Annotated in this window: 45 protein-coding genes and 2 pseudogenes (2 of these 47 running past the window's edge); 26 read left to right on the top strand and 21 right to left on the bottom strand. The window is 40.8% G+C overall.

Annotated elements, in window-relative coordinates; translation table 11 throughout:
- On the bottom strand, positions 1 to 49 hold the beginning of the coding sequence (locus PHF18_RS02730) for a restriction endonuclease subunit S (protein WP_300097976.1). 221 nt of this gene lie to the left of the window's left edge; only the first 49 of its 270 coding nucleotides appear in the window; the start codon lies at positions 47 to 49; its stop codon lies off the left edge, out of view.
- Positions 50 to 313: 264 nt separating this feature from the next.
- On the opposite strand from PHF18_RS02730, the gene PHF18_RS02725 reads away from it, so the two are divergent.
- Complete coding sequence (locus PHF18_RS02725) at positions 314 to 1,141, top strand: hypothetical protein (protein WP_300097973.1); 828 nt, start codon at positions 314 to 316, stop codon at positions 1,139 to 1,141.
- A gap of 731 nt (positions 1,142 to 1,872) precedes the next feature.
- Here the strand turns inward: PHF18_RS02725 and PHF18_RS02720 are convergent.
- From PHF18_RS02720 to PHF18_RS02710, 3 genes are all read right to left on the bottom strand, one after another.
- Positions 1,873 to 2,499, bottom strand: a complete 627-nt coding sequence (locus PHF18_RS02720) for a LysE family translocator (RefSeq protein ID WP_300097971.1) — start codon at positions 2,497 to 2,499, stop codon at positions 1,873 to 1,875.
- A 241-nt stretch (positions 2,500 to 2,740) separates the two neighbouring features.
- Complete coding sequence (locus PHF18_RS02715; protein WP_300097968.1) at positions 2,741 to 3,493, bottom strand: ABC transporter permease; 753 nt, start codon at positions 3,491 to 3,493, stop codon at positions 2,741 to 2,743.
- Complete coding sequence (locus PHF18_RS02710) at positions 3,490 to 4,293, bottom strand: ABC transporter ATP-binding protein (protein WP_300097966.1); 804 nt, start codon at positions 4,291 to 4,293, stop codon at positions 3,490 to 3,492. Before PHF18_RS02710 ends, PHF18_RS02715 begins: the two co-directional genes overlap by 4 nt.
- A gap of 662 nt (positions 4,294 to 4,955) precedes the next feature.
- Between PHF18_RS02710 and PHF18_RS02705 the strand changes: the two genes are divergently transcribed.
- The gene (locus tag PHF18_RS02705; protein WP_300097963.1) at positions 4,956 to 5,261 is read left to right on the top strand and encodes an MscL family protein; all 306 of its coding nucleotides are present in this window, start codon (positions 4,956 to 4,958) and stop codon (positions 5,259 to 5,261) included.
- Positions 5,262 to 5,371: 110 nt separating this feature from the next.
- Here the strand turns inward: PHF18_RS02705 and PHF18_RS18035 are convergent, their stop codons facing one another.
- From PHF18_RS18035 to PHF18_RS02680, 5 genes and pseudogenes are all read right to left on the bottom strand, one after another.
- Entirely contained in the window at positions 5,372 to 7,402 is a 2,031-nt protein-coding gene (locus PHF18_RS18035; protein WP_367279130.1) for a PGF-pre-PGF domain-containing protein, read from the bottom strand.
- Positions 7,403 to 7,914: 512 nt separating this feature from the next.
- Positions 7,915 to 7,980: pseudogene (locus PHF18_RS18030) on the bottom strand (PGF-CTERM sorting domain-containing protein); the annotation flags it as partial.
- A gap of 269 nt (positions 7,981 to 8,249) precedes the next feature.
- Positions 8,250 to 10,691, bottom strand: a complete 2,442-nt coding sequence (locus tag PHF18_RS02690; protein WP_300097961.1) for a hypothetical protein — start codon at positions 10,689 to 10,691, stop codon at positions 8,250 to 8,252.
- A gap of 562 nt (positions 10,692 to 11,253) precedes the next feature.
- Positions 11,254 to 14,871 (bottom strand): PKD domain-containing protein, encoded by a 3,618-nt coding sequence (locus PHF18_RS02685; protein ID WP_300097958.1) that lies wholly within the window; start codon positions 14,869 to 14,871, stop codon positions 11,254 to 11,256.
- A gap of 1,191 nt (positions 14,872 to 16,062) precedes the next feature.
- Positions 16,063 to 16,893: a YihY/virulence factor BrkB family protein gene (locus tag PHF18_RS02680; RefSeq protein WP_300097956.1), complete on the bottom strand. Its 831-nt coding sequence runs from the start codon at positions 16,891 to 16,893 to the stop codon at positions 16,063 to 16,065.
- 354 nt (positions 16,894 to 17,247) lie between these two features.
- Here PHF18_RS02680 and PHF18_RS02675 point away from each other — a divergent pair, with 354 nt between their 5' ends.
- The 8 genes from PHF18_RS02675 to PHF18_RS02640 all read left to right on the top strand — a co-directional run bounded on the left by PHF18_RS02675 (position 17,248) and on the right by PHF18_RS02640 (position 24,829).
- Positions 17,248 to 18,156 carry a pirin family protein gene (locus PHF18_RS02675; protein WP_300097954.1) on the top strand — a complete coding sequence of 303 codons (909 nt, stop codon included), beginning with the start codon at positions 17,248 to 17,250 and terminating at the stop codon, positions 18,154 to 18,156.
- A gap of 477 nt (positions 18,157 to 18,633) precedes the next feature.
- Positions 18,634 to 19,020: a hypothetical protein gene (locus tag PHF18_RS02670; protein WP_300097951.1), complete on the top strand. Its 387-nt coding sequence runs from the start codon at positions 18,634 to 18,636 to the stop codon at positions 19,018 to 19,020.
- 22 nt (positions 19,021 to 19,042) lie between these two features.
- Positions 19,043 to 19,249, top strand: a complete 207-nt coding sequence (locus tag PHF18_RS02665) for a helix-turn-helix transcriptional regulator (RefSeq protein WP_300097949.1) — start codon at positions 19,043 to 19,045, stop codon at positions 19,247 to 19,249.
- A 416-nt stretch (positions 19,250 to 19,665) separates the two neighbouring features.
- Positions 19,666 to 20,379 carry an ABC transporter ATP-binding protein gene (locus tag PHF18_RS02660; protein WP_300097946.1) on the top strand — a complete coding sequence of 238 codons (714 nt, stop codon included), beginning with the start codon at positions 19,666 to 19,668 and terminating at the stop codon, positions 20,377 to 20,379.
- Between the two features lie 206 nt (positions 20,380 to 20,585).
- Positions 20,586 to 21,905 (top strand): COG1361 S-layer family protein, encoded by a 1,320-nt coding sequence (locus tag PHF18_RS02655; protein ID WP_300097944.1) that lies wholly within the window; start codon positions 20,586 to 20,588, stop codon positions 21,903 to 21,905.
- Positions 21,847 to 23,289, top strand: a complete 1,443-nt coding sequence (locus PHF18_RS02650; protein ID WP_300097941.1) for an ABC transporter permease — start codon at positions 21,847 to 21,849, stop codon at positions 23,287 to 23,289. Before PHF18_RS02655 ends, PHF18_RS02650 begins: the two co-directional genes overlap by 59 nt.
- A complete protein-coding gene (locus PHF18_RS02645; RefSeq protein WP_300097939.1) occupies positions 23,282 to 23,434 on the top strand; it encodes a hypothetical protein in 153 nt (50 codons plus the stop codon). The genes PHF18_RS02650 and PHF18_RS02645 overlap by 8 nt, the downstream gene beginning before the upstream one ends.
- Before the next feature lie 645 nt (positions 23,435 to 24,079).
- Positions 24,080 to 24,829, top strand: a complete 750-nt coding sequence (locus PHF18_RS02640) for an endonuclease III domain-containing protein (protein ID WP_300097937.1) — start codon at positions 24,080 to 24,082, stop codon at positions 24,827 to 24,829.
- A gap of 240 nt (positions 24,830 to 25,069) precedes the next feature.
- On the opposite strand, the gene PHF18_RS02635 is transcribed toward PHF18_RS02640, so the two are convergent.
- On the bottom strand, positions 25,070 to 25,282 hold the full coding sequence (locus PHF18_RS02635; RefSeq protein WP_300097933.1) for a hypothetical protein: 213 nt from the start codon (positions 25,280 to 25,282) through the stop codon (positions 25,070 to 25,072).
- Positions 25,283 to 25,692: 410 nt separating this feature from the next.
- Between PHF18_RS02635 and PHF18_RS02630 the strand changes: the two genes are divergently transcribed.
- On the top strand, positions 25,693 to 27,636 hold the full coding sequence (locus PHF18_RS02630; protein WP_300097932.1) for a histidine kinase dimerization/phosphoacceptor domain -containing protein: 1,944 nt from the start codon (positions 25,693 to 25,695) through the stop codon (positions 27,634 to 27,636).
- 531 nt (positions 27,637 to 28,167) lie between these two features.
- Here PHF18_RS02630 and PHF18_RS02625 read toward each other — a convergent pair.
- Positions 28,168 to 31,221 carry a carboxypeptidase-like regulatory domain-containing protein gene (locus tag PHF18_RS02625; RefSeq protein WP_300097930.1) on the bottom strand — a complete coding sequence of 1,018 codons (3,054 nt, stop codon included), beginning with the start codon at positions 31,219 to 31,221 and terminating at the stop codon, positions 28,168 to 28,170.
- A 477-nt stretch (positions 31,222 to 31,698) separates the two neighbouring features.
- On the opposite strand from PHF18_RS02625, the gene PHF18_RS02620 reads away from it, so the two are divergent.
- From PHF18_RS02620 to PHF18_RS02605, 4 genes are all read left to right on the top strand, one after another.
- Complete coding sequence (locus tag PHF18_RS02620; protein ID WP_300097927.1) at positions 31,699 to 32,283, top strand: M23 family metallopeptidase; 585 nt, start codon at positions 31,699 to 31,701, stop codon at positions 32,281 to 32,283.
- 1,090 nt (positions 32,284 to 33,373) lie between these two features.
- Complete coding sequence (locus PHF18_RS02615; RefSeq protein ID WP_300097925.1) at positions 33,374 to 33,841, top strand: DUF3795 domain-containing protein; 468 nt, start codon at positions 33,374 to 33,376, stop codon at positions 33,839 to 33,841.
- Between the two features lie 139 nt (positions 33,842 to 33,980).
- Positions 33,981 to 35,021 carry a hypothetical protein gene (locus PHF18_RS02610; RefSeq protein ID WP_300097924.1) on the top strand — a complete coding sequence of 347 codons (1,041 nt, stop codon included), beginning with the start codon at positions 33,981 to 33,983 and terminating at the stop codon, positions 35,019 to 35,021.
- 495 nt (positions 35,022 to 35,516) lie between these two features.
- Positions 35,517 to 36,599 (top strand): hypothetical protein, encoded by a 1,083-nt coding sequence (locus PHF18_RS02605; RefSeq protein ID WP_300097921.1) that lies wholly within the window; start codon positions 35,517 to 35,519, stop codon positions 36,597 to 36,599.
- 315 nt (positions 36,600 to 36,914) lie between these two features.
- On the opposite strand, the gene PHF18_RS02600 is transcribed toward PHF18_RS02605, so the two are convergent.
- Together PHF18_RS02600 and PHF18_RS02595 are read right to left on the bottom strand one after the other, a co-directional pair.
- Complete coding sequence (locus PHF18_RS02600) at positions 36,915 to 37,937, bottom strand: PAS domain-containing protein (protein ID WP_300097918.1); 1,023 nt, start codon at positions 37,935 to 37,937, stop codon at positions 36,915 to 36,917.
- A gap of 40 nt (positions 37,938 to 37,977) precedes the next feature.
- A complete protein-coding gene (locus tag PHF18_RS02595) occupies positions 37,978 to 38,352 on the bottom strand; it encodes a response regulator (RefSeq protein ID WP_300097916.1) in 375 nt (124 codons plus the stop codon).
- Between the two features lie 1,292 nt (positions 38,353 to 39,644).
- Between PHF18_RS02595 and PHF18_RS02590 the strand changes: the two genes are divergently transcribed.
- The gene (locus PHF18_RS02590; protein ID WP_300097912.1) at positions 39,645 to 40,010 is read left to right on the top strand and encodes a response regulator; all 366 of its coding nucleotides are present in this window, start codon (positions 39,645 to 39,647) and stop codon (positions 40,008 to 40,010) included.
- Between the two features lie 692 nt (positions 40,011 to 40,702).
- On the top strand, positions 40,703 to 41,986 hold the full coding sequence (locus PHF18_RS02585; protein WP_300097909.1) for a tetratricopeptide repeat protein: 1,284 nt from the start codon (positions 40,703 to 40,705) through the stop codon (positions 41,984 to 41,986).
- A gap of 77 nt (positions 41,987 to 42,063) precedes the next feature.
- Here PHF18_RS02585 and PHF18_RS02580 read toward each other — a convergent pair whose 3' ends face one another.
- Complete coding sequence (locus PHF18_RS02580; RefSeq protein WP_300097906.1) at positions 42,064 to 42,645, bottom strand: RDD family protein; 582 nt, start codon at positions 42,643 to 42,645, stop codon at positions 42,064 to 42,066.
- 200 nt (positions 42,646 to 42,845) lie between these two features.
- On the opposite strand from PHF18_RS02580, the gene PHF18_RS02575 reads away from it, so the two are divergent.
- Both PHF18_RS02575 and PHF18_RS02570 read left to right on the top strand, forming a co-directional pair.
- A complete protein-coding gene (locus PHF18_RS02575; RefSeq protein WP_300097903.1) occupies positions 42,846 to 45,203 on the top strand; it encodes a tetratricopeptide repeat protein in 2,358 nt (785 codons plus the stop codon).
- Positions 45,204 to 45,252: 49 nt separating this feature from the next.
- Positions 45,253 to 45,513 (top strand): annotated as a pseudogene (locus PHF18_RS02570) (tetratricopeptide repeat protein); the annotation flags it as partial.
- A gap of 173 nt (positions 45,514 to 45,686) precedes the next feature.
- On the opposite strand, the gene PHF18_RS02565 reads toward PHF18_RS02570, so the two are convergent.
- The 5 genes from PHF18_RS02565 to PHF18_RS02545 all read right to left on the bottom strand — a co-directional run bounded on the left by PHF18_RS02565 (position 45,687) and on the right by PHF18_RS02545 (position 48,797).
- A complete protein-coding gene (locus tag PHF18_RS02565; RefSeq protein WP_300097900.1) occupies positions 45,687 to 46,124 on the bottom strand; it encodes a CoA-binding protein in 438 nt (145 codons plus the stop codon).
- A 122-nt stretch (positions 46,125 to 46,246) separates the two neighbouring features.
- Positions 46,247 to 47,128: a DUF1638 domain-containing protein gene (locus PHF18_RS02560; protein ID WP_300097897.1), complete on the bottom strand. Its 882-nt coding sequence runs from the start codon at positions 47,126 to 47,128 to the stop codon at positions 46,247 to 46,249.
- 85 nt (positions 47,129 to 47,213) lie between these two features.
- Positions 47,214 to 47,375, bottom strand: a complete 162-nt coding sequence (locus PHF18_RS02555; protein WP_300097894.1) for a hypothetical protein — start codon at positions 47,373 to 47,375, stop codon at positions 47,214 to 47,216.
- A gap of 60 nt (positions 47,376 to 47,435) precedes the next feature.
- Positions 47,436 to 47,636, bottom strand: a complete 201-nt coding sequence (locus tag PHF18_RS02550) for a hypothetical protein (RefSeq protein WP_300097892.1) — start codon at positions 47,634 to 47,636, stop codon at positions 47,436 to 47,438.
- A gap of 810 nt (positions 47,637 to 48,446) precedes the next feature.
- Positions 48,447 to 48,797, bottom strand: a complete 351-nt coding sequence (locus tag PHF18_RS02545) for a hypothetical protein (protein WP_300097889.1) — start codon at positions 48,795 to 48,797, stop codon at positions 48,447 to 48,449.
- 238 nt (positions 48,798 to 49,035) lie between these two features.
- Between PHF18_RS02545 and PHF18_RS02540 the strand changes: the two genes are divergently transcribed.
- Positions 49,036 to 49,908 carry a winged helix-turn-helix domain-containing protein gene (locus PHF18_RS02540; protein WP_300097886.1) on the top strand — a complete coding sequence of 291 codons (873 nt, stop codon included), beginning with the start codon at positions 49,036 to 49,038 and terminating at the stop codon, positions 49,906 to 49,908.
- A 472-nt stretch (positions 49,909 to 50,380) separates the two neighbouring features.
- Here the strand turns inward: PHF18_RS02540 and PHF18_RS02535 are convergent, their stop codons facing one another.
- A complete protein-coding gene (locus tag PHF18_RS02535) occupies positions 50,381 to 50,611 on the bottom strand; it encodes a ferredoxin (protein WP_300097884.1) in 231 nt (76 codons plus the stop codon).
- A 252-nt stretch (positions 50,612 to 50,863) separates the two neighbouring features.
- Here PHF18_RS02535 and PHF18_RS02530 point away from each other — a divergent pair, with 252 nt between their 5' ends.
- The 6 genes from PHF18_RS02530 (at position 50,864) to PHF18_RS02505 (ending at position 57,186) form a co-directional block, all read left to right on the top strand.
- Positions 50,864 to 51,829 (top strand): phosphocholine cytidylyltransferase family protein, encoded by a 966-nt coding sequence (locus PHF18_RS02530; protein ID WP_300097881.1) that lies wholly within the window; start codon positions 50,864 to 50,866, stop codon positions 51,827 to 51,829.
- 13 nt (positions 51,830 to 51,842) lie between these two features.
- The gene (locus PHF18_RS02525) at positions 51,843 to 52,964 is read left to right on the top strand and encodes a histidinol-phosphate transaminase (protein ID WP_300097875.1); all 1,122 of its coding nucleotides are present in this window, start codon (positions 51,843 to 51,845) and stop codon (positions 52,962 to 52,964) included.
- A complete protein-coding gene (locus PHF18_RS02520) occupies positions 52,961 to 53,602 on the top strand; it encodes a CDP-alcohol phosphatidyltransferase family protein (RefSeq protein ID WP_300097878.1) in 642 nt (213 codons plus the stop codon). The genes PHF18_RS02525 and PHF18_RS02520 overlap by 4 nt, the downstream gene beginning before the upstream one ends.
- Positions 53,603 to 54,456: 854 nt before the next feature.
- On the top strand, positions 54,457 to 55,413 hold the full coding sequence (locus PHF18_RS02515; protein WP_300098008.1) for a phosphocholine cytidylyltransferase family protein: 957 nt from the start codon (positions 54,457 to 54,459) through the stop codon (positions 55,411 to 55,413).
- Between the two features lie 13 nt (positions 55,414 to 55,426).
- A complete protein-coding gene (locus tag PHF18_RS02510) occupies positions 55,427 to 56,548 on the top strand; it encodes a histidinol-phosphate transaminase (RefSeq protein ID WP_300097875.1) in 1,122 nt (373 codons plus the stop codon).
- Positions 56,545 to 57,186: a CDP-alcohol phosphatidyltransferase family protein gene (locus PHF18_RS02505; protein WP_300097872.1), complete on the top strand. Its 642-nt coding sequence runs from the start codon at positions 56,545 to 56,547 to the stop codon at positions 57,184 to 57,186. Before PHF18_RS02510 ends, PHF18_RS02505 begins: the two co-directional genes overlap by 4 nt.
- A gap of 305 nt (positions 57,187 to 57,491) precedes the next feature.
- Here PHF18_RS02505 and PHF18_RS02500 read toward each other — a convergent pair whose 3' ends face one another.
- A protein-coding gene (locus tag PHF18_RS02500; RefSeq protein WP_300097869.1) for a 2,3-diphosphoglycerate-dependent phosphoglycerate mutase crosses the window boundary here: on the bottom strand, positions 57,492 to 57,671 show its 3' end. The gene runs 567 nt beyond the window's last position; the window shows 180 of its 747 coding nt (coding positions 568-747); the start codon falls outside the window, past its right edge; it ends in the stop codon at positions 57,492 to 57,494.

Here is a 57,671-nt window from a genome sequence, read left to right as displayed (position 1 = left end):
CATACTCTTTTGTGTTCAAAACAAGGTGATATAAAAATAATTTTGGCAAACCCTCAAATAATCACAAAATATAAAAGAACAGACTAACTATTGATAAAAGCTGGAAGAGATATTATCCACCCATATGTGGGTGAAATTTAACCGCCCTTGAATAAGGAATTCTAAAGCTTCCCCCTAATACCGGATTTTTAAGTAAGGGTATCCTGCTGAATGAGATAAAATCAGAGGTTTGGAAAATCAGAGGTTTGGAAAATTAGAGGTTTGGAATATGGATCAAAACTTCAAAATTTTACTATATATATTACTGATCCCTGTGAGTTTAATTGTACTTTTGTATGGGGGGTTTGCTGCAGTGTTGATCCTTTCGGATCAGGCTTCTTATTACGGAAATGATGTATATATAGGACCAATTGATTATGATTCGGTGCTTGCAAAAGCAGAAGACTCAGGATATGACATAGGTGGCGATGCCAAGTCAAATCTGATAGAACCCGGGAGTGTTGAGGCCCTTGAGGAGAGGTTTAAGGACGTTTACATGGTGCACAGAGTTGAGCTTTACTACAATAAATATACTTACCTTGAGTTTTGCAAATATGAAAGTCCAGAAACGGTCATCACACTCTGTAATCCCAGTCATTCTGATGTATCCGATTTTCCGGATGATTCATGGATGCTTGAAATGCTCGGGAGGAGTTTAGGGCTGAACGAAACTGGCTCCCAAGAGTTCCTTGAAAGGCTCAAGCTTGAGGGAGCAAAGCAGTATGTACACATTTCGACAAACGAAAGTGTAGATTTTCCGGTAATTTATGCCTACCTGAATCAGAGCAGTACGAACACTGTTGTTAACTCTGGCATGTGGAATGATGAAGAATTCTACAGAGATGGAAAGAAAATAGGATATATAGCTTACATTATCCCCGAATTTTCCGTCAGCACCAGCCATAACTTCAACAGATATACTCTTGATGTGAGCAGTTCTGGATCTGTAAGTGCAGATATTTTAATGCACAGAGCCAGCGCTGGAAAAAAGATCCCTGAAGAGGAATACAGGGCAGTGTTTAAGGAGATGTTTGAAAAACTGGGCCTTCCTGCAGAGAAGGTTGATGAGCTCGAGTTTGAATATAATCCAAGCGTGTGGTGAAACCTTTTAACCTTTGATTCCCTTCAATTTGTTTTCTATACCAGGTCACAGCAAAAAGCCAAAAAACAGACAGTGCACAAAAAGGTTTAATCGAAATTGAAATGATCAAAAAACAGACGGTGAAAAACAGCAGAAAAATTAGCTTAAGAAGAAACCCAGAGGCGCTGTATCTACTGTATTCCCCAATACAGTCTCTTCGAATACTATGCTTCCCCAAACATTGATTCGAAGAAAGATCAGCAACCCCCAGGAGGTTCTTTTATGTGGTAGATTATCCCCTCTTACTTCCCAACTCCATAATATAATAATAGAATGAGTTATATTAAATTAATTATACAAAAAATTATTTTCAAGCAAAAAATAGTTTGACGTAAAAAGTTTCAAGCTCACTATAACGCTTTTCTTATACATTTTCTGTTATTTTCAACGACATTAAAATTTTCAATATAATATAATTATTTAATTATATTAAAGTTTAAAATAAAGACCAATTTTTCGTATCAATTATGATATATATATTGATGCTGTCATAGATTTACAGATTAAGGGTAATAGGGTTTCCTCTTAATCATGGGTTGGATCGCAGGTAGGGCTTGAGAATAGGGACTCAAAACCCTACCATCTACTTCTTAGCTAATTTTCAGAAAAACTTAATGCTGAAAAATTAATGCTTATAAATGTTTATTCTATTTGTTTGCACCCTTTTCTTTGCATTCTTGCCGGTTTTTGTTTCAAATTATATTCAACGAATCCAGACCCACTTTAATAAAAGTCAATCCAAAAACAATCTGTGCAATCCCCAGAACACGAATGATAGAAAAGTAATACTTGCTGTTAATAAAATATTTTGATTTCTCTACGATCAATGCAACAACTACCTTTGAGCCTACAAGAAAGATATAGAAACCGGCTATGAATAAGATTGTAGCCCATACATGAGTGCTAAAGCTCTTATAAATTATCGGCCCGCCTATGGATAGCCAGAAGACATAAGGGTGCGGGTTCCCGAAGTTAACGATAACTCCTTTTTTAAGGGCATCTTTCTTTTCTACATTTAATTCAACGCTGTCCGTTTTGATTTTCAGCGATTCGATTCCTGAATAAATCAGATATGAGGCCCCAAAAAACGCAATGATCCCTATAAAAAAATCAGAATTTGTCAGATGTGAGAGAACAAACAGTACAGCTAAAATTATTGGCAGGTCCGTAATCAAAGGAGATATTGCAACCTTTATTCCTTCCCATTTGCCGTGCTGCAGAGTTTCAGAAATAGTGACAGCCAGCAGGGGGCCCGGAGACATTCCTGCAGCAAGGCCAAGAAATGATCCCATGGCTAAAAATTCAATAATATCCATCATCTGCACTGCCTCATTTTATCACACTATAATTAATTAGATACAACTAATTAGACACAATTAATTAGACACAACTAATTAGACGCAACTAATTAGACACACAGTTTGAAAGTATTAATTAATACTACAATGATATAAGATAATACATTAACGCCATAAATAGTACTTTGATGTTATGTAATACCTTAATTTCAAAAGGAACTTCGAGTTTTTAAACCCATATTTTCTGGAAGGAAGGAGGCGCTTACGCCTCGAGCTTCGAAAACAGCACTGCTCCGATCGCGCAGACAAGGGTTGCTAATACACCTATTATTGCCAGGTCGTTGTAGATGCCAAACGTACTCATCCCGGCAATGGCTCCCCTCAGGCCGTCAACACCGTAGGTAAGGGGATCAATCCTGCTTATGAAATAAATTGCGGGGGGCAGGTTTTCAAGGGGGAAGAGGGCTCCTGACAGGAAAAAGATAGGCATGATCAGGAAGTTCATAATCAGCTGAAAGCCGTGCATATCTTTCATTTTTGAGGCTATGGCAAGACCGAGGCCCGTAAAGAAGATGGCTATCAGGGCCATGAAAATCAACCCCAGCCCAAGGCTAAAGAGGCTGGGAATCCTGAACCCGAGCAGATAGGTCAGGCTAAGCACGATCAGGCCCTGGATCATGGCTATAGTTGCACCTCCAAGGGTTTTTCCGAGCATGATCTCTGTCCTTGAGATCGGAGCTACAAGAGTCTCTTTAAGAAAACCGAACTGCCGGTCCCAGATTACCTCCAGACCTGAAAAGATAGCCGTAAAGAGAATTGCCATGGAAACTATTCCCGGAGCAAGGAAGTCCATGTAGTTTGCCCCTCCACTGGCTCTGCTATACATAGGACCGAACCCGAATCCGAACGTGATCATGAAGAGGAGGGGCTGTCCGAGAGAGCCCAGCAGCCTGGATTTCGAGCGCCAGTAATGTTTGAGCTGTCTGAGCCAGAGGATGTAGATTACCTCAATCAATGCCGGTTCCTCCTTCCCATACCGCGAATAGTTCTCATTTTATTTCCAGTTTCATTATTCTCATCACGGAGATCCCTGCCTGTCAGTTTCAGAAAAGCTTCTTCTAAGGATTCGGTTTCTGTCCGTTTCCTGATTTCTTCTACTGTGCCGGATTCGATTATTTTTCCGTGGTCAATGATTGCAATCTGGTCCGCAATCGACTCGGCTTCTTCCATATAGTGGGTGGTCAGGAAAATTGTCATTTTTCTTTCTTCATTCAGTTTTTTGATATGGGTCCAGATGGAGTTTCGAGTCTGGGGGTCAAGCCCCACAGTGGGTTCATCGAGGAAAAGAATTTTCGGGTAATGGACAAGCGCTCGGGCAATCTCAAGCCTGCGCTTCATGCCGCCGGAATACTTTTTAACGTAATCTTCCCGCCGGTCCCAGAGCCCGACAATCTCCAGGGCTTTCTGGATTCTTTCTGCCCTTTCTTTTTTAGGCACTTTGTAGACGACTGCATGATAGACCATGTTTTCGTAAGCTGTAAGCTCTTCATCAAGGCTATGGTCCTGAAAAACGATTCCGAAAGATGCACGGGCCTTGTCCTGTTCTTTAAGCACATTGAACCCATTGATGCTGATTTCCCCTGACGTGGGCTTCAGGACTGTTGTGAGCATTTTAATGGTCGTTGACTTGCCTGCCCCGTTTGGACCAAGAAAAGCAAAGATAGAACCTGTTTCAACATCAAAACTGATGTCTTTTACAGCCGTAAAATCATCGAATTTCTTTGTAAGAGATTTGACTGAGAGTATGTTTTGCATGACAGGACCTGATATGTTTTTTATGGGAAAGATTGAGTTTATGAGTTTTCTTTAACAAAACCTGAACCGCACAGGTTCGGGAAGAATCCCGTGAAATATCAAGGGAAGAAGATGCATATTTAAAATACAGTTTGATTGAGAAAACAGATGGCGTTTTTGCAGCCTTCTGCGTAAAGTAAGAATATTCGACCTGTAAATTTCTGCAAATAAGATGTGAAAGTTAGCACAAAACGTTTTTTGTGACTGTTTTAAACAATTATTTGTTTGATTTTATATGGTTTGATTTCTAACCAGAAAGAATTGATTGTATTTAAATTATTTGGATCTTCCAGTAGTTCCGAATAACCCAGGTTCCAAACCCTGAATCCAGAACATTAATAAATAATTATTATAACCCGAAAAAAAGTTATAATGGATCATGGAATTCATTTTGAATGTCAACTAAAAACGATCCCATGCCAATAAGCACAATAGTTTACTGGGTGTATCCTTTATTTCTGATTTCCAACATTTACTTTTTGATAATCACCCATATTTTGCCTTAATTCAGGATTTCCAACCATTAATCCCTGTTTTGTATCATTGTTTCAGATCACTGCTTCTTACCTTATTAAAAACTCACATTGGCAAGTCATATTGTATCATTTATAGGGAGGATAATTATGGGATTTCTGAGCGAGTTTAAAGAGTTTCTTTATGAATACAAGGTAATTCCGCTGGCAATTGCTTTGATCATGGGTATCGCATCCACTGCTTTTATAAAATCTTTTGTGGATAACATCGTCATGCCGATCATCACACCTTTTATCCCTGGTGGGGCCTGGAAGACTGCAACCCTTGCAATCGGGCCCATAGTAATAAGTTGGGGACCTTTTCTCGGGGAACTGATAAATTTCATAATAATTGCATTTGTGGTCTTTATCATTGCAAAAAAGATGCTAAAAGAAGAGAAGGTCGAAAAGAAATAACTCCCGAAAACATAAGCAGCTTATAAAGAGCCTTTGGGTTAGTTATAAGCCTATATTTCCGGGTAGTATAAAATTTGCTGCTTTGAAGCCGTGCTCTTTATGATTTTTCTTTATTTTCTTTTACCCACGAATACTCCAAACATGCAGGCTATTCCGTAAATTATTTCAAAGCCAGGTGTACTCTGACTTTTTTCCTGTTCAGTTTGCTTTTCGGTTTCCAGTCCTCTATTCTCAGTATCGTTTTCATCAATTATTCCTGTCAGTGATTCAGATTTTATTCCCGTTTCTTTTTCTTCCTTAGTGTTTTTTGCATCTCCCATTATTGCAAAGGAAGCAAATTCCCGGGTTTTGGCTGTGAAATACAGGTATTTGTCATCTTCACCTGACAGACTGGCTGGTAGTTGTTCCCATTTTTCATCGCTGTACCTGTTGAGGATAATGGAGGATTGGTCAATCTTTTTATCCTGTATCCATACCTTTTCAACCTTGAAGCATATTTCCGGGTTTTCTAGATTTGTCGAGGTTGCGTACCCCCCGTTTCCAACCCAGACATTAAAAGACTTATACAACTCACCGGCAGGCAGTTCGGAAACAAGTGCGGACTTATTTTTTAATTCCTCAACAATCGTTGTGGTTTTTCCCACGGTCTTCTTTGCATCAAAGCTCACGTATACGACACAGGTTGCATTCTTCGTAAAATCAAACTTGACCTCTTTGCCATTTGTAATGAAGACCTGTGCAAGTTCCTTTACCTCAACATTTTTTGCAGGTTCTGGGGAACCACCACCTCCTCCACCACTGCTGCTTCCTCCACTGCTGCTGCGGTGTTCTTCTTCTGCACTGGAAACAGTTATTGTGGCCTGTTTCGAAGCGGTCCCGTTTTCATTGATTGCAGTAAGATTAACGGTATAGGTGCCTTCATCTGTAAACACATAAACCAGGGAGTCGTCAGTAGCGTCAGAAATTCCGTCATTGTTAAAGTCCCAGCTCCTTCTGATTGCTTTTTGCGAAAGGTCGGTAAACAGGACAGGAAGTGGAGCATAGCCGCCTGTGACATTGGAAATGAAATCTGCGACAGGTTGTTCCGGTCCCTCTCCTGAAACGGCAAACATGTAAATATCATGGTTTCCATTGCGCCAATCCTCCCACACTATCCTGTCCCCGTAGATAGCAGGCTTCCCCTGTAATGAATTATCGGTGGTTACCTGAATTTCCGTAGAAGTTGAGAGGTCGTACATATATATCTCAGTGTTAGAGTCTTCGTAGTTACGCCCGTCCATCCACACTATCCTGTTTCCCTGTATATCAGGATCAGCTGTTCTCCCGGAGGCAATTAGAGTTTCCGTGGAGCTGGAAAGGCTGTACATATTGATCACGTAGAGGCCTGTACTATCCTCATCTTCATACACGATCAGATCATTATATATGTCAGGTTTTTTGGATGAGCCGGAATCGGAGGTTATCCTGGTTTCCGTGGAAGTGGAGAGGTCATACATGTAGATATCCAGACCTTCATTTCGGTCATCCGACCACACTATCCTATTCCCAGAGATAGCAGGATCATTCTGATTTGATTCACCTGTGGTTATCCTGGTTTCCGTGGAAGTGGAGAGGTCATACATATAGACATCCGAGTTTCCATTACGCTTATCCTCCCACACGATCCTGTTTCCGTATATTGACGGTTTCCACTGCGTTGAGTTGCTGGAAGTTATCTGAGTTTCGGTAGAAGTTGAGAGGTCGTACATGTAGATGTCCCAGTTCCCCTCGGGTTTTCCATATTCATCCCTGCCTCCCCCATTTCGGTTATCCGCCCACACTATTCTGTCCTCATAGATAACAGGTTCCACCTGATTTGATTCATCGGTCGTGATCCGGGTTTCCGTAGAGGTAGAAAGGTCGTACATGTAGATATCCCAGTTTCCATCGGGCTGCTGATTGGAATCCCATCCTCCTCCATCCCGATTGTCCGTCCACACTATCCTGTTCCCAGAGATATCCGGAGCCTCCTGAGCTGCTTCATTGCTGATGATCCGGGTTTCAACGCCCTCTGCAAGATCTGCAGCTGCATTCCCTATAGTCATAATAAATAAAATAAAAAATATTCCAGAATAAACTGTCATACCTTTTTTAGATTTCATTTTTTTACCCCTTAATTCAAAACGGAATTTTTCAACTTTATCCTACCCTGCTCCTGAATTCTGTGATTTTTGAATTTCCTGTGAGGTTCTGAATTTGCAGAAAAAAAATGCGTATCAGTCTTTACAGAACCTGTGAATACGGGTTGAAACGATGACTATTTCTTATTAGGGCCTGAAAAGAATTATGCAGAAAAGAATATATTTATTCCTATTTGAGCCAGTATTGAATACTTTTTTTCGTAGTATTTTCAGAAGTTCTCTAAGAATTGAGGACTGACGATTTTTTTGAGAGGAGTCTCATGTTGATATTTATTTTTTTGTTATCGGGGGAACACCAGGTCCATATAAAAGCTGATAAGATGCCTTCTGGTTAATTATGAGTATAGCAAACTGATTAGAGATTTAAATCTTGAATAAAAAACCGAAGCTTAATCTGGTATCGAATAAAAGGAGAACTGCCTGTAAGTCATGTTTAGACTCCATGCAATTTTTTTAATTTCTTTTATGGCTTTTTACGTTCTTTTGTACAGAAATACTGTAAGCAAGCCAACGACGCTGAAAGTCATTTCAAATCCAGGCGTGCCTGGGTTTTTTCCTTATCAGTTTGCTTCAGTTTGCTGTTCAGTTTACAGTCCTTCGTTCTCCGTCTCATTTTCATTGATCGTCTTGCTCTCCTGATTCAAGCTCAAAAAAGAAATGGAGACTGATCCCTGCAGCTTCTTCGTTTTACTTAAAATGCCGGGGAATTGGCCTTAATAGATCAAAAAAGAAAAAATAATGAATGTATAAACAGTCTCACTGGTTTTCTGTTATCACCTCTTTATGACGTTAACTTAAATCTTCACCTTTAATTTGCTTCTATCTGATCAATAATTTTCTTTGCTTCCCTGACCATGTAATCCGCTTCATCAACCGAGACCTGCTTACATTCCTTCATTTTTTCAGCTAGATGAATAAAGGACTTAAGCATGGAAACGGCTTTTTCATCCTCACCATTTTCACAGTAACACATTGAGGTATCAAGGAGAGAGGCCAGCCCTATTTTTGTATTTTCATGGCATTCATATGTACATTCCACATATTCCTTGAGAACCTGCATATTATCAAGAGGCATTAGTTCAGCAGAACAATTGTCTGGAACCTGAGTTTCATTGCCTGTTCCATTGCCAGCTCCATTATCGGAGTCGTTGTCAGGAACCTGAGTACCGTTGCCTGTTTCATTGCCAGCTCCATTGCCCTCCTCCATTTCATTGTCATCCAGAGGAAGCACTTCAGCCGAAGCAAGGGTAAACATGTAGATATCGTAGTTTCCATTGCGTACATCTTCCCACACAATTCTGTCTCCGTAGATAGCAGGCCCTACTCCATTAATTACTCCCAATGGATCATAAAGTTCTTTATTATAGAACCAGACTGATCCACTGGTAGTGATTCGGGTTTCTCTGGAAGTGGAAAGATTGTACATGTAAATATCGTGTCTGCCACTGCGGTCATCCACCCACACAATCAGGTCTCCATAGATCGCAGGGAATTCTTGATTAAATTCATTGGTGGTTATCTGAGTTTCTGTGGAAGTGGAGAGGTTGTACATGTAGATATCCCAGTTTCCATTCCGTTTGTCCTCCCATACTATCCTGTCCTCATAGATAGCAGGAAGCCTTTGAGTTGAGTTATTGGTGGTTATCTGGGTTTCCGTGGAAGTTGAAAGATCGTACATGTAGATATCCAGGTTTCCATCTTGAGCCCCATATTCATTCCAACCTTCGTTTCGGGACTCTGTCCATACAATCCTGTCTCCGTAGATTGCAGGATAGTCATGATACAATGTGTCGTTTATGATCTGAGTTTCCGTAGAAGTGGAGAGGTTGTACATATAGATATTATTGCTTGCCCACACTATCCTGTCCTTATAGATAACGGGATGATCTGATACACCATCGGCGATTTTGGTTTTATTAAAAGTAGAGATGTTATAAACGTAGACCTCAGGGTTTCCATTTCGCCACTCGTTCCATACTATCCTGTCCTCGTAGATAGAATGAGATTGTTTGTCTGAGTTATCATTGGTGATCTGAATTTCTTTGTGAGCGGAGAGGTCATACATATAGACATTCCAACTTTCACTTGGATACTCGAATTTATCAATGCTTTTTCCATTTCGGGAATCTGCCCATACTATCCTGTCGCCGTAGATAGTGGGATTTGATTGATCTGATCCATTTGTAGTAATCTGCGTTTCAGTTCCCGCTTCCATTTCAATGTTATCAACAGGTGTTGACCCGGTAGAAGCAAGTGTAAACATGTAGATTCCACTGTCGATTCCGTCGTTGGGGGGTACCCAAACAATCCTGTCCCCGTAAATAGCAGGTAAACTGCCAGAACCCGACTCATGTACACCCTCGGCAGTCAACTCGGTTTGAGTGAAAGTGGAAATATTATACATGAGAACATGATTTCTAAAATCCCAGAAATCTTGAGTCCACACTATTCTATCTTTGTAGATATCAGGAGAAGCTGTTCTTTCAATAGCTATCATATTTAATCTGGAAGCGGAGAGGTCATACATTACAACCATGTTGTTGTCTGCTATAGAGTCTTCCTCATCCCATACAATAATGTCTCCGTAGATTGAGGGATTCCATATCCTTAATCCAGAATGAAGCCGAGTTTCCGTGGAAGTGGACAGATCATACACGCAGATAAAGTTGTTTATAGAGAAATATGGGTCTACGGCAATTTCCGGATCATCTATCCGCACTTCATCCACCCAGACTATTTTGTCCCCGTAAATAGCAGGATCACTCTGATTTGTTTCGTTGGTGGTTATCCGGGTTTCCTTGGAAGTGGAGAGGTCGTACATGTAAATGTCCCAGTTCCCGTTGCGATCATCCTGCCATACTATTTTATCCTCGTAAATAGCAGGTTCACTTTGATTTGATTCGTTGGCGGTTATCCGGGTTTCCATGGAAGTGGATAGATCGTACATGTAGATATCCCAGTTTCCATTTCGATTGTCCTCCCACACTATCCTGTCCTCGTAGATAGCAGGAAGTTTTTGAGTTGAGTTATTGGTGGTTATCTGAGTTTCCGTGGAAGTGGATAGATCGTACATGTAGATATCCCAGTTTCCAGTGGGATCCCAAGAATATCCGCTTCCTCCATTGCGACTATCCTGCCAAACTATCCTGTCCCCATCGATATCAGGATTGCCTTGTTCTGCTTCATTGCTGATGATCCGGGTTCTTATACCCTCTTCCTGAACTGCAGCCGCGTTCCCTACTGTCATCATAAATAAAACTAAAAATATCCCAAAACAAATTGCCGTTCTTTTGTTTATTTTCATCTTCTTTTACCCCTAATTTAAAAGGAATTTTTTATAATTCTGGTTTTATATTGTCCCAGAATCCAGTTATTTATGCAGTCGCACACGGAACTCCAAATTTACAGAATAAATTTATTTTAAAGTTACTTCATATAAAAAGAATATATATATTCCGATTTGAAATGAAATCTAATAATTTATTATTAACTATGACTGTGAATTAGCAACCACAGGTATTTTATAACATATTTTGCAGGAATTGTCATTATAATGACTACATAGAGCATCAATTAGAATATATGTCAAAAAGTAGATTTTTAAAGTTAGATCAAAGAGATATTAGTGTAACGAACCAAAAAATAATAGATCAAAAAACAAACATGAAATTCTTCAGATTGCAGGCACAAAGAAATGAAAGTAATTTTCAAATTACAGTACTTTCATGCCAAAGAAAAAATAATGAATGTATAAACAGTGTCACTGGTTTTCTGTTATCACCTCCTGATGACGTTAACTTTAATCCTCACCCTTAATTTACCTCTATCTGATCAATATTATCTTCACTTACTTCTTTATCTTCACTTACTTCTTTATCTTCACTTACTTCTTTATCTTCACTAACTTCTTTATCTTCACTTACTTTTTCAGTATTTAGGTTTACTTCTTCTCTCTTTACAGATGCAGGCTCTGATTTTTCAGATGCAGGTGCTGCTTCAGCCCCGACTTTTTCTTCTTCCTTTACAGGTGCAGGCTCTTTTTCCGCCTCTAATGCTTCTTTAGTTTCTGTACAAACCAGTTTGTCAGGCTCTTTTTCCGCCTCTAATGCTTCTTTGGGTTCTTTGCAAACGGTTTCAGAAACTGGTTTGGGTTCTTCGCAGGTTGGTTCAAAAACTGGTTTTGTTTCTGTACAAATTGGTTTACAAACTGGTTCTGGCTTTTCGCAAACTGGTTCAGAAACGGAATCTGGTTTTTCACAAACAGGTATGGGTTCTTCACAAACTGGTTTACAAACTGGTTTTGTTTCTTCACAAACTGGTTTTGTTTCTTCGCAGACTGGTTTACAAACTGGTTTTGTTTCTTCACAAACAGGTTTTGTTTCTGTACAAACTGGTGTACAAACTGGTGTACAAACTGGTGTACAAACTGGTGTACAAACTGGTTTTGTTTCTTCACAAACTGGTTTGGTTTCTTCACAAACTGTTTTTGTTTTATCGCAGACTTCGCCAGTTACATTGGATGTTCCATCTACTTCATCCATCTGGTCGAGTATCTTCTTCACTTCATTTATCATGTAATCCGCTTCATCAGCCGAGATCTGCTTGCATTCCTTCATTCTTTCAGCGAGATGGATGAAGGACTTAAGCATGGAAATGGCTTTTTCATCCTCACCATTTTCCCAGTAACACATTGAGGCATCAAGGAGAGTAGTCAGCCCTGTTTTTGTCATCACATGGCATTCGTATGTAAATTCCACATATTCCTTGAGAGTCTGTATATTATCCAGAGGCGTTAATTCAGCCGAACAATTATCTGGAACCTGAGTGTCGTCGTCTGTTTCATTGCCAGCCCCATTATCGGAGTCGTTGTCTGGAACCTCAGTTTCATTGCCTGTTCCGTCATCCTCATCCGTCTCATTGTCATTCATCTCTGTTATCGCAGTCTGATTAATCCATATTTCACTCGTATTCCCATTAATGTTCACAGTGCGAGTACCGATGGTGTAGCTTGTTTCAGGTTCAAGACCTGTGGCGTTGAAGTATTCGGCAGAGGTGCTGGTCTGGAAGATGCCGTCAAGGTAGATTTCAGTGTGATTGAAATCGGGGTCTGAGGTGTTTGTCCAAGTCCAGTTGATCCAGGTGGAGCCGGATGTATATTTGAGATTGGTAACCGAATCGCTTCCTGTCTTTAGAGTAAGGATGTAGATTCCGGAATCTCCCTCTCTGTCAGACCAAAAAGCAATTTTTGTGCCATCCGGGTTCCACACTGGATATTCATCGGATGCTGTATCTGTTGTTAAATGCACTTTGTTGTTTCCATCTGCATCCATAACCAGTATATCGTTATTTCCAGCTTCGTCGGACAAAAATACAATTTTACTTCCATCAGGTGAAAAAACAGGAGAATTTTCATTTGCTGCTTCTGAGGTAAGTTGAGTTTCTCCGGTTCCATCAGCTTTTATAGTGTATATATTTCCATTAGAATGGTAACCAATCATTGAACTATCTGGTGACCATACAGGTGACTCTTTATCAGGTAGCTTAGTTACGCTTCCTTGATCTAAATCCAGAATTCCAAGGTAACAAATGTATCCATATTCAGGTGGTGAAAAAACATCTGGAGTAAAATGATATATTAATTTAGATCCATCAGGCGAAAAAACCATGCCATTAATAGGATCGTCGCCAAAAATTTCTCGGAAAAAGTCTTGGTTATTGGACCCGGCTGAGTTAATCACCCTCATACCGGATCCCCAACCGTCTAAATAACTCATATAAGAATAGACTATTTTCGAACTGGACGGAAACCAAGCATAAGAATAGGAACATATATCCGCTTCCCTTATTGTATCAAGCAATTGGAATTTTTCAGTTCCATCGGCATTCATTAGCCATACATCACTTGTAGGCCCACTCATATAATCAAATCTATTCATTATGTATGAGACTTTACTACCATCGGGGGACCATGAATAACCAGATATTTTATCACTTGTAGATGCATTTGCAGAGATTAACCTTATTTCTCCTGAACCATCTGAAAATACTTTATATAGCCCATCATCCCTTATGAACAGTATTTCATTCCCATCTGGAGACCAGACGGGGTTTGAACTGTCCCCGACACCAGATGCTACTTTCGTTAACATTCCGGCTTCCTGATCTGGAGTAAGGACTTTGATTGTGACAAGTTTCGAATCTGTACCGTTTGAATTGCTTGCTGTAAGGTTAACAGTATAGGTCCCTGATGCAGAGTATGTATGTACTGGGTCTTGTTCAATTGAAGTAGCTCCGTCACCAAAGTCCCAGTTCCATTCGGTTGCATTTTCAGACAAGTCTGTAAACTGCACAGAAAGAGGAGCATAGCCGCTTGTAATATTGGCGCTGAAGTCTGCAACAGGGAGTTCTGGCACCTCATCCGAAGCAAGGGTAAACATGTAAATATCAGTGTTTCCATTGCGTTCATCCTGCCACACCATCCTGTCTTCATAGATGGCAGGATCGGAAACTTTTCCGCTAGTGGTGATTTGAATTTTCTGTTGAGTGGAAAGGTCATACATGTAGATATCTTCGTTAATGAGATTGAATCCCCAATCGGGATCACCACCAAATACTCCTCCCTCCCACACTATTCTGTCTTCATATATGTCAGGAGTATATCCATAGTCGATACCATCTGTTTGCTGAGTGGATAAATCATACATATCGACAAAAGCAGGAACGTCGTCGAACGGATAAAGACTGTACACTATCTTGTCACCGTGAATAGAAAAACCACAAAACTGCGGATAGAAGCGGAGTACAGTTTCGACGATTTGAGTTTTCTGCTGGGTAGAAATGTCATACACCATGAGACCGTAGAAGCCATCAAATTCTATGTACTCTTCCCACACTATTCTATCATTGTAGATCTCAGGATCAAACGCTGATCCGGAGGTAGAAATCTGAGTTTCCTGAGAAGTGGAGATGTCATACATGTAGATATCGGATTTCCCATTCCGATCATCAGCCCAGACTATTCTGTTCCCGTAAATAGCAGGACCGCTCTGATTTGATTCATTAGTGGTGATCTGTATTTCGGTGGAACTTGAAATGTCATACATGTAGATATCCCAGTTTCCATTACGGTCATCCTGCCACACAATCCTTTCACCATAGATAGCAGAACTGCTCTGATTCGATTCATTGATGGTGATTTGAGTTTCGGTGGAACTTGAAATGTCGTACATGTAGATATCCCAGTTTCCATTCCGGTCATCCTGCCACACAATCTGTTCACCATAGATATCGGGATTCAACTGGCTGGAGGTATCGGTAGTGATCTGAGTTTCCGTACCCTCCTCTTGAACTGCAGTCGCATTCCCTGCAGTGATCAGAAATAAAACAAAAAATATCCCAAAAAAAATTGTTGTCTTTTTGTTTATTTTCATCTAATTACACCCCTAATTTAAAATGAATTTTTTTAATTCTGGTTTGATTTTGTCCCATAATCCAGTTATTTCCGCATTCGTAAACCGAACTCCAAACTTACAGAAATAATTTATTTTACAGCTACTTTATATAAAAAGTATATATATATTCCGATTTGAAATGAAATTGAATAATTTATTATTAGTTATAACTATCAATTATCTAAAATGTGTAACTTATAACACTTTTGCGAAATTATCATCATACTGGCGATATATTGTATAAACTTTAAAATAGGTCAAGAAGTTGCTTTTTTACTCACCCGACTTTCGCTTCGGGATCACAGGAAATCGGAGATTTTCTGGGAGTTGCACTGCAAGTGCAACAGCACAAGGTCCTTTTCACCCGAGTTTCGCTTCGGGAGCACGAGGTCCTTTTCACCCGAGTTTCGCTTCGGGAGCACGAGGTCCTTTTCGCTGCGCTCAAGAGGACTACTTGATGGGTTTTAGCTGAGATGCGCTCAAGAGGACTACTTTGTCACGCTCGACGCAGGAGAGCGGCTTTCAGATAAAAAAAGAAGAGAGAATAAGAGCCTGGAAGTGAAAACTACTGAGGCCACTGTAAAAAACTAACAATTAGAAATGACAGGAGAAGCCTTAAGAGATCAACAAAAAAACAACAAGGGAAAACAACCTAAAAACCTGCAGTATACCAAACGGAGCGAAATATAATTCTATCTGAAAATACTCTTTTTTCGTCTCTTTTTTATCTCTTTTTCTTCTGTTTTCTGTTTTCTATTTTGCAGAGCCGCCAGACAAGCTGGCGGAGGTATCCTATAAAGTTTAGATTAAAAAACGGTCTCCTGGATTAAGGGAAGTATTATCTCAGCCTGGGGGGTATTTTTCCCATGTTATTTGATCTTTTATAATCGCAATCATTAACGTTTACCCTGTTGATTTTACCTGACAGGCAGGCAGGCTTCAGCCCCGTGCGGTGCAGGGAGAGAAAACTGAAAGTTATGTTCCCTGATTACTGCAAAAGTACAAAAGCAGTCCGGAGAAGTTCAAGACTCCATAACCAGGAGTTCAGGGAATGTCTAACGATCAAGGCGTAGCACATCTGCTACCTTTTCGGGAAAATAGAAAGGAAAATAAATAAAAAAGGAAAAAAAATTAAAGAATCTTGGATTCTTCTTTACAGAAGCTCACACTTTATGATTCAGAATATACTTTCGTGAACTCCACACCAATTGTAATCATAATTGAAGAGTAATAAATCAGAAGAAATAACCCTACAATCGACCCAATTGCCCCGTAAACGCTTGCAAGATTGCTGTATGTGAAATAAAGCCCAAGGGCATACTTGCCTATGGTTACCAGAATTACTGTTACTAGCGATCCTACAAAAGCAGACTTCAGATCAAGCTTTATATCAGGCAGTACCCGGAATATAAGCATGAAAAACAGGATGAGGATCAGGAAACTGGCTGTAGAACCAGCATATTGAGCGATAGAAGGCGAAAAAGGGAAAAAATTCTGGAACAGTTTTGAAGCTGCATAAAGGACTCCTTTGACAATTATGCTGAGCACAAGGAGCCCTCCAAAAACTATGACTATGAAAAAGGACACAATTGCATTCTTTATAACATCTTTAATAGTATTGGACTCAACAGGCTCGAGATCCCAGGCTTTCTCAAGGAAATTCTTAAACTGCCTGAAAACATTGCTTGCACTCCAGAGAAGGAGAACAAAGCCGGCAAATGCACCTATTGAAAGGAAATTAACTTCCGGAGTATGTTCGAAAAGCGCACTTATCATATCAATCACACTCTTATCAACGGAGCCCTGCACATAATCGATTATATAATCCTGAAGCCGTCTTGACCGTAAAAAAAGACTTCCTACAGATACCGAAAATAACAGAAGAGCAGGGAGGCTTAACACAAAATAAAATGCCAGCGCAGCACTGTAAGTCTGTGCGTCGTCTTCCATCCATTCCTTTATCGTTCCGGTGATCAGATTTCCTATATACCCCGAACTCATATTCTCCTCTAATTCATAAGATAGAACTCTTTAATTAAATAGATCTTTTCAAAATTCTGCCAAATCTTTTTTCTGCAAGATAACAGCCTGAAAACCATATCAGCCTGAAAACCATATCAGCCTGAGAACCACATCAGCCTGAAAACCATATTTTTCCAACAAAACCAAATACTTCGACTTCAATATTTACATAGGGTATCAGCATGGGGGAGGTTATAAGAGTTGAGATAATTCTGAGGAGCTTACGCGTTATTAAAAATTATGGGTTTTAGCTGAGTTTCGCTCAAAAGGGCTTAGATATTTTTGTTTTTATACGAAATTTGATATATTGTTTTTGGAGGGGTGATTATTATAATGGCTAATTTAAGAAGAATAAAGAAAGTAAGGAAGAGCATGCCAACCATTGAGGGGGCAGGAGTACACCTGAGGAGGGCTTTTGGATTCCAGCATGTGCCTGAGCTTGACCCTTTTTTGCTGCTTGATGATTTTCATTCGGAGAAACCGGAGGATTACATTATGGGATTTCCCTGGCACCCGCATAGAGGGATTGAGACTATCACTTATGTCCTGCAGGGGGAAGTAAGGCATGAGGACAGCATGGGAAATAAAGGGGTTATCCGACCTGGAGAATTGCAGTGGATGACTGCGGGAAATGGGATTATCCATCAGGAAATGCCACAGGGGGATGAAAATGGGACTCTGTGGGGTTTTCAACTCTGGGCAAACCTTCCGGCTTCGCACAAAATGATGAATCCGCGCTACCGGGAGATCAAAAGCAACCAAGTACCTGAGCTTTTCATGGAAAAAGGGATGAAGGTAAGGATTATTTGTGGGGAATTAAACGGGATTGAAGGACCTGTCCAGGAAATAGTAACCGACCCGGAATACCTTGATGTGACACTGCCTGTAGGGGAGACGTTTTCCCACATAACAATTCCAGGCTATACTGTCTTTGCGTACGTGATAGACGGCAGCGGAAATTTCGACAGGGAAAAAGACCCATGCGCCTTTGAGGTTGAAGGAGAAAGATATCTTGATCCGGCAGAGGACTGTGTGATAGATAAGGAGACCCTGGTCCTCTATGGGGATGGAGATTCGATCGAGGTGACTGCAGGAGAAAGAGGTGTAAGGTTCCTTCTGGTATCGGGAAAACCCATTGGAGAGCCTGTAGCCTGGTATGGGCCGATTGTCATGAACACGCAGGAAGAATTGAAAACAGCTTTTGAAGAATACAGGAAAGGCACATTTATCAAGCATCCTTGAAGTGTCAAACCTTTTTCATTTTATCGGGAAAACGCTGAAATGTTTTTTCCCTATTTTTTCCGGAAGTTGCCTCTTCATTTTATCCTGAAACCTATCAGGGGAAAACCTGTCCCGGGCAGAAATCCAGACGTTTTTGTTATTCTGATGAGTTTTATTTCCCGATGAGTTTTATTTCTCGATGAGTTTTATTTCTCGATGAGTTTTATTTCTCGATGAGTTTTATTTCTCGATGAGTTTTGTTATCCTGACGGTTTTAGTTATATTGAGAGCACATTTTGTTATATATAAGTCTCATAACGTGGTGGAGTTCTAACTTAAACATTCACATCAAGCAAAAACTTGAAATAATAAAAAATGTGAGTAATATCTAACTTAATATTGCAAATATCGAATAATATGTTATAAATAACTAACACACTTTTGGTAATCGGTGACAAAAGCATAGAAAAAATATACATAAAAAGGAGGACAAAAAGTATGGAAAAAATATACAGGTACAAACTGGTCCTTGGAATAATCATTATGCTTTCAGGGATGCTTTCAGCAGCTTTTCTTGAAATTGAGGCATCAGTTTCAATCATTCTGATCAGCATGGGACTAATTATCTTTGTTATGACAGCCTTCAGGCTCTTTAGACGTAGGGATCTTCCTGACAGGGACGAAAGGACAAAGAAACTCGCAGCATACGGAATTACTTATTCCTGGCTCCTGACGCTTGTGCTGATTACGGTACTCTACTGGGTTGAATTCTTCAAGCTTGCCGAACTTACTGCTGAAGCAGTTCTGGGGATCCTTCTTTTCTTTATGGTAATTTCCGCAAATGTTTTCAGGTGGCATTTCATGCAAAAGGGCGATGTTGATTAAGGACTATCCGGAGGATCACAGAGTGAAAACAAGGATCAAAGAACTTCGGGCAAGGCACGATCTAACCCAGGAGGCTCTTGCAAATCTAGTAGGGGTCCGGAGAGAAACCATCGTTTTCCTTGAAAAAGGAAAGTATAATCCCTCTCTGAAACTTGCCTACCGGATAGCCAGATCACTGGACACCACGATTGACGAACTGTTTATTTTTGAGGATTCGGATCTTGAATGAGGGACGAAATTATTTCAAAAACTTGCCTCAGTTTTATCATATTTATATTTTCTGTGCAGGGTCTCAAACAATCAAAGATCAGAGTAGAGGAATGGACTCGAAAAGAGTTTGGAAGCAGTCAGTTTGAGGATCGAGTTCGAAAGACTCATAAAAGGTTAATTAAAAGTAGTTTATTGTGTTTGAATTTACTCTTAGAAGTTCATTTGAAGCCCATGTTGAAGTATAATTACTTAACATGAAATCATACGGAAATATCGCAACCTGATATTGCTCCACTAGAGAATTTATTTTTAAACTTTTTTTAATAAAAGAGAATTCAATTCATGAAAAATCAAAATTAAATTAAATTAAATTAAATTAAATAAACTTTTTAAGTGTTTAATTATATTTACCAGGTAAGTGATTCAGGAGAAAACATGGAAAATACGCTGATCGCCTTTCAGAATGTCTGGAAAACCTATCAGATGGGCGAAGTTCAGGTCAATGCTTTGAAAAATGTGAGCGTGAAACTTGGAAGAGGGGAATTTGCCGCTATAATCGGCCCCTCAGGAAGTGGAAAGTCCACGATGATGAACCTGGTGGGCTGTCTTGACATCCCCTCACAGGGCAATATTTTTCTGAAAGGCCGGGATATATCCAGGCTTCGGGAATCAGACCTGGCAGCCCTTAGAGGCAGGACAATCGGGTTTGTTTTCCAGCAATACAACCTGATTCCCGGAATGACGGCTCTTGAAAACGTGCTCTTGCCTCTGGAAATCCAGGAAATTGATGATAATACTGCGGAAAAAAGGGCAAAGGAATTGCTTGATCTTGTAGGACTTTCCGATAAGATGCAGAACAAACCCACCCAGCTTTCGGGAGGCCAGCAGCAGAGAGTTTCGATTGCAAGGGCCCTTGCATGTGACCCGGAAATAATTCTTGCTGACGAGCCGACAGGAGCTCTTGACAGTATCACCGGAAATGAGGTGATTTCAATTCTTTACAGGCTCTGGAAGGAAAAAGGCAAAACAGTAGTTATGGTCACCCATGACATGCACCTTGCAGGATATGCCAGCCGGCACATTCAGCTCAAGGACGGGGAAATGGTCAGGGATGGGCCTAATGAAGAACAGATCAGTCCTGAAACCTGAGCCGTAGTATAGGTGAACTTCAGGGGAAAAATAGGGTTCAGTGGGGTTCAGTAGAAAACTAAACAAATTTCAGGTTAATTTTCAAAATGGGTTTCTGATAAAAATTTTCTGGAATTAAAAGGTGGCAAAATTCAGGAATTAGTAAAAGAATAAGTAAATTGAGGTATCCAAAAATGGGTTTTAGACAATTTACCATATTTATTTGTGTGATTCTGCTAAGTCTGTCTTTATGCAGCGGACCTGCCCTTGCTGCAAGCATTCTCGATTCAAACGGGAGTCTTGATAAGGGCGTAAATATTGACCTGCTCAACCAGGACCCTGATCCTGTAAATCCCGGGGATGTGCTTGAGGTAAGGATTTCGATCGAGAATACCGGTTATGATGACATCGAGAACTGTTATCTAAAAATCGAGCCTGATTATCCTTTCAGGGCTCTTTCGGGTGAAGGGCTTATAAAAAATATAGGCACTCTGGGAAAACGCTCCGAAGACGACCGCAGAAAGGTCGTCAAGTTTGAAATCGGAATTGAAAACGACGTAAATGAAGGCAAATACCCCCTCAAAGTATACCTCTACTCAACAGGCAGCAAAAATAAAGTCTCCCTTAACAGGGAACTCACGATAGACATTGACAGCGAATCAAACGCCGAAATCGAATATATCAGTGTAGAAAAGCTGATCCCCGGAGAGAAAACCAGCCTTGTTTTCGGCATAAAAAATGTAGGGAATTCCCCCCTCAAAAATTCAATGTTTTCCTGGGAATGCACAAATGACGTGATCCTTCCAGTAGGTTCCAGCAATGTCAAGCATATTAACCTGATTGATGTCGGAGAAACTGCCAATGTCAGCTTTGAGGTCCTGACCAACGTAAACACAAAGCCTGGCCTGTACAAACTGGACATGGTTCTTACATATGACGATATCGAAGAGCTCCAGACAATTACGGAAGCAGGCACTGTAGAAAACCAGAAGCGAAAGACAATCAAAAGCAAAGCAGGAATCTACATCGGAGGTACTACGGATTTCGATATTGCTTTCATGGAAAGGAGCCCGACGGGGGCTTACACGTTTTCGGTTTCCAATATAGGAAACAATGGTGCAAACTCGGTTAAGATTTCTGTTCCTCTGCAGGAAAATTGGACAGTAACGGACGGCGGCAATTCGGCAATCCTCGGGAACCTGCAAAAAGGGGACTATACAATTGCGGATTTCAACCTGGAGCCCGGAACCATTGGCCAGGATCTCCCCATAAAATTTGAAATCAGTTATACTTCCAGTGACGGGATGAGGCAGGTTGAGGAAAATGTATTCTCCCTTTATGCTTCTCCTTCTACCCTTCCGGTAGGCTCTAAACTGCCAGAAGAAAGCAGTAGATCGAGTTTCTCATATAAACTTGTATTACTTATCCTTCTCGGTGCTGTAGGTTTTTTTGTTTATAAAATGCATCAGAAGAATATGAAAATAAAGAATGCTGAAGAAAACCGGACAGGCGAAAACCAGATGGAAGAAAAGAAGACGGACGAGTAAATTCGACACCCGGATCTGTGATTCCATGAAACTGGCAAAGATTTTAAAAATTGCCCTGAACATGGTCAAAGCCAATAAACTGAGGAGCTGGCTGACCATTATAGGGGTTATTATAGGCATTGCTTCGGTAATGGCAATTGTTACGACCGGGGAATATTTCCAGAAGCAGGTTACTGAAACACTGGAAGGGTTTGGAGGCGATACCATTACAATAGTGGCGTCGACTCCTTTTCAAATATCGTCTGAAGAAGATATGGGGTATGAAGAGGATACGGGAGAAGACCAGGAAGGGAGTTATGGAATAACCACAGGAGCCGAAGAAGACTCGGAAAATGGCACGTCCGGCCCTATGGAATTTGAACCCGTAAAAGAAGCAGAACTCACGAGGATGGACGTATTCGTCCTCAGGAGCATTCCGGATATAGAGTGTATAAACGTCAACGTTGAAGAAGGGGCGGAATTGGAATCCGGAGGCGAGATGACTTATGTAGGGGTTAAAGGTGTGGACCCGGGGGCCTGGCCTGAAATCACAAAAAAGAAGGTGGGAGAAGGCAGGATGCTGGCACCCGGAGACAGGGCAGTAGTGGTAATTTCAAACGAACTCGCAAAAGAGACCTTCGATCGGGAAATCCGGCTCAACCAGATGATCCTCCTTAACGGCAGGTCTTATCGGGTAATTGGAATCCTGGCAAAGGACGGAGGGCTTCTCGGGGGGATGGGGGGACTTTTCGGGAGCAGCGTTTACATGCCTTACCAAGAGGCATATTCCCTTCCGTATAGTGATGAGGATATGCCTGAAAGAGAAAGGGACGTCTATGGCAGCATAGAAATAAAGCTCTATAAGGGAGCAGATTATGATTCTGCCCTTCAGGAGATAGAACGCAAATTGAGGCTCTCGAGGAAAGTTACCGAAGATACTCAGGACTTTTATGTGAACTCCATAAAAGAGACAATTGAGAGTACTCAAAAGCTTATTAACGGCCTTACAGCGTTCCTGGCGTTCATTGCAGGCATTTCGCTCCTTGTGGGCTCTACAGGGATCGCTAACACAATGTTTACCTCTGTTCTTGAGAAGACAAAAGAAATCGGGATCATGAAAGCAATAGGAGCAAAGAATAGCGATATCATGCTGATTTTTCTCTGCAACGCCGCAATGATCAGTCTTGTAGGTGGAATAATAGGCATCCTTCTGGGCACAGCCGCAGTACAGGTGATCATGCTCCTGATTTCAATTAAAATGAATGTTCCCTTCGAGTTTGCCCTCAGCCTGAAAGGCACCTTTGTTGCAACCCTTGTCTCCATCGTCGTGGGGCTTATTGCAGGCCTTGTGCCGGCAAAGAATGCATCCGAATTGAAACCTGTGGATGCACTGAGGTATGAGTAAGGAGTACAGGATTCTGGCAAACAGGGGAAGGATGGAGAGGCAGAAGAAAGGTGAAAAGGGAGGCAGAAGAAAGGTGAAAAGGGAGGCAGAAAAGCGCCCCTGCCAGCTTGTCTGGCGGCCCTGTAAAAAAAGAAGAAAGAAGTAGAAGTAAGAAGTAGAAGTAAGAAAGAGTAAGAAAGAAGAACCTGGAGAATTTATTAAAAAGCAGACTTAGATTATTATTATTTTGGCATCTGTTAGACTCTGTTCCAAAATCTAGTGTCTCGATTCCAGATTACATCCATAAACCTAAACTTCAAAATCCATCTCGTGATTAACAAATCCCTCGCCAAATAATGGATTTATTTGGGAATCGAAGCACTAGTGATTTTTCTTTTGGCATCTGTTAACGAATTTTATGCACAACTTCGAATACCACTTATAAAGATTTTCCAACAGAATCCGCTTAGATGTTGCATAAAAAATAGCATTTTTTGACTTTTTGTTCCTTAACCGAATCCAAATGGATTATTATTTGCTTTTTCCCTTCTTCTTATTTGCGGGAAAGGCCGCTCTCCTGCGTTGAGCGGGACAAAAACGACCCTGTATAGCGAATAAGGTTGTACGGGTCAGAAATCAGGATTAAGGAGTTTGAGTCAGATGCTGTTTTTTTAGAAAATAACAACTATGTAAAGGTTGACAATCCAGATACAGAAGGATTGAAATAAAAAATATGGATATGGAATAATTGAAATGAAAAATCTGGATATGGAAGGATTGAAATGGAATTCCCTTATATAGATGTGTTGAAATGAAGAAGAGTGTTCAGAACCTCAATTCCAGAAGAACCTTTAATGAACCTGTTATCCATAAGATCTACGGCTTCCTCCTTGATTCATACGGTCCCCAGGGCTGGTGGCCTCTAACAGAACTTCACGACAGCAGCGGGACAAATCCCACAAAAACAGGGTCTATCCGGGGGTATCATCCAGGAGACTACACTTATCCACATACAGAGAGTCAGCAATTTGAGATTATCTGCGGAGCCCTGCTTACGCAGAATACGAGCTGGCAACAGGTTGAAAGAGCGCTCATTAACCTCAAGCAAATGGACTCCCTTTCTCCGGAAGCAGTCCTCTCCCTTGAGCCGGAAACCTTAAAAGAAGCCATAAAGCCTGCAGGTTATTATAACCAGAAAGCGGCCCGTCTCAAAATCCTTGCAGAGTGGTTTACGGATTTGAAAAGCAGAATGCCTGAGCGGGAAGAACTGCTCTCAATAAAAGGTGTTGGTCCTGAAACTGCCGATTCAATCCTGCTGTACGCCTTTAAGCAGCCCTCATTTGTGGTTGATGCATACACCAGAAGAATTGTAAGTAATCTTGGCCTTGCTGACGAGAAAGCAAAATATTCTGAAATCAAGGCATTTTTTGAGGAGAATTTGCCAAAAGACCTGGCCACCTATCAGGAATATCATGCCCTTCTTGTGGAACATGCAAAGAGGTATTATCAAAAGAAGATTAATTATTCTCAGTGTCCGCTTCTAAGAAGCATACAGGACTGAAAATTCCTATCGATTAAAAGGTTTTTAAAGGGAAGAAGTAGCTACTGGCGAAACTTCGGCTGAAGTTCTCGCTGTATTATGTTTCTTAACCCGATTTAAATACTGGTTTACGTGATCAAATTTTAGTAAGGCAGTCAAATGCCTGATATGTAGTTAAATACTTGATCTAATCCAGAGTTTCGTTACGCTTTGGTATGTGCTTTCCTTTCTTCTCTTTATTTCCGAGAGGCATTTATGTTCTTATAAGAGCTTTATTCCATCCCAATCGGAAAGTTCTGCGTCAAGAACCCCTTCATGAACCATCTTCTCGATCTCGTTTTCTACCTGTCCGTAAGTGAACTGATAGTCGTATGAGATCGCTGAGATTACATCCGGGCTATGGCAAAACCTGTCTGGAAATGCATTATTGAATATTGCCACGTTCTTGATAATTAAGTTCCTGAGTTTTTCCATTTTTATATCACCTGTTTTTATTTTCGTTAAGATTTTTTTATATTTTTGTCGAGTTTCTGGTTTCTCATCGACATAGTATAGTTGTCTGGCAACTATAAATAGATTGTCCCAGTAATATATATACATCATAGGCATCTATATATTTTTAGTTTGTCGATGTGAGTATATTTCGCGTAATATATATTACTCGCATTGAATATTTACGTAGTTTACTTATATAACTTTTGTGCTCAGTGGAGGAAACAGCATGAATTGGATACCCTGAGGAAACAATTAATTAGAGTAAAAGTATACTATAACGGAATAATATAACGCACTAGGAATAAGAAAACAAACGATAGCTGCAAGAACTTTTGCCATCTGTTAAAGGTTATAAGAGGAAGAGGTCCCGAAAGGAACAGGAGAAAAAAATGGAGCAATTTCCGTCAAAAAATCCGAATCCTGTTTTCCGTCTGGATAAAGATGGGACGGTTCTTTACTCAAACAGAGCAGGTGAACCCCTGCTACAAAAATGGAATGTGGGAGTTGGAGAAAAGCTGCCTTCCTGTATCGTAGATTTTGTGCAGAGAGTAATTTCTCTGAATAGCCCGGAGAAAATGGAAGTAAAAGTGGGAAAAAGAGTATACCTGATCACTTTTCACCCTTTGCCAGAAGAATATGTAAACGTTTATGGATTTGATATAAGCGGCCAGAAAGAACTGGAAGAAAAGCTCCTTATCAAGGGAGAACAGTATGATGTTCTGTACAGACTTGGGAAGCTAGCTCTTGCGTCTGAAAGCCTTCAAACCTTCATGGAAGAAAGTGTAAAGCTGGTTGCCAGTGCCCTAAAACTCGAATACTGTAAAATCCTGGAACTTTTACCCGATGGAAATTTCTTTCTCAGAGCCGGAGTAGGGTGGAAACCCGGAAGTGTGGGAAAAGCGATCATCGAGGGAAAAATGGAATCTCTTGCAGGATACACCCTTTTTTCAAAAATCCCTGTTATCGTAGAAAACCTCAGGGAGGAAAATCGTTTCAGTGCCCCTCAAATTCTGAAAGAACATGGTGTTGTCAGCGGGATGAGTGTTGTCATAGGAAATGGGGAAAAACCCTTTGGAGTGCTGGGAGCCCACAGTACTAAAAAAAGGAGGTTTACGGGAGAAGACACCTATTTCCTTAATTCGGTGGCATTTATAATTGCAGAAGTAATCAAACGCAGGAGTGCAGAAGAGGAACTAAGGCAGCACAGGGAAAAGCTCGAAGAATTAATTAAAGAAAGGACCTTCGAACTTACAAAGGCAAATGAGCAGCTTTCCCGGGAAATTGCAGGGCGCAAGCAGATGGAAAAAACCCTTCAAAATAACGTTAATTTTCTGGAGACAGTTCTTAATGCGATACCAGCTCCCATTTTTTACAGGAACCTGGACTACATTTATCAGGGCTGCAATGAGATGTTTGCAATGCATATCCTGGGACTCCCTAAAGAAAAGGTAGTAGGACATTCCATGTATGAGTTTAAGAAAGAATTCTCGGAAGAAATGACCCGGATCTCCGAATATAATGACAGGATGCTGCTAAAAGAAGGAGTAAGTCTGCCTCATGAAGTACAGATAAGATGCGCAGAAGACGGTGAAGTAGGGAATTTTCTTGTCCATAAAGCCACATACAGTGATGTTGCCGGGAATGTAATCGGGATTGTAGGGGTATTACTTGACATTACCAAACGCAAAAAAGCAGAGGAAGCCCTTTTAAAAACCGAGAATCTCCGCAAAAAAGAGATCCACCACAGGATCAAAAACAACCTCCAGGTGATATCATCTCTACTCAGCCTCCAGGCTGAAAACTTTATCGATGAAAAAGTAAAAGAAGCTTTTCAGGACAGCCAGAACCGGGTCATATCAATGTCCCTTATCCATGAGGAACTTTACAAAACGGGGGACTCCGAAGCTCTTGATTTTGCAGCCTACCTGAAAAAACTGGCAACCGAACTTTTTAAATCCTATAAAATCGGGACTGAGGACATCCGCTTGAAGCTGGACCTCGAGAAAGTATCTCTCAAAATGGACACGGCAATCCCTCTCGGGATTATTGTCAGTGAACTTGTTTCCAACTCCTTAAAACACGCTTTTCCCATGGGAAGAAACGGGGAAATCCGGGTCAAACTCTACCGAACAGAAAATGAGGATACTTCTCAGTTTACGCTGATCGTTTCGGATGATGGAATTGGCCTGTCGGAAAATACTGATTTCAGGAATACTTCCTCCCTTGGACTTCAACTTGTAATCGCCCTGGTAGAACAGATAAATGGGAGTATTGAACTCGAAAAAGAGGCAGGGACCGGATTCAGGATCAGATTCAAAGAAAGATTGGGGTGAATAAACAAAAAGTAATCAGAAAAATAGTTTGAGGGTCCCAAAAACCATGACGGTTTGTTTTTAAAATATAACTGCCTTTTTATCACTTACCTTTTTATCATTATTTAGCAGCTACGACAAAATTCATGGAAACTTTAAAATCTCAGGCATTATACTGAAAAATGCTTTTACGAGCCATACTGCGAAAATCAGGAATAAAATGTAGACAATAGCTTCTGCCACCTGGCTCATAAATTTAAAATGTATTTAATAGTACATAAGATTTTTTATTTAGGAGTTCGTTTTATTTTTGAGAGGTTTCCCTGTATCAACAAGATCTTCTAAATCGAAGGAATTAAAAAAAGAAGAAAAAGACCAAAAATAAAAAAGAGATATTACAGCCTGTGAGAACCCCAATATCTTCAGGCGATTTCACGGACCGGAATATCTGCAAAGAACTTGCAATTTTACTTTTCTTACAATCTTACTTTTCTTACAATCTTACTTTTCTTACAATCTTACGTTTCTTAAAATCTTACTTTTATTACAATCTTACTTTCGTTCCTTTTTCTCCTCTTTCTTTTCCTTCACCTCTTCAATCTTCCTGGTAATCTCATCCTGTGCCTTTTTCAGGTGGGGTTTTGCTTTATCCAGACCTTCCCCGGTCTTGTGGATAAGAGTATCTGCGCCTTTTACGGTTAATTCTGCGGCTATTTTACCGGCTTCCTTTAAGGCATTTTTAGTAGAAGCGATTGTGTTTCCGTTTTTGCCAGAGTCTGTTTTCCCGGAGCCGTCTTCAGAGGATTTTCCTTTACCTTTTTTCTTCAGGGCAAAGAAAGCTCCGCCGCCCAGGATCGGGAGGATAAGCAGCCACATGAAGGAGGATTTGTCACTGCTATTTTTGTGATTCAGAGCCAGGGCTTCGGTGCTTATTTCGACTTCCTTTCCAAGGTCACCTTCATATGCGTAGGTGGGTTCTGTGTCTCTGTAAGTAACGTAGGGAATATCCCCGGTTACTCCTGTCTTTTTCAGGTCAAACTCGTGGGCTGCAAAGTATTCCCCGGGCTCTTCCAACTTTGCATTGAGTTCCTCGTTTGTGATTGTGTAGGGAGTTTCAGTGCTGTACTCAACCGAATATGGTATGATTGTAAGTTCGGCCAAAACATCTTCGGGCAGGGGCTGGATGTAGAGGAAACCTTCCCTCAGGTCAACCACGTATTCGTAGTCCGTTCCTGCACCGGGTTCGGGGTAGTGAACTTTGACGAGGTACTGGCGGACTTTGTCATCCTCAACTTTGAGATAGGCCCCGTCGATCCTGCCTGCGGAAGTCCGGTTGGACCGCTCGTAGTTTGCAGCTTTTCCGATTTTCATGCCGGATCTATACTGGATCTCACCCGTGCTGTTCAGGCAGCCGAGGTCAAAATAGAACTCTCCAGGGTCGTAGCGCCGGTTGTTGTTTGCGTCCCTGAAACCTTCGAAACGATCATGCTGTTTGTTGCCTTCGGTTGTGTGGACAAAGAAGCCGTGCTCAATGAAGAGTTTGTCAATGTCAGAAGCTTTTCTGGAGTTTGCCTGCCTGAAAGCCAGGTAGTACTCGTAGAAATCAGCGCGGTTGACCTTCAGGACCGCCCAGATATCGTCTATGGACATTGTCAGGGAGTCGCCTTTGTCGTTGTTGCTATCGTACATATCCCAGAGCAGGGATGCAACTGCAAATTCCTCCATATAGCCCCTGGCATCCCAGGGCCAGTAGTTGTTATCAAGGCTCCCGAAGGAGGCGTAAATTTCAGGTTTAGTCCCTGTGCCGTCGGCAGGATTTGTGTCCCCATACCTGTCGGACATCGCAAGAGCCATGAACTCGGCAAACCCTTCCGTATAGGAGTCAGCCGTATTCGGGTTCAGGAAACCATCGTGGTTAATCGAACCCGAGCTGTTGCTTCCCTCGGGCCAGGCTCCGTAAGTGGCGTACATTATGTGGTGGGCAAATTCATGGTACTCCCGGTTTTTCGGGCGGTTAGAACTGGAATATCCGGCATCGTTTTCCGAAATGAGGATATACGAATTGGAGGGGGAATAGAAAGTATCGTCATTGGCATTGCCCACATACACTTCGACAGGCAGCTTGTAATCCGGATCGGTCTCAAGGACCGTCAGCGCAAAGTCCACAGCCTCGTGCATATGGGAATAGATGACAGAAAGGCTCTTCAGGTCAGCCAGCCGTCCCGTGCTGCTCGCCATCTGAGGGTTGGGAGAACCATCGAGGCGCAGGTGGACTTCCACGTTCTGTTTATCAAGTATTTTGAGTTCGTTATACAGATAGACATCCCTGTACGAATTATCTTCAAGGGAATACAGTTTAAAATAGTTCTTCCCATTCCTTTCGTATGAGAAAATGACCCAGAAATCTACCTTCACGTCGTTTTCGTCCTCGTCGAGTTCCAGGGCAAGAGGCAGCCTGAAGTCCCCGTTCTCATCGGTCCTGCCCCTGAATTCCTGTCCCCTGACATTTGCCTGAAGTTCGGCAAAGGGCATGGGGTTTCCATCGGCATCAGCAACTGTTCCCGATATATAGATGATCTGCTCGTCCGAATCCGGGAGCTGGGATTCATAGACCGAGGGATAAGAGCCTCCACCCATGGAAAGAGGAGTGTATTTCTGGCTCAGCACGATTTTGTGAAATTCCCCCACAGCATCTTTTACCTTATCATCGACCTCAGCTTCTTCTGCTCGCACAGTCTTGAAGATCGTTCCGGAATAATACTGGAAATTGTTTACAAGGATTTCGTATGTGTATAAGACCTTGAGATCGTAAACGTTGAATCTCTCCCCTGTCGCAGAGTCAAAGTCTTCCCAGGCAAGGTCCTTTATTATTGAGACCATGTAATAACCTTCGGAACTACCCTCGGCTCCGAAGGTCCCGTAGTCGTACTTATACACTTTTGTGTCTTCCGGAGGATTGTAGAGGTAATCCTTCGGGATGTATCTGGCTATAAGGGCGCTCTGTTCGGGGACATAACAGATGCTTCTTCCCATGTCTCCCCTGTAGTTCCTGAGCTCGGCATAATAGTCGTTGCTCATGTCGTAGTATCTGAAGACAGGAGTGGAACTAACCTTGTCCCAGTGTTCGAACTCATACCTCCCATCAGGGGTTTCGGGGAGTTCAGCTGAAAAACTTACCGGAGATGCCTTTATCTTTTTGGAGACTTTCCCCAGGTTTGCATCATAGGTGTTCAGTTCCGGATATTTCTCCTTCATCTCAGCCGTATCCCCCAGGAACTGGAAACTGAGGGTACATTCCTCATCCTCGGGGCGCATGCCTGAAAACATAACAGCGTCAAAGACGATTTTCTCTTCTCCGGAATATGCCCTCTCGAAAGGCTCGTACTCATCCCCCGGTCTCTTGAGAGTGATATCCCCTTTCCCTTCGGTCCGGACCACAACCGTATGTGCAAGTTCCCTCAGCTGTGGGTCATCGATTACAAGCACAACCTTAAATGCCTCTCCTGAAACGACATTATCAGGCATCTCAATCCTTACTTTGTCATTTGCCGAAACAGGAGAAGAAAGTAAAATAAGCAACAAAATAGCAGCAATAAACTTTTTCAATTTAATTCACCTTTATACCCATAATATTTATACAATATTTTTTACAGTATATACTAATATAAGATTAAATATGATATAAACTTTACAATAATTTTAATGAAAGATATTGAAATTTTAGGATTTGGCTTATTCGGGTTTGAGGGGATTTATAGCCCCAATTGTCGAAGATTTAGCTAAGAAATTGAAAAATACAGAAAGGAAAATGGGCATATTGAAGGCTCTGAGTCTGGCTCTTCATATTAAATATTAATTCTATGTAATATGCCGTGAAATTAAAAGAAAAAATTAGATAGTTATTCAAGAATTAATGTAAAAAATAGTTTAATGTAAATGCCCCTGATAGGTACATCGCTATAATAGATCTGTTTTACAATAGAGTGTGCTGGAAAACAATGGGGTGTACTGGAAAACACTGGAGTGTACTGGAAACCCGCCTGCAAAGAAAAGCTTTTCAACTTCGCAGTATACAGAAAATCAATGAAAAGGTGGCCTTTGAATCTAAAAACCCCTGGAAAAACGGCTCCTGATAAAGTAACTGCAGGGAAAATATACCTGGTAAAAATCCCGCAAAAGCGAGAAGCAGGCTCTTTCTGGGAAGACCGGGGAGACCGATTCCACTGTGGAATCGACCTTTATGCCCCCGAAAATACTGAGGTCCATTCGATTGAAGAAGGAATAGTTACGGAAACCGGCCTTATGACTTCCCCCGAAATCCTGCCTTACTGGAACCCCACATATTACGTGATAATCAAAAACAACTCAGGGATCTTTTGCAAGTATGGGGAACTTGCAGAGTGTACCTTACAAAAAGGAGAGCAGATAGGCTCCGGACAGCTGGTAGGATATGTAGGAATGGTCCTCAACTGTGCAAAAATAGATGAATCCTCTCCACCCTATATCCGGAAATTAAAGAATAAAAACCCCAGCATGCTGCATTTTGAACTCTGGGAGAATAAACCTATCACCTCTCATAAAAATTATCTCGGAGGGAACTGGTTTTCTGAAGAAAAGCCAGAGAACCTTATAGACCCTACGGAATATCTGGCATCAATAATGGACTAAATGAAATGTCGTTAATGGAGTTCACAGTTTTTGCGGTTGATTCTGTCATTTATTTCATTTCCTTTTTATAGTCCGGGCATGCAAATTTTAAGAAGAAGAGAATTCCTCAAGAGAAGAAGAATTGACATCAACATATATAGACTAAGGTGGATTTATTTAGAAAGACGTTTCAATAATTTTGCCAATAGACACTATGTGTTTTTGATACTTCTCACTCTGAAAAGCCTACCAATACTACAGCTTAAAAAAATAAATAAATATAGGCACATATTAAAAATATATACTTACTTATATGGATATTTTGTGGCAAATTACCTAATGAATATATAATTAAAACGAATTTGAAAAAAATACCTATTATTTGAACATTGTGGTGGTTCCTGCTTACTCGGTTGGTATTATTCAGAATATCCTGAGATGAAATATTTTTTTCTCTTCTGCGCCTTACAGGGCTGAAACCGTCTCATCTGCCCGCAAAAACAAATAACAGGCGAATTCCTGCTGATATTAAGAAAAAACGAGATTATAGTGAAATACCTCCTGGTCCGAAGAATATGTCCCTTGACCCCGGAAATTGCTTTTTAATTCACAGATAAATATCGGACGCATCCGCCAGCTTGTCTGGCGGCCCTGCAAAAGAGTAGAAAAAAGAAGAAAGATAATAAGAGAAGAAAGAAACAAGAGGTTGAAATCTACAGTAAAAATCAATAAAAACGGACTTGGAAAAGAGCGTTTTCAGATTTATTTTTATCCGGTTCTGACCGTATCCCCCTCTTTTCACTCCACTTTTACTTTATGGCTTTTCCTTTGGTCTTTTGTCTCATTTTTTGTCTGAAAGCCGCTCTCCTGCGTCGAGCGTGACAAAAAAGACATGATAAAGCGAATGACTTTGTACGGGTCATAAATCTTTTTAAGTAGTCCTCTTGAGCGCAGCGAAAAGGACCTCGTGCTGTTGCACTTGCAGTGCAACTCCCAGAAAATCCCCGATTTCCTGAGATCCCGAGGCGCAATTCGGGCAGCGAAAAACAAATCCCCCTGTGGGATAACCTTACCTATCCCTTTTATATAAAAGAAAATCAGATTTTTCCGTATGCAGGAAGAAGAGGAAAAAGAACTCACAGCTTATTGCGGGCTTTACTGTGCTGACTGTATCCACTTTCAGAATAAACACAGTAAACTTGCGGGGCAGCTGAAAGAGGCGCTTGAGGATATAGACTTTCAAAGTTATGCCAGCGTAAAAAGTCCTTTTGGTTCGGAATTTCAGCAGTACGATGCGTTTCTTACCGTGCTTGAAGCCCTTATAAGCCACTCCTGCTCTGAAGGCTGCCGAACAGGAGGAGGGTGCAGTGTAGAGCCCTGCCAAATAATTCAGTGCTGCAGGGAAAAAGGCTACGAGGGATGCTGGGAATGCGGTGAATTTGAAAGCTGTAAAAAATTTGAATGCTTAAAACCCCGCTGTGAAGCTTCGGTAATGCATAACCTCAAAGAAATCAGGGAAAATGGTTTTGAAGGCTGGAGCAAGCGCCGCAGGTCTATTTATAACTGGCAACAGGCATGACTGAAGAAAAAGACTAGAGAAAGAACCTGAACTTAAAATAAGCCCTGAAAAAAGTAATCATACTTAATGACATTTTGGCTGTGCCTGGAATATGAATTAAAAATTAATTTGAGGTCTGAAAAATATTTTTTGGATTCCTATGGCAGCCCAAGGCGATAAAACAGCACCAATTAATCTAAAAATTGAAGCATTCAACAACCTTCAAGTAATCAAAGACTATTACCTCATTCTGGGCGGTGGGAAAATTGGCACTGATTTCCTTCGACACGCCCGCAAAAATAGGTTTTCCTTCGTGCTTATTATCGACAGGGACGAAAATGCCCCTGCATCAAGAGAAGCTCAGGTCCTTAAAACCAGGAGCAAACTCGTAAATCTCCTGAGGAAAAAAGCAAAAACTCCCCTTCAGGAAGAAATAAACGAAAACCATCCCGAGCCAGAAAAAGAAAGTAAAAGAGAAAATAAGGAATCAGAAACCTATTTTTATGTAATGGATATGCACAGCATCCCTTATCTCTTCAGCTTCGGCATCCCTGAAAATATCCTACCTGCCGTGCCCTGCCATGCGGTTGCGTATATGCTTGCCGACATCCTGAAGTTCCCGGTGCAGGAGGCGAGAACAGAGGAAAGCCACAAAGCAAACCTTCCTGAAGTAGATAGCCCTGAAAAAAATTGTTCAGGGGAAAACAGGCATGGGGAAAATAGTTCTGTCAGACCTGTAAATGAACTCTTCATTAGACCAGAAGATCCAGGGCTCATGTCTTTTTTCAAAACAATTGAATCGGCATTTCCCAAAGATGTAATCACAGGCAGTTACCCAGATCATGGGATGCTATTTTTCTCATACGCAAGGAAGGGAGAAATCTGTCCAGATGGCTGCCCCGGACCGCGAGATCGATGCCCGACCTTCGGAAGAAATAAACCAAAAACCATTACCGAATATACGAGGGAACTCAATAATACAGTACCTGGCTGGGTCTTTGAGAGCCACCAGATGAAACCGGGAATAGGTGGACTTAAAGGAGAGGAGTTCAAACGGAATATGCTGGAAGTCATGAAATTCGTAAACATACTTCAGGAAGATATGAACTCGAAACGGTCTGAAAAACTCGAGACCAGGGCTTTTTTCATAGCTACTACCTGCACATGCCATGGAGTTTTGAATCTCTTCTACGTTACATGAGCTTGTTTACCCAAAGCATTCAGCCTCTATCCACACGGAAGGAGACGAGAGATACCGTAAGAAAAATCCTTGTGGTAGGCCCGGAATAAAGCCTATTTGTACTTTAATAATGACCACAACATGCTGAAAAATGCAAGAATGATGCTGAACTTTCTAAATGAATTGTCAACCTGAGGGAGTCCTATGCAGGATTCAAAGATCCCATCCGACAGGGGACAGAAACTCAGGTTCAAGCCGCCTTATGCTCCTGTAAAGCCCTGGCAGTGGTGTGAAAGTTATGTAAACTAAAACCAGGCATCATAAAAAGATTATTATATAAAGAATATATATACACAGTTAACAAGTGGAATTTAGAAGGTCAAAAATAAGGCTTATCTAAATCATAACGTCAAATTTTTATTAAAAATTAATCGCTGGAAAATAGGCCCCGATTAAGTAACTTCTTTTATATATAAAAATAGAAGTGAGAAATCCAGGTAAAAGAAGTGGAAAAACATGTTCTGGAGTAAGGACGACATTGTAGAAAGGCTTGCCAAAATCCCGCGCACGCTGGAAGACATCTCAGTAGAGATCTTCGAAGGCGTACCTTCAACAAATGATTTCTTGCACAGGATTAGCTTATCACGGGAAAACAACCCCGATGCACCATACGTATGCAGACACCTGTACAAAAATGTGAACATAGAGCAGGAATTGATTTATCCTTACATGGATAGTGCTCTTCCTAACGAATTTGCCATCCGTACGACACAATACAGGTTCATGCTGCCCTATGAGATCCTTGGCTGCGATATCAGGAAAGAATGCCGAATCTTCCAGCCAGGAGAACTAAAAACAAAGTTTCCGATGGCGTATAAAAGGCTTCTGGGAATCAAATCCAAATTAGGAGCCGATGGAGAAAAGCTTGATTCTACTGACTGTTACCGCCTGGAAGATGAAAGGTTCTTGCAGTACATCAACACGCCCAAAATCATCATTACCGACCATTACCGCCTGCAGGCCTCGTACGATGCAGCCGGAAACCATGTGTTTGCGGGTGGGATAGGACTAATCCTCGGCGACCCCTCCATGTACCATTACGTTACAGCCGTCCTTAACTCCTCCATATCAAGAGCCTTCCCGGAAATCTGGAACCGCGAAAAAAAGTGCACCAGCAACACCATTTGCCCTAAAATTCTGAAGAGGTTCCCGATAAAATTCCCAAAGGACGAGGCCACTGAAACCCTGATAAGCACAATATCTCGCTATCTTATTTATCTCAACAGCCAGAAACATAAGGCAAATGTCTGCTCTTTGCCTTACTACCAGAAACTCATAGACTTCTACAAACGGATTATGGATCTCCTGATTCTGGACACCTACTTAACAAACGACCTGGATCCCAGGTTTCTGGAAATTCTTGCAGAAAACATCATATCTCCCGAAGAAGGATTCGAATACATCACCGATATGAGCCTTCTTATTTCAATGCAGGCCGTAAAGAAAAACATCCTCGATTCCCCGGACTTCCGAAAATGCAAGTTCAACAATGAATTCACCAATATTCTGGCTACCCTGAAAAACAACGTCGTCTGGTAAAAAAGAATAAGGATTTTAGTTTTGAAGGATTTTGGTTTTCTTATTCCTTTTCTTTTTCCGTCAATCTTTTTTCCAATCGGGTTTTCTTCGGTAAATCTTTTTTCGAAAGATCCCCTTCCCAGACCATTGTACCAATTTATTACACAAAGTTAATCATTCTTCAGTTTGCAGAAACTGTGATGAGTGGTCTCCCTGAGGCGCTGAAAAGATACAAGTCCTAAAAGATACAAGTCCTGAACCTCTCTTCACCCAATTCAAGGCTTTTGATTAACTGCAGAAGTGTTTGTAGATTTAAGAACGTTTATTCCATAGATCTCACAGGCTTCGGCTATTTTCACTTTTATCCAGATGTTCAGGCTCAGCCTTTTTACGTTCAGAGAGGTCAATGAAACTCTCAACAAAATAACCGTTTCCTCCTATTGAGACGGGCACAACATTTATGAGGATTGGTATAGACGCTCCTCTGGCTTTGAAAAGTAAACCCTCAGAGAGGTCTCCAGCCTGGCCCAGGAAAAGAGAAGTACACCCTTCTCCCCCGGAGATTAACTGGTTGCAGACCATTCCTATAAGTTCCTTTTCGGAATAACCCGTAGTTTTCAGTGCAGCCGGGTTTGCATCCACAATTTTTCGAGAGGAAGCTTCGATAAGCAGAATACCGCAAAGTGTATTGTCAAGGATGGTTTTGAGTTTTTCTTGTTTCTCGTGCTCCCATCTTTCTGTATTTTTCATTCCAGTAATATCCTGGGCTACAATCTGAATAATATTATTTTTTCTGTCGATAAGGGACAGGCTAAATTTGATATCAATAAATTCTCCTTCAGGTTTCTGGCACCTCATTTCAAAGTGAGCAGAGGCCTGCTTGAAGGTTTCTTTAAGTGCCTGTTGAAGCTCAGGAAGGTACTCAGAAGGAATGACGGACATTAGAGACATATTAAGTGGGCTCCCCTGCCCGAAACCGAAAATATCGCAACCTTTTTTATTGATGTCCATGACCTTTTTTCCATCCGAAATAATAACAACGTCATTGGACTGCTCAAATAGAGCCCTGTACATCAGATCTTTTTCCCTGAGCCCATCTTCTGCTTCCCTATAAAGTGTAAGAGTACTTTCAAGTTCCATCCATCTTCGGAGGGAAAATATCCCCATTCCAAAAGAAGCATATATCGAAAGGATGAGCAGGAGTACCATCCCCTCATGATTGAAATTTTCAACAAACAATATGACAGATTCAAAAAGATTATAGTTAGAAACTGCAATTGTAAATATAAAACCCAGAACCAAAATAAGCATGAGTTCGTTAGATCTTTTTGTGAACGGTGACTTTAAAATATTTTCCATCCCACATACCCCTTAAAAAACCAGAACCTTTGTGAACCCCTCAAAATACCAGGCATCCATCTGTGAACGTATCAAATATTGATTTGAATCTGTCGATGTCAATGGGTTTTATGTCAATGGGCTTTGATAGATCCCCGCTGCACCCTGCCTTTAGGAGCCTGCTCTCATCTCCCTGTACAGCACGAGCTGTAAGGGCAATTACAGGCATCCTTCGGATTTCAGGGATCTTTTTGACCTCTTTAAGGGCTTCAAGCCCGTCGCCTGGCAGCTGTATGTCAGGAAGTGTGAGATCTAACCTGTTTTTCCTGGCAATTTTGAGAGCTTCAAACATATCCCCGACTTCTCTACTCTCATAACCAAAAGTAGTACGTTCCATAATTACAGGACTATTCTCAACTAAAAGTATACTTTTCATTTCCATGACCCCTCAATTTGCATCTATTATCTGACAAAATACAGATGCCTCTGGCAAATTAACTATATTTTCCAAGCCATGAACTGAAGATCTCAATAGATGATGCATTCAGTCCATATAACGAATAATAAGTCCATATAAAGGATTATATATCCCTTAAGATGCCAGAGCTAAAAGCAAAGAGTATTTTTGGCAGACTCAATTAGACAATTACATCAAGTACCCTATCGTTTTCCCCAATTTGAAAACCTTACCAGACAGTAGGTTAAATATCTTAATCGTTTTCCCCAAATATGATGGAATTTGTGAAGTTTAAAAGTTAAAAAGTAATTGTACTCAATACATATAAGAACTTTGTTTGTTGTCAAGAAAAAGCCGGATCAGCAGGTAAATAGAATTGATTTTCTTAAAAAAATAAACGATGTTTTTCAGAAAACAGGAGAGTCGTAGGAGAGTCGTGGGAGAGTCATAAGAGAGTCATAAGAGAGTAACAGGAAAATAACCGGTACTGGCTAAGGAAGGCTGAAGAAAGAATGGAGATGGATTGAAGAAGGGCTGAAGAATAAACAAAGGTTGACCGGAGATTGACCGGAGATTGACCGGAGAATAACTTAAGAACAACTGGAAAATAAACAAAGATTACCAGGAAAAAATCTCCAGCTAAATCTAAAGAATCAAGGTTGTGCTGGTGTACTCCACCACAAGCAACGGGGTATGTTCGCGCCCCCGCTCCAAATTCCGTTAAAGAAAACAATAACCCTAAACACTTTAGTTTGAGTAGAAGTTAACAACTAAAAAATGGAATTGATAAATCACATATTATCATCAATAGTTCTCGGGGAAGTTTTCCATCCCTACAGCAAGCTAGCGGGGTATTCGACTGAAAATAAAGTAGGTAAATATAAATATAAAGTTAGTTCAAACACTCTGTAGTCGATGATCAAATTGAAGGAGGAAAGGTTGAAAATATTGAAAGTGCAGCACTCGAAAAAATACAGCTTACATTAGTCTTTAGTACAGATCTGACTGATAGATAACAAAGAGTCCAGGTTTTTCTCAGAAATTCAAGACTGGATTTTTCAGCTTGCAGAAATGGATAAATATAGAACCCTATACTAATTTTGAAATTTTTAATCTGAACATATTTTTTGCTTTGAGACAATATTTCACTTAAGTAATTTAATATAAGTGTGAAAAACTATTGAATTTAAGAAGCGACTACAACTTTTGAACATTATCTCAAAATTGATGTCAGTACATTGAATTTAGTTTTAACCGCAAGGAGAACCCCCATGAAAGTACTGCTTGTAGACGACGACCCCTTATTTTTAGATCTATCAAAGACATTCTTAGAAGTTTTCCACGATATACTCTCCGATACTGTGGATTCTGCAAGAGAAGCTCTCAAGATGTTAGAGAAAGACTCCTATGATGTGATAGTCTCGGACTATGATATGCCTGCTATGAATGGTATCACGTTCCTAAAGACTGTCCGTGATAAGAGAATCAACATTCCTTTCATTCTATTTACGGGAGTTGGAGAAGAACTTATGCACCAGGCAATACAAAATGGTGCAAATTCTTTCATTATGAAAATGAGTGACCCAAAAACTCAGTATTCAGAGTTGTCAAAACGAATCTGGCAGGTTGTAAAATAGCAGTACAACCATTGATCCAAATTCCTAATAACCATTTTTTAACTTTTTCTATCCACATGTTTTTAGACTCAACATCCCTCTCTTTTTACTGCCTTCTGGAAGTGGGGAAGGGATATTTTGGTATTGCCACAAGGAACGAAATAAGGTCATCTTAGGACATTTCGAGCTTGCGACAGCAAGCACTTAGCTTTCTATCAAATTTAGCTTCACAGCTTGCAGGATTTTTAAACCGGGAACAAATTTCATACAGTGAGCGGGGACGGAGGCGAAGAAAAGCGAGGCTTCTCAAGGGTAGGCAATTGCTATTAATTTTGTGACCGGACCTGAAACAATATATCTTGTAGTATCCTAATATAGGATCAGTCCGAAATATTTGCAGTTAGAAACTCCATTATAGCTCTTAATCATTCTATTTTTTCATTCAGGAGAGATAAGTTACGGCTAATCTAAAGAAAGATTCGGGAAAAGAGGAAATTTCTGCTGAAAGCGGCTCTATTGAGAAGGGAATAGAAAAAGGAAAAGAGAAGGGAATAGAAAAAGGAAAAGAGAAAGGAATAGAAAAAGGAAAAGAGAAAGGAATAGAAAAAGGAAAAGAGAAGGAAATAGAAAAAGAAGAAAAAGAAGAAAACCACACTGTTCTGTTTGAAAGATACGGACCGAGGTTAAGAGACCTGGACCCAGAACTGGTCACATTGGAAGATGAAATCGTCTTAAAAGAGGCTTTCAGGCACGCAAAAGAGGTTTTAGAGCCTGAAGAACTGATAAACTGGTTTAGAACTGCAGCCGAGCCTTTCTACAGGTCAGCAACCTGGGAAGCACTTTTACCCTTGTATGAAGATCTGCTTGATACTGCGAAAAGAGAACTGGACCCTGAAGACCCTGTAACTGCAGTTGTGTTAAACGGGCTTGCAGGGATTTACCGCTACATGGGAAAGCACGACGAAGCCCTGAAGTTATTTTCAAGAGCACTCAGCATCCGTGAAAAAGCTTCAGGTCCGGAGCATCCTGAAACCGGAGATACGCTCAGTGAACTTGGGATTCTCTACTACGTCATGGACAGGCAGGAAGAAGCCCTTTTGCATTATAAGCGGGCTCTTGAAATTCAGGAAAAGTTTCTGAGTCCGGAGAATCCGGGAGCTATCAGGACCCTTAACAGGATGGCTTTTTTCTATAAGGGGGTAGAAAGGCCGGAAAAAGCGGAAGAACTTTTCACCCGTGCCCTCGGGCTGCTTGAAAAACTTGATGAAAAGGAACCTGAGAATAAAAAAGTCCTGGCTTATACTGCCGGCACCCTGAACAATCTTGGAGTCCTGCTCTCGGAAATGGGCAAACTTGAAGAAGCCGAGGAAAGATACGGGCAGGCTCTGAAACTCCAGGAAAAGGTATACGGAAAGGAACACCCGCAGATAGCCCAGACCTTAAACAACCTTGCCCTGCTTTATTTCCAGACAACAAGGTATGAAAAAGCCCTGATTCTCTATACGCGCTCTCTTGATATCATGGAAAAACTGGGACAAACCGAGCATGCCGGCTTTGCCACGACCCTGAACAACCTTGCCGGCGTCTACGTCCAGAAAGGCCGTCATGAAAAAGCCCTTGAACTTTACACGCGAGCCCTTGACATCCGTGAGCGTGTCCTTGGTCCGGACAATCCCGAGGTTGCCAAGACCTTGAACAACCTTGGCGAACTTCACAGAATCCTCGGCCAGCACAAAAAAGCCCTCCCCCTCTACTCCCGCGCCCTCAAGATCTATGAAAACACGCTCGGCCCCACCCACCCCGATGTCGGGACAACCCTGAACAACCTCGCAGGCTTGCACGAAAGCTTGGCTGAATACGAAACCGCAATCGACCTCTACGAAAAAGCTCTCGACATAATAGAAAAAGAATACGGACCTGACCATCCCTACTTCAAGATCACGAGGAACAACCTGCTTGGCCTGTATGAGAAAATGGAGAGGAGCTGGCGAAAATAACTTTTAAAAGAGCCGGAAGAGCCAGAAAAAAAAACGGTAAATGGAATTAACTTCCGGTTATGAGGAAAATAGGAGTTTTACTCCTCATTTCCTGCCGAAATTACTTCCGGATATTTCCGAACAACCGTACATGCCAGTACATCGTGGACGCCCTGCCCATCATCCATAAACAGGATCGGGATATATGTCACGAAAGGCATGAAGAAGTACCAGATCAGGTGCTCATTAACTATTCCCACTCCGTTAGCGGCTATATCTACGACTACCAGAACGAGAACCGGCATTCCTCTTGCAAAGTACCTGAAAAATGCCCTCACAAAAGATATTCTCCTGCCCTCGAGGTCCACAACTTTCAGATTCATCCACTTTTTTCCGGGTGTTGCCTGCCCTGCTGAACTTTCAAAGTAAACAAAATAAGCAAAGATCGCAAGGTTTGCAAACACTATGCCATATATTTCCAGTGAAGGGCCAATAATTAACGTGCCAGTTATAAGGACAAGAAGAGCAAACAAATTTACGATAAAGATGTCAAGCATATAAGCTGCACATCTTTTCCATACTACAATTAAGTCAACTTTTTCAACTGTTTTTGACCCATTGATAGATTCAAAACACTTACCGCTCTCACCGGTAATGTTAACTTTTTCCGTATTAACCATTCCCCCGTTATGTACAATTTTTTAATACTATTAAACATATCCCTCTGGGAAAAGTTAAAAAGTTTTTGGTAGAGTTTTAGAAAGGGCTTTTCTATTTTTGGAATTGAAGGATTTCAGTAGTGTAATATAGGACAAATTCAAAAAACATTAGCGGATTTGAAATTTTAAGTTGACCAGGAACTGATTTTCGGAGGAATTGGGTGGCTATTCGTCCTGCACCTTTAATTGAGGAAAAAGAGAGACCGTTTGTTGACAGAAAAGAATTCATCGAAGCATTTGAAAACAACTTTCAAAATCTTGGGAAAAAAGACTACAGCGTCCTGGTTTACTATGGAGTTGGCGGGATCGGCAAGACAAGTTTACGAAAAGAACTCCCCAAACTGCTTGAAGAATATAATGAATCCGATCAAAATACAGGCGTTATTTGGGCTTCAGTCGATTTCGGCATAGAGTCCCACAGGCAGTCAGATAAGTTTCTTGGAATCCTGAAAAACCAGCTGCAGGAAAAAAACAGCGTAAAATTCCATTTATTCGATATCGCACATGCCGCATACTGGCGAAAAGTCAATCCCCAGATCCCTCTTTCAAGAGATGGATACTCTGAAGATAGCATTGTAACAGATCTCCTTGATTCATTTGGCGGTCTTGTTTCGATAAATTACAGCAGCATCAAAAAGGTTGTTGAAAGGGCTCCTGACCTCTTTAAGGAATGGGCTTTAAAGAGAGAAAAGGAAATCGCAAGACTGCCAGAAATGGAAGCTCTGGATATTGAAAAAATGCTTCCTGCATTCTTTGCACACGACCTGGCTGATTATCTGCAAAAAAACTCAAAGTCAGCAGTTTTATTCATTGATAGCTATGAAGCTCTCTGGGAAAAAGAAAGAGGGCAGGGAAGTTATAATTCACGAGATGAATGGATAAGGCAACTTATTGAAAACCTACCAAAATCATCCCTTTGGGTAATCTGTGGAAGGGAGGAACTCCGCTGGGAAGAATCCGATAAGGACTGGAATAATTATCTTGAACAAAAAGAACTCAAAAAACTCCCTGAAAAAGATGCTTTTGACTTTCTTAATCGCTGTGGAATTAAAGAAGAGGAGATTCAAAAAGTAATATTCAAGGGTAGCGAAGGTGTTCCTTATTACCTTGAACTTGCGGTTGATACATACACCGAAATCGCAAAGACCAGTTCTCCAAAACCTGATGACTTTGCCACAACTCGTAGTGAAATCTTTGACAGATTCATGAAATACTTGAGTGCCCAGGAACAAGAAACTCTGAAAGTATTGTCCTCTCCTCGGTTCTGGAATCAAGATATTTTCAAAGCATTAATCAATAGTTTCAATACCGGCTATCCCCTCACAGCATTTTCGGAATTGAACAGATTCTCCTTTGTCCAAGAAACCGAAGGGAAACTCCAATTGCATCCACTCATGAGAGAAAGCCTGCAGGTTTACCAAGCTCAAGATTTGAAAAAAGAAGTCCACGGCTTTATGCGTGATCATTATAGCGACAAGATAAAAGACATAGACATCAAAGCAATCACTCCTGAACACGAAACCGCCCTAACAGAAGCCTTCTACCACGCAAAAGAAGCCCTCAAAGCCGAAGAATTATTCAATTGGTTTATCGACTACTCAGACCCATTCAATAGAGCAGCATTCTGGAAACTTATTTCTTCGATGTATGAAGAAATGCAGCAAATACTTGAAGTTAATCTGGGATCGGAACACCCAGATGTTGCAAACACGCTAAGTAATCTCGCAGAACTTTATCTTCTAATGGGAGAGTACGACAAAACACTACCATTATATCAAAAGGCTCTGCAGATTTGGGAAAGGACAATTGGACCAGAAAATCCCAACATTGCAATTAATTTGGGCGGGTTGGCGTTAACTTACCAACGTATGGGAAAATACGAAAAAGCACTACCATTATATCAAACGGCTCTGCAGATTTGGGAAAGAGTAAAGGGGCAAAAGAACCCTGATTATGCAACCACATTGAATAATCTTGCAGGGCTCTATGAAATCACGGGAAGATATGAAGAAGCACTACCACTATATCAAAAAGCTCTGAAGATTAGAGAAAAAGTACTAGGAAAAGAATCTCCAGATGTTGCAAATACTTATAACAATCTATCATTTCTCTATTTTCGTATGGGAAAGTACGAAGAAGCACTGTCATTATACAAAAATGCCCTAATGATAATTGAAAAAGTGCTTGGACAAGAACACCCAAACGTTGCAACCATATTGAATAATCTTGCAGGTATCTACAAAACAATGGAAAACTACGAAGAAGCACTGCCATTATATCAAAGGTCTCTGAAGATTAGGGAAAAGGTGCTTGGACAAGAACATATCGACGTTGCAACAACACTAAACAATCTTGCAAGGCTCTATAGCATTATGGGAAAATATGAAGAAGCACTACCATTATACCAAAAGGCTCTGATGATATTTGAAAAACAGTTGGGTTCAGAACATCCTAATACAACAGCAATACGAAGTAATTTTATTCAATTCCTCTGCACATGGAGGGGAAATGAGGAGTAAAGTGAGTATATTTTTTTAAGTTTGATAAAAATTTATATAAAGAGAGGGAGATTACGAAAAAGCACTCCCACTTTATCAGCGGGCACTTGACATTCGTGAAAAGGTGCTCGGGCCACAACACCCAGATGCTGCAACAGCACTAAACAATCTCGCAGCACTCTATTATCACATTGAGAAATATGATGAGGCTTTGCCCCTGCTTGAACATTCCCTTAAAATATTTGAGAATAAACTTGGTTCCACCCACCCATATTTCAAGACAACCGAACAAAATATTCAGGCTCTTAAGGAGAAAATGGAAGAAAAATGAAATTTGCTCCACATTGTGAAATCGCTGGCATTGATATACTCCGGTATGCAAATATTTCTACTCGTGTTTGCTTTTGGAAAAAGCCGTTCACTGCGCGAACGGGAATAGGGACCGGGTTTTGAAACAGTGAACACACAGAGGTTCCAAATAGTGAATCAAAACCATCCTTTCCTTCAATACTTCCCCGTCATCTTCGCAACCGCCCTGTGTATTCCATGTATACTTACCCCGCTTCCGAGGTACAGCATGGGGCAGTGTTCGGTCATACATTCAATTCCTTCTGCCTTGCAGGTTGCCAGGGCTTTTTCGGTTTCGGTTCTCCAGTGCAACCAGATTTTGGTTATGCCTTTTTCTTTCAGGGCAGGGATGAGATTTCCGGGTTCACTTTTTGTGACACCGAGAACGGCGCGGTCGATGCCGGCTGGAAGTTCGGACACACTTTTCAACGAGCCGGGCTCAGGCTTGTCGGAAAGATCAATTACATAGACTTTCTTGCCCCGGTTTTTAAGTTCGGATATTGTCCACTTGATTGCGGGTTTTGATTTGTCAGTGATGATTGCAAAAGTACTTGCATCCCAGAAGCTTTCTCGTTCGGATTTTTGCGGTTCCATCTTAAATTTCCCCATTGATTCCAGTATAAATATTCGTCTTGTTTGTATAAGAATTATGATGTGCTGCTGAGCGATAAAGGAATAAAAGTTTGAAATTTGTTTGAAAGATTTCTGGACAAAAATCATTCAATAGTATGCTGGATGACACCTTTTCTGGCGGCCATGTAGGACTTTTCTGCAAGTTCTGTGCTTCCCTTTATTTCTACAATTTCCATGTTGAAAGTGCGAGCAAAATCCTGTATATTTTTGTGGAAATCAGGGTCGTATGAAAGGCCGGTATCGAGTTTGACAACTCGTGAGTATCTCGGGTCCTTTAGATAATTGTCGTCGAAATTCCGGGATTTCTTCCTTTTTTCTCCCATCTCTTTCCAGCTCGAAGCCCACATGGGCGTGAAGTAGAGGGCGCCAGTTCCCCTGCAGGCGTACATGGTTTCGTCGTAGGCGGCGTTTCCCCCGAGGGCGGCGCTTATGCAGTCTGCCACGACTTCTCCGTTCCCGTCTTTCAGGCAGTAAAGGGGACACTCAAATCCCGAAAAGTCCTCTTCCAGACTCTCAAAGGCTTTTCCGCAACTGCAGTAAAAGAGAAGGATTCCATCCGAGAACGCTGCCATCTCCCTGATCTTCCCGTAGACTTCAGACTTGAGGAGCTCGAGATCATCATGAAGCCCCAGCCTGAGCGGGTTTACAACCACCGTCACCCTGTGAGCCGCTTTTAGCTTCATCTTTCCGTGAATTTCCCCGAAAAAAGGAAGCCTGAGCAGGGGTTTTGCAAGCGCCATTAAGCCGGAGCCGGAACCGGAGCTGTGCCTGTTCCCCAGGAGAAAAGGAACCCTGTCCAGGGGCGCTGTTCTGGTCAGGCAGTTCACTGACTTGAGTTTCCGAAGCAGCCCGAAACTATCCCTGCCTTCCACCACAATCAACTGCTCCAGTTCCCTATCACTCGAAAGGACATGGGCAAGCTCATCCTCAAACATCCTGCAGGCGATAATACTCAGTACGGGCATGTAAAAACCTCTTTCCGGTGGTTTTCCGCTTCCACTTTTCCACTTCCAATTTTAGTTTTTCCGTCGGACTTTCCGTTTTATTTTTTCACTCCACCAGAAGAATCCCCACGTACACAGTTTTTTCAGGGTTACAGAACTCAAGCTCGACACCTGCTTTTTCCAGGACTTTTCGCAGGTTGGTCCCCACAGCTTCAGGGGCGGAACGCCTCCAAAACTTACAGGAATGGGGTATGGGAAAAAGGACCAAAAATGTCCGAACACAAAAAATAAAAAATGAAGGGGTAGCAGTGCCGGATAGGAATTCAGGTTACTGTCCCTGAAGTCTCTGCCCGGCAGCCTGGAGTGCGCCACCCAGTGCTTTTGCGAGCTCACAGTTCTGGTTGCACTTAGAGGGACAGTTGCAGTGCTTTGGTACGTTTTCCATCATCCACTGACCAAGGAAGCCGAAGGCTTTGAGCTGTTCTTCATTAGCAGTCTGTACGAAGTTGTTTATGTCCTGTAATTCCATTCATTATCACCGGACTCTAAAAAGCTGTATATATTTATATACTTGAGCGTCATAATTCTGTACATCCCCTGTTTTTGTACATAAATATGACCTTATAAATTTAATAATTGGGACATTTGTGGCAAATATATCTATTTTTACCCTACTTTTTACCCTACTTTTTACCCTTCTTTTCACCCTACTTTTTACCCCGACTTTTTATATTTTTGCGTAAAGGTATACATATTGATTATGTGTTTAAAATTAAAACGTAGTTATTTTCACGATTAACTGATTAAAAATCTCTATATTCAAAATCATTGATATATTATTACTTTAAATAGATTTTAAATTGATTTAAATAAATTTTTTTACAAAATAAGCCTTATTATCAAAGATTATTGAAAAATAAGGTATTTTGTGGGAAATGACAAAAACCCAATTATTTAGAAAGACGGCAGCTTGACTATTCAGACAAATTTTAAAGCCGGAAAACGAACAGTGAAGTAGATAGAAAAGATATGTATAAGCACTGTAGAATATGAAATCCAGAAATAAAAGCCTGGCTAATCCGGCAAAACCCAACCGTAATATATATATATAGTAAAATAATATTGATTATTATAATAACGCGGGTCGATATAGCAAAATATTGATAAGATAACATACTTAAGAACATTAGGGCTTATTGCCTGAAGGATAAATGACAGTTTATCCCCAGTCTACATAAGCCCTATGTAAATAAAGTAGATACACGTTTGCCGCATGATGGTGTGTGAATTAAAAGCGGCAAAGGTCTGTCGCACTATGAAAAGATAGGTGTGTATCTACTTACTTTATGTCAGGGCGTTGATCTGACATACTAAGGTGTTGACCTGACAAACTAAGGCGTTGACTTGCAAACTGTAAAGCTCCCTGGAAGGCTTCGGTGTCCTCGCACTCACAAGAGTCGGAGTTGCAGAACCTGATTCCGTAGTGCTGCATCCATTTGTTAAGGTAGCCGAAGGCTTCAAGCTGTTCACCACTGGCATTCAAAACAAAAGCAGTGACGGGGTGCGTATAGTCAGTCATGTCAACGAAACTCGGTGCTTCGTATTCTTCGTTTTGTGGGGACTGTACATTTTCATATGCCGATGAAAGGCAAAAATGCCTCCATGGAGCATGGTATTCTATCATATCCATTATCTAGGCCTCCATATATTATCTAATATATAGTATACTTATTTTAAAAAGTGCTATATACATATCTTATTTTAAAAAGTACTATATACATATAAATATGAGCGTCATGATTATGTACAATTGACACCCAGTACAGAAAAATGACCCTTAATTAAGAGAGTTCATAATAAAGTAGAATTATTTTGCGAAAAAGTTAAAACCATTTCAATGTAAACTGTAGCACAGGAAGGTACCCGACATGAACTCCGAAACCCTGACAGAAAGCCCAAACTTAAAAGGAAAGAATACACAGTCAGTAACCGGGGAACCCGTAAGTTCACTTGAAAATGTTCCTGACTATTTTTCAAAATACAATGTTGAGAGCAACTACTTTGAAGAACTACACTCCATAAAAAAAGAAATTACTTCCCTTCGCAATGAGTTTTCCCGTTTCCTGCAGCGGGCAAACCAGCAGCATATAGAGACCATGATTTCCGAGATGAAGAAAAACTTCATGAAACCCATGATAAACTACCTCTGCGAGGAGGCTGGCGAGCGCATGGAAAACGGGATGACCCGGGACTGCCAGATGCGGGAATTCTGTGAGATCTCTTTCCGGGACCTTTTGCAGGAAACTGCAGGCCTTGTCGGAAAAGAGAATGTCGGCTCCGAAACCGTCAAAATATACAGGGAAAAGTTGGTAGAACTGAAAAAGCATGCAAAAACCGAAAAGTGCAGCAAGTGTTTTTCGGAAGCTTCTACCCTTTTTGAAAAACAGGTCAGGCTAATGCGTTCCCTCCAGATATACGAAGACAGGACAGAAGATGCAGAGCAGCCCGACATCAGCGAAATCAAGCCTGAAAAAATGGTCCCAGAAATCTGCGAACCCATTGCCAACAAACAGCGTCTCATTATGCTAAAAGCCCTCTCAGGAGAAAGTAAGACCTTTTCCGAACTTTCTAAACTCACCGGGCTTCGCGGTGGAAACCTGCTATTTCACCTGCAAAAACTGCTTGATACAGGCATGGTTTTACAGCGAAGTGAACGCGGAGACTATATCATTACAAGAAAAGGGTATTCCACCCTTCAGGGGCTCTCCAGAATTTATTCCAAAATCGGGTTATTAGAGTAATGGATAGAAAATCCCTGCATGAAAACGGTAAAAACGATAAAAACTGTAGAAAACCTTTAAATAACCAGAGAAATTGCTCTAATCCACATTTCGACCCCCTGCCGACAGGGGTAAATAATTCCTATATATTGGTCATTTAATAAATATTATCCATGCGTCTTCGGTTAAGTGAGGAATCGTGATAAATTACCTCCATTCCCACAACAGTTATCAAATATTTTTAGAAATTGAGGACTGGACACGGTATCGATTTCATGTAATCAGGCCAAAATTTAAGGTAGACTTCTAATGCAAAATCGATACTTTCAGGCAAGAAAATTCCTTAACCGAAGACCAATGAAATATTATCTTAACTAATTGGCACATTTGTACCATGGATTTGTACAGAAATGCCAGAATTTGAAATGTGAGTCTAATGAAAAATAGATGATCAAAAAAATTAAGGAAACTAGCTTAAATCGAACAGGCCATTTTAGCCGTCGTTTCCTATTGCCTCAACCGGGCAGTCTGCCAATGCCTCCTTACAGGCTTCCTTTTCCTCATCAGTGTCCGGCTGTTTATATACATAAGCGTTAGAGTCATCTTCAGTCATTTTAAAGTTCTCTGGTGATGTATCCACACATAAGTTACATGCGATACAGTCATAATCTACATAATAAGGTCCTGGAACATTTTCCGCAACTTTATCTGTCTTATCAGCCATATTTCACTTCCCCTATTGTGTTTCTATCACAATAAGAGTAAATAAGAGGATTTTTATATATAATTTAACATTCAAAATTGCTATTAACATTCAAAATTGCTAAGATCTATATAAAATAATTCACCCCAAATATTAAAAGAAAATTAGCGGCTTAAGTGAAATTGGTCAATATAATCACAACTTCTTTACAACCTATTTAACACAGGTAACAACCAATATATAAACGATGAACAATAGCCAATTGGATTTACAATGAATTCGAATCACTGCAATAGTGATACTGGAGTCATAACTACAGCATTACTATTGGCAGCTGGTAAGGGTAGTCGTCTTTATCCTTTGACACGCGACACACCAAAATGCCTTACAATGGTTCATAAAGCATCTATGCTTGAACGACTTGTCATCAATTTGAAAAAACAAGGCTTCAAACGTCTTGTTGTGGTCACAGGGTTCCAGGAAAAATGTATTCGTGAGTTTCTTGGAACGCGGGCTGGTGGAATGAAAATCGAATATATTTTCAGCCCCCTTTATGCGACCACCAATAACATATATTCACTCTGGATGGCCCGTAAAATTATTAATGAGCCTTTTCTCCTGATTGAAAGTGATCTTATTTTTGACGTATCTCTTCTGGATGACATGTGTTTTCCTGACAAAATTGCCGTTGCACGCATGCAGCCGTGGATGAATGGTTCCACTGTCACAGTCAATAAATCCCAACATGTTAAGAGATTCCAATGTGGTACTGTCAGGCCTTTTGATGAGATCAGATACAAGACTGTTAATATTTACAGTTTTTCGCTCTCTTCATGGCATAGTATTGCAAAAAGACTGGATCAGTACATTTCAGCCGGCAGAGTAAACGACTATTATGAAACCGTATTTGCGGAAATGGTGGTTGATGGTAGCCTCTCTCTTAAAACAGTCTCTTTTGACAGCAAGCGATGGTATGAAATAGATACAGTTAAGGACCTGGCAGAAGCTGAGAAACTATTTTCGGCAGACAAATCTGAAACAATAATTCCTAACAATATCATGCCATATACCTCCGGAATATCAAGGCCGCATTTTCAACAAACAAAAAGAAGGGAGAAGGAAACGATTACTCGTTCAATTTCCGGTTTAAGGTCATTCCCTCCGTCCAATTATTTAAATTTAAAACCAATTCTTGAGGCTAAGACTCCAAAAACAGAAGTGCCACCTAAAAACAAATAAAGAAGGAAAATACATGATGCAGTATAATTATAAGACTCAAACTGAAAAATACGAATTCGTTTCCGGACAGCATGGTGGTTACTATCATCATGGATTTATAGATCATGCTTATCTTTACAATCTATATTTCCCCCCAGAGGCAGTTTTTACAAGCTTTAAAAATCAAATTCACGACATTGTCCTTAACTACCCGATTGCACAGGATGCTCTTGCCGGTCTTATAGGTAATCTGATCCATCAACCTGCTGAAAGAATCGTTGTAGGAAACGGCGCTGCCGAACTGATCAAAATTATATCAGGCCACATATCCAGCAAGTTAATTGTTCCAGTGCCCTCTTTTAATGAATATGCGAATGCAGCACCGGAAGGCCAGGTAGTTGAATTCCCCCTTGAATGTCCATCTTTTCAATTGGATGTAGATAAGTTTGCTACTGAAGCGATCAAGGTTAAAGCAGATATTGCTGTTGTGGTAACACCTAATAATCCAACATCTATGCTGGTTCCCAGGTCCGATTTAATATCTCTTGCACAAAAACTTGCAAATCATGACTGTATGCTGATCGTCGATGAATCCTTCATGGATTTTGTATCTAATCCGGATCAAACAAGCCTGGAAAATGAAATAGAACGTTACCCAAATGTGGCAATCCTTAAAAGCATGAGCAAAGCCTATGGTATCTGCGGTCTCAGAATAGGTTATATGCTAACTGCAAATTCAGCATTTGCTGAAGCTGTAAGGAAAGGCGTACATATCTGGAATATTAACGGATTTGCCGAAGAGTTTCTGCGGCTTTTGCCCGATTACAGACAGGAGTTTGTCGAAAGCTGCAAACAGGTACGGACCGACAGGGACAATCTATATAAAAACCTGTGTGCTATCCCGGGAATGACTGTTTACAAACCTGATGCAAACTTTGTTTTCTGCCGCCTCCCAGATTATGCACAAAGTGGTCCTGAAATCACGCGGAAATTGTTTATTGAACATAACATGTACATAAAACACTGCCAGGACAAAACTTTACCTGATTCTGATCGTTATATTCGTATTGCCAGCCGTACTGAAAACGAAAATTGCAAATTAGTTGAAGCATTGGCAGATATCATTGATTTGAATAAAGTGGAAGTATCCCAATGAATGATTCGCAACATCAACAATCACATAAGACAGGAATGCTTACTTTCGCCCGAGATCTTCCAAATATATGTTCGCTTGCAGGGCTGTTCTGTGCGGTCCTTAGTATATACTTTGCTATATTAGGTAATTTTCCGATTGCGATAATTGGAATGATTTGGGCTGTTTTTTTTGACTGGGGAGATGGAATCATTGCCCGTCGGATGAAGGGACGAACTGATGAATATCGAGCTTTCGGGGGACAGCTTGACTCATTGATAGATATTGTAAGTTTTGGAATTTGTCCCGCTGTTTTTCTCTTGAGCTATGGAGAATTCAGTCCATGGTTCTTACCTGGAGCATTCGTGATTGTCGCTACCAGTGCAATACGGTTGAGTTATTTCAATGTTTTCGGCCTCGTCGATGATTCAACATACATGGGATTGGCACTTGACAACAATGTCATTATTCTTGCTTTTGTCTTTCTGTTTAACGGTTTATTTGGCCATACAATTTTTACAGTCATTATATATACAATGTTTATGGTTATGGCTGTATTTAATTTAGCACCGGTCCGAACGCCCAAGTTTACCGGAAGGTGGTTTTATGCTCTCGGGGTTTATGTCACGGGATTAACAGCCATCTATAGCTGGATACTGTGAAGCAAATAACCGTGAAATTGAAGAAATCAATATAAAAAAAGGGCTCTTCACCATTTATCGTGTGTAAGATAAGTTTCAATTCAAGACCGTATCTTTTTTTGTGAGGGTTTCACACACAAAATAACGAGGAGCCAAGGGATAAAGAATATGTATGGCTATCAATCACTCAGGAAATGTATCTCTAATAATGGCAATGAGTTAATAATTTACGGAGCCGATGTTTTACACAGTTCTCGCGCCGTGATTCATCTGTTAATTCAAAATGTGACAGAGCGCTTCCGGTAGTACGCCGGGATGATCTGGTAGTTCTACGCGGAAAGCTGGACCACACGTATCATAAATGGCTGCGCTCTCATGGTCCTGGATAAGATTATGTTGTTGAATCTATGGCGTCATTATGGGGTTGGAAATGTTGAGTTTGGAGAGCCAATTTTCAACTGAGTATTCGTCTTCAAGCTATCGTTTTTGTTACGCCGCGTAGTTTTTGTATGTAACTCATGTTGTTGTGCGATGGTTCCACTACAATATATATACCAGTCTGCAGTAAAAAACGCCATATTAGGCACGTAAAAGTAGAATGGGCTGCTATGGTGGGATTTTTGTGAGCCAAAAATCCAACCTCATTTTGACCCCATAGTTTCAGCTCTTCTTTTTTTGTAATTATTCAGCTACCTTTGCTCCTAACTTATATTTCTGCTACACTCAATGCTTATTATTTTCATATAGACTAATATAAAAATCATTAATTTCGTGTTTAGTATGAAACATAATGAAATTCTATTTCTATGTCACTCTAATCCAAAGGCTGTTCTTGACTATATAAAACTCCACAGGGGGGAGATCTGTTGATTTTGATGAGAAGCAATCGTGATGCTGGAGTTATAACTACAGCATTACTATTGGCAGCTGGTAAGGGTAGTCGTCTTTATCCTCTTACACGCAATACACCAAAATGCCTCACAATGGTTCATGAGGCGTCCATACTTGAACGACTTATCATCAATTTGAAAAAGCAAGGCTTCAAACGTCTTGTTGTGGTCACAGGGTACCAGGAAAAATGTATTCGTGAGTTTCTGGGAACGCAAGCTGGCGGAATGAAAATAGAATATATTTTCAGCCCGCTTTATGAGACCACCAATAACATATATTCACTCTGGATGGCCCGCAAAATTATTAATGAGCCTTTTCTCCTGATTGAAAGTGATCTTGTTTTTGACGTATCTCTTCTGGATGACATGTGTTTTCCTGACAGAATTGCCGTTGCACGCATGCAGCCGTGGATGAATGGTTCCACTGTCACAGTCAATAAATCCCAACATGTTAAGAGATTCCAATGTGGTACTGTCAGGCCTTTTGATGAGATCAGATACAAGACTGTTAATATTTACAGTTTTTCGCTCTCTTCATGGCATAGTATTGCAAAAAGACTGGATCAGTACATTTCAGCCGGCAGAGTAAACGACTATTATGAAACCGTATTTGCGGAAATGGTGGTTGATGGTAGCCTCTCTCTTAAAACAGTCTCTTTTGACAGCAAGCGATGGTATGAAATAGATACAGTTAAGGACCTGGCAGAAGCTGAGAAACTATTTTCGGCAGACAAATCTGAAACAATAATTCCTAACAATATCATGCCATATACCTCCGGAATATCAAGGCCGCATTTTCAACAAACAAAAAGAAGGGAGAAGGAAACGATTACTCGTTCAATTTCCGGTTTAAGGTCATTCCCTCCGTCCAATTATTTAAATTTAAAACCAATTCTTGAGGCTAAGACTCCAAAAACAGAAGTGCCACCTAAAAACAAATAAAGAAGGAAAATACATGATGCAGTATAATTATAAGACTCAAACTGAAAAATACGAATTCGTTTCCGGACAGCATGGTGGTTACTATCATCATGGATTTATAGATCATGCTTATCTTTACAATCTATATTTCCCCCCAGAGGCAGTTTTTACAAGCTTTAAAAATCAAATTCACGACATTGTCCTTAACTACCCGATTGCACAGGATGCTCTTGCCGGTCTTATAGGTAATCTGATCCATCAACCTGCTGAAAGAATCGTTGTAGGAAACGGCGCTGCCGAACTGATCAAAATTATATCAGGCCACATATCCAGCAAGTTAATTGTTCCAGTGCCCTCTTTTAATGAATATGCGAATGCAGCACCGGAAGGCCAGGTAGTTGAATTCCCCCTTGAATGTCCATCTTTTCAATTGGATGTAGATAAGTTTGCTACTGAAGCGATCAAGGTTAAAGCAGATATTGCTGTTGTGGTAACACCTAATAATCCAACATCTATGCTGGTTCCCAGGTCCGATTTAATATCTCTTGCACAAAAACTTGCAAATCATGACTGTATGCTGATCGTCGATGAATCCTTCATGGATTTTGTATCTAATCCGGATCAAACAAGCCTGGAAAATGAAATAGAACGTTACCCAAATGTGGCAATCCTTAAAAGCATGAGCAAAGCCTATGGTATCTGCGGTCTCAGAATAGGTTATATGCTAACTGCAAATTCAGCATTTGCTGAAGCTGTAAGGAAAGGCGTACATATCTGGAATATTAACGGATTTGCCGAAGAGTTTCTGCGGCTTTTGCCCGATTACAGACAGGAGTTTGTCGAAAGCTGCAAACAGGTACGGACCGACAGGGACAATCTATATAAAAACCTGTGTGCTATCCCGGGAATGACTGTTTACAAACCTGATGCAAACTTTGTTTTCTGCCGCCTCCCAGATTATGCACAAAGTGGTCCTGAAATCACGCGGAAATTGTTTATTGAACATAACATGTACATAAAACACTGCCAGGACAAAACTTTACCTGATTCTGATCGTTATATTCGTATTGCCAGCCGTACTGAAAACGAAAATTGCAAATTAGTTGAAGCATTGGCAGATATCATTGATTTGAATAAAGTGGAAGTATCCCAATGAATGATTCGCAACATCAACAATCACATAAGACAGGAATGCTTACTTTCGCCCGAGATCTTCCAAATATCTGTTCGCTTGCAGGGCTGTTCTGTGCGGTCCTTAGTATATACTTTGCTATATTAGGCAATTTCCCGGTTGCGATAATTGGAATGATTTGGGCTGTTTTTTTTGACTGGGGAGACGGAATCATTGCCCGTCGGATGAAGGGGCGAACTGATGAATATCGAGCTGTCGGAGGACAGCTTGACTCATTGATAGATATTGTAAGTTTTGGAATTTGTCCCGCTGTTTTTCTCTTGAGCTATGGAGAATTCAGTCCATGGTTTTTACCTGGAGCATTCGTGATTGTCGCTACCAGTGCAATACGGTTGAGCTATTTCAATGTTTTCGGCCTGGTCGATGATTCAACATACATGGGATTGGCACTTGACAACAATGTCATTATCCTTGCTTTTGTCTTTCTGTTTAACGGTTTATTCAGCCATACAATTTTTACAGTCCTTATATATACAATATTTATGTTTATGGCTGTATTTAATTTAGCACCAATCCGAACGCCCAAGTTTACCGGAAGGTGGTTTTATGCTCTCGGGGTTTATGTCACGGGATTAACAGCCATCTATAGCTGGATACTGTGAAACAAATATAAATAAAATTGAAGAAATTAATCTAAAAAAAGGGAAAAGGGTATCCTCTTCAAATCCAAAGGAGAATTTTCCAACTAGAAAAATATGAAACAATTTTATCATACATGTATGAAGTTAACTAGACCTCATGAGTGTGTTTCCAACCTGGAAAAATTCTTAAATTTTCAGCACATGTGTGAAATTTACTTTTTTCCATACAATTTGAAGAGGATACCATGAAAATGCTTTTCTGCTTTAAAATGCCTGAAAATACTTTTCCGGCCACAGATAAATCAGTGTGGACCCAAAAAAAGAATTCAGAGGTTCCTTTTCACCGCCAGATCCATTTCAGCATTTTCCCTAACTAAGATGCCTCCGGAAAGTGTGTAGATTACGGGTCTTGCATTGGCCAGTCTGATTTTGCGAATGTCTTCATTAGAAATTCCTTCGATATGCTTAATCAGCGCCCTCAAGCTGTTCTGGTGGGCGCATACTAT

This window comes from Methanosarcina sp. (genome assembly GCF_028693135.1).
Taxonomy (GTDB): Archaea; Halobacteriota; Methanosarcinia; order Methanosarcinales; family Methanosarcinaceae; genus Methanosarcina.
Note: the sequence above shows the minus strand (reverse complement) of the source record. Positions and strands in the feature narration are given on the sequence as shown.

What these genes read in the sequence shown, in the direction of transcription:
- PHF18_RS02720 (WP_300097971.1), bottom strand. Translation starts at nt 2,499, where the DNA reads ATGATGGATATTATTGAATTTTTAGCCATGGGATCATTTCTTGGCCTT.
- PHF18_RS02710 (WP_300097966.1), bottom strand. Translation starts at nt 4,293, where the DNA reads ATGCAAAACATACTCTCAGTCAAATCTCTTACAAAGAAATTCGATGAT.
- PHF18_RS02705 (WP_300097963.1), top strand. Translation starts at nt 4,956, where the DNA reads ATGGGATTTCTGAGCGAGTTTAAAGAGTTTCTTTATGAATACAAGGTA.
- PHF18_RS18035 (WP_367279130.1), bottom strand. Translation starts at nt 7,402, where the DNA reads ATGAAATCTAAAAAAGGTATGACAGTTTATTCTGGAATATTTTTTATT.
- PHF18_RS02690 (WP_300097961.1), bottom strand. Translation starts at nt 10,691, where the DNA reads ATGATGACAGTAGGGAACGCGGCTGCAGTTCAGGAAGAGGGTATAAGA.
- PHF18_RS02685 (WP_300097958.1), bottom strand. Translation starts at nt 14,871, where the DNA reads ATGAAAATAAACAAAAAGACAACAATTTTTTTTGGGATATTTTTTGTT.
- PHF18_RS02680 (WP_300097956.1), bottom strand. Translation starts at nt 16,893, where the DNA reads ATGAGTTCGGGGTATATAGGAAATCTGATCACCGGAACGATAAAGGAA.
- PHF18_RS02675 (WP_300097954.1), top strand. Translation starts at nt 17,248, where the DNA reads ATGGCTAATTTAAGAAGAATAAAGAAAGTAAGGAAGAGCATGCCAACC.
- PHF18_RS02670 (WP_300097951.1), top strand. Translation starts at nt 18,634, where the DNA reads ATGGAAAAAATATACAGGTACAAACTGGTCCTTGGAATAATCATTATG.
- PHF18_RS02660 (WP_300097946.1), top strand. Translation starts at nt 19,666, where the DNA reads ATGGAAAATACGCTGATCGCCTTTCAGAATGTCTGGAAAACCTATCAG.
- PHF18_RS02650 (WP_300097941.1), top strand. Translation starts at nt 21,847, where the DNA reads ATGCTGAAGAAAACCGGACAGGCGAAAACCAGATGGAAGAAAAGAAGA.
- PHF18_RS02645 (WP_300097939.1), top strand. Translation starts at nt 23,282, where the DNA reads ATGAGTAAGGAGTACAGGATTCTGGCAAACAGGGGAAGGATGGAGAGG.
- PHF18_RS02640 (WP_300097937.1), top strand. Translation starts at nt 24,080, where the DNA reads ATGAAGAAGAGTGTTCAGAACCTCAATTCCAGAAGAACCTTTAATGAA.
- PHF18_RS02635 (WP_300097933.1), bottom strand. Translation starts at nt 25,282, where the DNA reads ATGGAAAAACTCAGGAACTTAATTATCAAGAACGTGGCAATATTCAAT.
- PHF18_RS02630 (WP_300097932.1), top strand. Translation starts at nt 25,693, where the DNA reads ATGGAGCAATTTCCGTCAAAAAATCCGAATCCTGTTTTCCGTCTGGAT.
- PHF18_RS02620 (WP_300097927.1), top strand. Translation starts at nt 31,699, where the DNA reads ATGAAAAGGTGGCCTTTGAATCTAAAAACCCCTGGAAAAACGGCTCCT.
- PHF18_RS02615 (WP_300097925.1), top strand. Translation starts at nt 33,374, where the DNA reads ATGCAGGAAGAAGAGGAAAAAGAACTCACAGCTTATTGCGGGCTTTAC.
- PHF18_RS02610 (WP_300097924.1), top strand. Translation starts at nt 33,981, where the DNA reads ATGGCAGCCCAAGGCGATAAAACAGCACCAATTAATCTAAAAATTGAA.
- PHF18_RS02605 (WP_300097921.1), top strand. Translation starts at nt 35,517, where the DNA reads ATGTTCTGGAGTAAGGACGACATTGTAGAAAGGCTTGCCAAAATCCCG.
- PHF18_RS02600 (WP_300097918.1), bottom strand. Translation starts at nt 37,937, where the DNA reads ATGGAAAATATTTTAAAGTCACCGTTCACAAAAAGATCTAACGAACTC.
- PHF18_RS02595 (WP_300097916.1), bottom strand. Translation starts at nt 38,352, where the DNA reads ATGAAAAGTATACTTTTAGTTGAGAATAGTCCTGTAATTATGGAACGT.
- PHF18_RS02590 (WP_300097912.1), top strand. Translation starts at nt 39,645, where the DNA reads ATGAAAGTACTGCTTGTAGACGACGACCCCTTATTTTTAGATCTATCA.
- PHF18_RS02580 (WP_300097906.1), bottom strand. Translation starts at nt 42,645, where the DNA reads ATGGTTAATACGGAAAAAGTTAACATTACCGGTGAGAGCGGTAAGTGT.
- PHF18_RS02565 (WP_300097900.1), bottom strand. Translation starts at nt 46,124, where the DNA reads ATGGAACCGCAAAAATCCGAACGAGAAAGCTTCTGGGATGCAAGTACT.
- PHF18_RS02560 (WP_300097897.1), bottom strand. Translation starts at nt 47,128, where the DNA reads ATGCCCGTACTGAGTATTATCGCCTGCAGGATGTTTGAGGATGAGCTT.
- PHF18_RS02550 (WP_300097892.1), bottom strand. Translation starts at nt 47,636, where the DNA reads ATGGAATTACAGGACATAAACAACTTCGTACAGACTGCTAATGAAGAA.
- PHF18_RS02545 (WP_300097889.1), bottom strand. Translation starts at nt 48,797, where the DNA reads ATGGATATGATAGAATACCATGCTCCATGGAGGCATTTTTGCCTTTCA.
- PHF18_RS02540 (WP_300097886.1), top strand. Translation starts at nt 49,036, where the DNA reads ATGAACTCCGAAACCCTGACAGAAAGCCCAAACTTAAAAGGAAAGAAT.
- PHF18_RS02535 (WP_300097884.1), bottom strand. Translation starts at nt 50,611, where the DNA reads ATGGCTGATAAGACAGATAAAGTTGCGGAAAATGTTCCAGGACCTTAT.
- PHF18_RS02530 (WP_300097881.1), top strand. Translation starts at nt 50,864, where the DNA reads ATGAATTCGAATCACTGCAATAGTGATACTGGAGTCATAACTACAGCA.
- PHF18_RS02525 (WP_300097875.1), top strand. Translation starts at nt 51,843, where the DNA reads ATGATGCAGTATAATTATAAGACTCAAACTGAAAAATACGAATTCGTT.
- PHF18_RS02520 (WP_300097878.1), top strand. Translation starts at nt 52,961, where the DNA reads ATGAATGATTCGCAACATCAACAATCACATAAGACAGGAATGCTTACT.
- PHF18_RS02515 (WP_300098008.1), top strand. Translation starts at nt 54,457, where the DNA reads ATGAGAAGCAATCGTGATGCTGGAGTTATAACTACAGCATTACTATTG.
- PHF18_RS02510 (WP_300097875.1), top strand. Translation starts at nt 55,427, where the DNA reads ATGATGCAGTATAATTATAAGACTCAAACTGAAAAATACGAATTCGTT.
- PHF18_RS02505 (WP_300097872.1), top strand. Translation starts at nt 56,545, where the DNA reads ATGAATGATTCGCAACATCAACAATCACATAAGACAGGAATGCTTACT.